General features: G+C 44.5%; 51 protein-coding genes and 1 pseudogene (1 of these 52 running past the window's edge). 21 read left to right on the top strand and 31 right to left on the bottom strand.

The window, feature by feature from the left end:
- Window positions 1-310, top strand: partial view of a GNAT family N-acetyltransferase gene (locus AB1L17_RS24955; RefSeq protein WP_412847811.1) — the 3' portion only. Its footprint begins 266 nt before the window's first position; 310 of the gene's 576 nt are visible here — the last part of the coding sequence; its start codon lies off the left edge, out of view; it ends in the stop codon at window positions 308-310.
- Window positions 311-372: 62 nt separating this feature from the next.
- Here AB1L17_RS24955 and AB1L17_RS24950 read toward each other — a convergent pair whose 3' ends face one another.
- Genes AB1L17_RS24950 through AB1L17_RS24940 form a run of 3 tightly spaced genes read right to left on the bottom strand, consistent with a single transcriptional unit; the run spans window position 373 to window position 5,169 of the window.
- The gene (locus AB1L17_RS24950; protein ID WP_412847810.1) at window positions 373-1,602 is read right to left on the bottom strand and encodes an efflux RND transporter periplasmic adaptor subunit; all 1,230 of its coding nucleotides are present in this window, start codon (window positions 1,600-1,602) and stop codon (window positions 373-375) included.
- Window positions 1,603-1,622: 20 nt separating this feature from the next.
- Window positions 1,623-4,748 (bottom strand): efflux RND transporter permease subunit, encoded by a 3,126-nt coding sequence (locus AB1L17_RS24945; protein WP_412847809.1) that lies wholly within the window; start codon window positions 4,746-4,748, stop codon window positions 1,623-1,625.
- A gap of 37 nt (window positions 4,749-4,785) precedes the next feature.
- Window positions 4,786-5,169 carry a MarR family winged helix-turn-helix transcriptional regulator gene (locus tag AB1L17_RS24940; RefSeq protein ID WP_412847808.1) on the bottom strand — a complete coding sequence of 128 codons (384 nt, stop codon included), beginning with the start codon at window positions 5,167-5,169 and terminating at the stop codon, window positions 4,786-4,788.
- 240 nt (window positions 5,170-5,409) lie between these two features.
- Between AB1L17_RS24940 and AB1L17_RS24935 the strand changes: the two genes are divergently transcribed.
- Window positions 5,410-6,564: a sensor histidine kinase gene (locus AB1L17_RS24935; protein ID WP_412847820.1), complete on the top strand. Its 1,155-nt coding sequence runs from the start codon at window positions 5,410-5,412 to the stop codon at window positions 6,562-6,564.
- A gap of 31 nt (window positions 6,565-6,595) precedes the next feature.
- Window positions 6,596-7,303: a response regulator transcription factor gene (locus AB1L17_RS24930; RefSeq protein WP_412847807.1), complete on the top strand. Its 708-nt coding sequence runs from the start codon at window positions 6,596-6,598 to the stop codon at window positions 7,301-7,303.
- Window positions 7,304-7,372: 69 nt separating this feature from the next.
- Here the strand turns inward: AB1L17_RS24930 and AB1L17_RS24925 are convergent, their stop codons facing one another.
- Together AB1L17_RS24925 and AB1L17_RS24920 are read right to left on the bottom strand one after the other, a co-directional pair.
- Window positions 7,373-7,834 (bottom strand): GNAT family N-acetyltransferase, encoded by a 462-nt coding sequence (locus AB1L17_RS24925; RefSeq protein ID WP_412847806.1) that lies wholly within the window; start codon window positions 7,832-7,834, stop codon window positions 7,373-7,375.
- A 132-nt stretch (window positions 7,835-7,966) separates the two neighbouring features.
- Window positions 7,967-9,688, bottom strand: a complete 1,722-nt coding sequence (locus AB1L17_RS24920) for an amidohydrolase (RefSeq protein WP_412847805.1) — start codon at window positions 9,686-9,688, stop codon at window positions 7,967-7,969.
- A 277-nt stretch (window positions 9,689-9,965) separates the two neighbouring features.
- On the opposite strand from AB1L17_RS24920, the gene AB1L17_RS24915 reads away from it, so the two are divergent.
- Window positions 9,966-10,415, top strand: a complete 450-nt coding sequence (locus tag AB1L17_RS24915) for a MarR family winged helix-turn-helix transcriptional regulator (RefSeq protein WP_412847804.1) — start codon at window positions 9,966-9,968, stop codon at window positions 10,413-10,415.
- Window positions 10,403-12,040, top strand: coding sequence for a DHA2 family efflux MFS transporter permease subunit (locus AB1L17_RS24910; RefSeq protein ID WP_412847803.1), 1,638 nt, complete (start codon window positions 10,403-10,405; stop codon window positions 12,038-12,040). Before AB1L17_RS24915 ends, AB1L17_RS24910 begins: the two co-directional genes overlap by 13 nt.
- A gap of 38 nt (window positions 12,041-12,078) precedes the next feature.
- Here the strand turns inward: AB1L17_RS24910 and AB1L17_RS24905 are convergent, their stop codons facing one another.
- Together AB1L17_RS24905 and AB1L17_RS24900 are read right to left on the bottom strand one after the other, a co-directional pair.
- Complete coding sequence (locus AB1L17_RS24905) at window positions 12,079-12,678, bottom strand: pentapeptide repeat-containing protein (protein ID WP_412847802.1); 600 nt, start codon at window positions 12,676-12,678, stop codon at window positions 12,079-12,081.
- 88 nt (window positions 12,679-12,766) lie between these two features.
- The gene (locus tag AB1L17_RS24900) at window positions 12,767-13,516 is read right to left on the bottom strand and encodes a metallophosphoesterase family protein (RefSeq protein ID WP_412847801.1); all 750 of its coding nucleotides are present in this window, start codon (window positions 13,514-13,516) and stop codon (window positions 12,767-12,769) included.
- A 36-nt stretch (window positions 13,517-13,552) separates the two neighbouring features.
- Between AB1L17_RS24900 and AB1L17_RS24895 the strand changes: the two genes are divergently transcribed.
- From AB1L17_RS24895 to AB1L17_RS24885, 3 genes are all read left to right on the top strand, one after another.
- Window positions 13,553-14,638 (top strand): SMI1/KNR4 family protein, encoded by a 1,086-nt coding sequence (locus AB1L17_RS24895; protein WP_412847800.1) that lies wholly within the window; start codon window positions 13,553-13,555, stop codon window positions 14,636-14,638.
- A gap of 255 nt (window positions 14,639-14,893) precedes the next feature.
- On the top strand, window positions 14,894-15,451 hold the full coding sequence (locus AB1L17_RS24890) for an RNA polymerase sigma factor (RefSeq protein ID WP_412847799.1): 558 nt from the start codon (window positions 14,894-14,896) through the stop codon (window positions 15,449-15,451).
- Window positions 15,448-17,193, top strand: coding sequence for a DUF4179 domain-containing protein (locus AB1L17_RS24885; protein ID WP_412847798.1), 1,746 nt, complete (start codon window positions 15,448-15,450; stop codon window positions 17,191-17,193). Before AB1L17_RS24890 ends, AB1L17_RS24885 begins: the two co-directional genes overlap by 4 nt.
- A 57-nt stretch (window positions 17,194-17,250) precedes the next feature.
- Here the strand turns inward: AB1L17_RS24885 and AB1L17_RS24880 are convergent, their stop codons facing one another.
- The 5 genes from AB1L17_RS24880 to tnpB all read right to left on the bottom strand — a co-directional run bounded on the left by AB1L17_RS24880 (window position 17,251) and on the right by tnpB (window position 23,748).
- Window positions 17,251-17,748, bottom strand: a complete 498-nt coding sequence (locus AB1L17_RS24880; RefSeq protein WP_412847797.1) for a GNAT family N-acetyltransferase — start codon at window positions 17,746-17,748, stop codon at window positions 17,251-17,253.
- A gap of 37 nt (window positions 17,749-17,785) precedes the next feature.
- Entirely contained in the window at window positions 17,786-18,403 is a 618-nt protein-coding gene (locus tag AB1L17_RS24875; protein WP_412847796.1) for a TetR/AcrR family transcriptional regulator, read from the bottom strand.
- 169 nt (window positions 18,404-18,572) lie between these two features.
- Window positions 18,573-19,079: a DUF6933 domain-containing protein gene (locus AB1L17_RS24870; RefSeq protein WP_412847819.1), complete on the bottom strand. Its 507-nt coding sequence runs from the start codon at window positions 19,077-19,079 to the stop codon at window positions 18,573-18,575.
- A gap of 35 nt (window positions 19,080-19,114) precedes the next feature.
- Window positions 19,115-22,276 carry a hybrid sensor histidine kinase/response regulator gene (locus AB1L17_RS24865; protein WP_412847795.1) on the bottom strand — a complete coding sequence of 1,054 codons (3,162 nt, stop codon included), beginning with the start codon at window positions 22,274-22,276 and terminating at the stop codon, window positions 19,115-19,117.
- Window positions 22,277-22,626: 350 nt separating this feature from the next.
- Window positions 22,627-23,748, bottom strand: coding sequence for an IS200/IS605 family element RNA-guided endonuclease TnpB (tnpB, locus tag AB1L17_RS24860; RefSeq protein WP_412847794.1), 1,122 nt, complete (start codon window positions 23,746-23,748; stop codon window positions 22,627-22,629).
- A 248-nt stretch (window positions 23,749-23,996) separates the two neighbouring features.
- On the opposite strand from tnpB, the gene AB1L17_RS24855 reads away from it, so the two are divergent.
- From AB1L17_RS24855 to AB1L17_RS24840, 4 genes are all read left to right on the top strand, one after another.
- On the top strand, window positions 23,997-24,779 hold the full coding sequence (locus tag AB1L17_RS24855; protein WP_412847793.1) for a class I SAM-dependent methyltransferase: 783 nt from the start codon (window positions 23,997-23,999) through the stop codon (window positions 24,777-24,779).
- Between the two features lie 104 nt (window positions 24,780-24,883).
- The gene (locus AB1L17_RS24850) at window positions 24,884-25,324 is read left to right on the top strand and encodes a GNAT family N-acetyltransferase (protein WP_412847792.1); all 441 of its coding nucleotides are present in this window, start codon (window positions 24,884-24,886) and stop codon (window positions 25,322-25,324) included.
- 93 nt (window positions 25,325-25,417) lie between these two features.
- Window positions 25,418-26,029 carry a TetR/AcrR family transcriptional regulator gene (locus AB1L17_RS24845; RefSeq protein ID WP_412847791.1) on the top strand — a complete coding sequence of 204 codons (612 nt, stop codon included), beginning with the start codon at window positions 25,418-25,420 and terminating at the stop codon, window positions 26,027-26,029.
- Window positions 26,020-27,318, top strand: coding sequence for an MFS transporter (locus AB1L17_RS24840; RefSeq protein WP_412847818.1), 1,299 nt, complete (start codon window positions 26,020-26,022; stop codon window positions 27,316-27,318). Before AB1L17_RS24845 ends, AB1L17_RS24840 begins: the two co-directional genes overlap by 10 nt.
- 1 nt (window position 27,319) lies before the next feature.
- Here AB1L17_RS24840 and AB1L17_RS24835 read toward each other — a convergent pair whose 3' ends face one another.
- From AB1L17_RS24835 to trpB, 10 genes are all read right to left on the bottom strand, one after another.
- Window positions 27,320-28,519, bottom strand: coding sequence for a hypothetical protein (locus AB1L17_RS24835; RefSeq protein ID WP_412847790.1), 1,200 nt, complete (start codon window positions 28,517-28,519; stop codon window positions 27,320-27,322).
- Window positions 28,520-28,708: 189 nt separating this feature from the next.
- Window positions 28,709-28,996, bottom strand: a complete 288-nt coding sequence (locus AB1L17_RS24830; protein WP_412847789.1) for a hypothetical protein — start codon at window positions 28,994-28,996, stop codon at window positions 28,709-28,711.
- A 46-nt stretch (window positions 28,997-29,042) separates the two neighbouring features.
- Window positions 29,043-29,918, bottom strand: coding sequence for a radical SAM/SPASM domain-containing protein (locus AB1L17_RS24825; RefSeq protein WP_412847788.1), 876 nt, complete (start codon window positions 29,916-29,918; stop codon window positions 29,043-29,045).
- Window positions 29,919-30,234: 316 nt separating this feature from the next.
- Window positions 30,235-30,582: a sigma-70 family RNA polymerase sigma factor gene (locus AB1L17_RS24820; protein ID WP_412847787.1), complete on the bottom strand. Its 348-nt coding sequence runs from the start codon at window positions 30,580-30,582 to the stop codon at window positions 30,235-30,237.
- Window positions 30,583-30,788: 206 nt separating this feature from the next.
- Window positions 30,789-31,367 carry a DUF3238 domain-containing protein gene (locus AB1L17_RS24815; protein WP_412847786.1) on the bottom strand — a complete coding sequence of 193 codons (579 nt, stop codon included), beginning with the start codon at window positions 31,365-31,367 and terminating at the stop codon, window positions 30,789-30,791.
- Window positions 31,368-31,864: 497 nt separating this feature from the next.
- Window positions 31,865-32,308 carry a hypothetical protein gene (locus AB1L17_RS24810; protein WP_412847785.1) on the bottom strand — a complete coding sequence of 148 codons (444 nt, stop codon included), beginning with the start codon at window positions 32,306-32,308 and terminating at the stop codon, window positions 31,865-31,867.
- 310 nt (window positions 32,309-32,618) lie between these two features.
- Entirely contained in the window at window positions 32,619-33,326 is a 708-nt protein-coding gene (locus AB1L17_RS24805; protein ID WP_412847784.1) for a hypothetical protein, read from the bottom strand.
- Window positions 33,327-33,538: 212 nt separating this feature from the next.
- Window positions 33,539-34,753 (bottom strand): NupC/NupG family nucleoside CNT transporter, encoded by a 1,215-nt coding sequence (locus AB1L17_RS24800; RefSeq protein WP_412847783.1) that lies wholly within the window; start codon window positions 34,751-34,753, stop codon window positions 33,539-33,541.
- A gap of 57 nt (window positions 34,754-34,810) precedes the next feature.
- Entirely contained in the window at window positions 34,811-35,749 is a 939-nt protein-coding gene (locus AB1L17_RS24795) for a nucleoside hydrolase (protein ID WP_412847782.1), read from the bottom strand.
- Window positions 35,750-35,938: 189 nt separating this feature from the next.
- On the bottom strand, window positions 35,939-37,105 hold the full coding sequence (gene trpB / locus AB1L17_RS24790; RefSeq protein ID WP_412847781.1) for a tryptophan synthase subunit beta: 1,167 nt from the start codon (window positions 37,103-37,105) through the stop codon (window positions 35,939-35,941).
- A gap of 197 nt (window positions 37,106-37,302) precedes the next feature.
- Here trpB and AB1L17_RS24785 point away from each other — a divergent pair, with 197 nt between their 5' ends.
- Window positions 37,303-38,622 carry an esterase-like activity of phytase family protein gene (locus tag AB1L17_RS24785; protein WP_412847780.1) on the top strand — a complete coding sequence of 440 codons (1,320 nt, stop codon included), beginning with the start codon at window positions 37,303-37,305 and terminating at the stop codon, window positions 38,620-38,622.
- Window positions 38,623-38,676: 54 nt separating this feature from the next.
- On the opposite strand, the pseudogene AB1L17_RS24780 reads toward AB1L17_RS24785, so the two are convergent.
- Window positions 38,677-39,623: pseudogene (locus AB1L17_RS24780) on the bottom strand (chloride channel protein).
- A gap of 41 nt (window positions 39,624-39,664) precedes the next feature.
- A complete protein-coding gene (locus AB1L17_RS24775; RefSeq protein WP_412847779.1) occupies window positions 39,665-40,099 on the bottom strand; it encodes a HEAT repeat domain-containing protein in 435 nt (144 codons plus the stop codon).
- 166 nt (window positions 40,100-40,265) lie between these two features.
- On the opposite strand from AB1L17_RS24775, the gene AB1L17_RS24770 reads away from it, so the two are divergent.
- Window positions 40,266-41,579, top strand: a complete 1,314-nt coding sequence (locus tag AB1L17_RS24770; RefSeq protein WP_412847778.1) for a hypothetical protein — start codon at window positions 40,266-40,268, stop codon at window positions 41,577-41,579.
- Between the two features lie 69 nt (window positions 41,580-41,648).
- On the opposite strand, the gene AB1L17_RS24765 is transcribed toward AB1L17_RS24770, so the two are convergent.
- The 3 genes from AB1L17_RS24765 to AB1L17_RS24755 all read right to left on the bottom strand — a co-directional run bounded on the left by AB1L17_RS24765 (window position 41,649) and on the right by AB1L17_RS24755 (window position 45,555).
- On the bottom strand, window positions 41,649-43,115 hold the full coding sequence (locus AB1L17_RS24765; RefSeq protein WP_412847777.1) for an alpha/beta hydrolase family protein: 1,467 nt from the start codon (window positions 43,113-43,115) through the stop codon (window positions 41,649-41,651).
- A gap of 193 nt (window positions 43,116-43,308) precedes the next feature.
- Window positions 43,309-44,550, bottom strand: coding sequence for a macrolide family glycosyltransferase (locus AB1L17_RS24760; RefSeq protein ID WP_412847776.1), 1,242 nt, complete (start codon window positions 44,548-44,550; stop codon window positions 43,309-43,311).
- 210 nt (window positions 44,551-44,760) lie between these two features.
- The gene (locus AB1L17_RS24755) at window positions 44,761-45,555 is read right to left on the bottom strand and encodes a glycosyltransferase family 8 protein (protein ID WP_412847775.1); all 795 of its coding nucleotides are present in this window, start codon (window positions 45,553-45,555) and stop codon (window positions 44,761-44,763) included.
- A gap of 328 nt (window positions 45,556-45,883) precedes the next feature.
- Between AB1L17_RS24755 and AB1L17_RS24750 the strand changes: the two genes are divergently transcribed.
- The 3 genes from AB1L17_RS24750 to AB1L17_RS24740 all read left to right on the top strand — a co-directional run bounded on the left by AB1L17_RS24750 (window position 45,884) and on the right by AB1L17_RS24740 (window position 49,755).
- A complete protein-coding gene (locus AB1L17_RS24750) occupies window positions 45,884-46,951 on the top strand; it encodes a hypothetical protein (protein ID WP_412847774.1) in 1,068 nt (355 codons plus the stop codon).
- Window positions 46,952-47,387: 436 nt separating this feature from the next.
- Window positions 47,388-47,831 carry a cell wall hydrolase gene (locus AB1L17_RS24745; protein WP_412847773.1) on the top strand — a complete coding sequence of 148 codons (444 nt, stop codon included), beginning with the start codon at window positions 47,388-47,390 and terminating at the stop codon, window positions 47,829-47,831.
- 388 nt (window positions 47,832-48,219) lie between these two features.
- Window positions 48,220-49,755, top strand: coding sequence for a thiol-activated cytolysin family protein (locus tag AB1L17_RS24740; protein ID WP_412847772.1), 1,536 nt, complete (start codon window positions 48,220-48,222; stop codon window positions 49,753-49,755).
- 336 nt (window positions 49,756-50,091) lie between these two features.
- Here the strand turns inward: AB1L17_RS24740 and AB1L17_RS24735 are convergent, their stop codons facing one another.
- The 4 genes from AB1L17_RS24735 to AB1L17_RS24720 all read right to left on the bottom strand — a co-directional run bounded on the left by AB1L17_RS24735 (window position 50,092) and on the right by AB1L17_RS24720 (window position 53,676).
- A complete protein-coding gene (locus AB1L17_RS24735) occupies window positions 50,092-51,309 on the bottom strand; it encodes an IS256 family transposase (protein WP_310239495.1) in 1,218 nt (405 codons plus the stop codon).
- A gap of 45 nt (window positions 51,310-51,354) precedes the next feature.
- The gene (locus tag AB1L17_RS24730) at window positions 51,355-51,927 is read right to left on the bottom strand and encodes an SF0329 family protein (RefSeq protein WP_412847771.1); all 573 of its coding nucleotides are present in this window, start codon (window positions 51,925-51,927) and stop codon (window positions 51,355-51,357) included.
- Between the two features lie 314 nt (window positions 51,928-52,241).
- Window positions 52,242-52,379, bottom strand: coding sequence for a hypothetical protein (locus tag AB1L17_RS24725; protein WP_412847770.1), 138 nt, complete (start codon window positions 52,377-52,379; stop codon window positions 52,242-52,244).
- A 13-nt stretch (window positions 52,380-52,392) separates the two neighbouring features.
- Entirely contained in the window at window positions 52,393-53,676 is a 1,284-nt protein-coding gene (locus AB1L17_RS24720) for a helix-turn-helix domain-containing protein (RefSeq protein ID WP_412847769.1), read from the bottom strand.
- A 226-nt stretch (window positions 53,677-53,902) separates the two neighbouring features.
- Here AB1L17_RS24720 and AB1L17_RS24715 point away from each other — a divergent pair, with 226 nt between their 5' ends.
- The 4 genes from AB1L17_RS24715 (at window position 53,903) to AB1L17_RS24700 (ending at window position 56,931) form a co-directional block, all read left to right on the top strand.
- Window positions 53,903-54,100 (top strand): aspartyl-phosphate phosphatase Spo0E family protein, encoded by a 198-nt coding sequence (locus AB1L17_RS24715; RefSeq protein ID WP_412847768.1) that lies wholly within the window; start codon window positions 53,903-53,905, stop codon window positions 54,098-54,100.
- Between the two features lie 245 nt (window positions 54,101-54,345).
- The gene (locus tag AB1L17_RS24710) at window positions 54,346-55,485 is read left to right on the top strand and encodes an HNH endonuclease (protein ID WP_412847767.1); all 1,140 of its coding nucleotides are present in this window, start codon (window positions 54,346-54,348) and stop codon (window positions 55,483-55,485) included.
- A gap of 65 nt (window positions 55,486-55,550) precedes the next feature.
- Window positions 55,551-56,060: an SMI1/KNR4 family protein gene (locus AB1L17_RS24705; protein WP_412847766.1), complete on the top strand. Its 510-nt coding sequence runs from the start codon at window positions 55,551-55,553 to the stop codon at window positions 56,058-56,060.
- A gap of 607 nt (window positions 56,061-56,667) precedes the next feature.
- Window positions 56,668-56,931, top strand: coding sequence for a hypothetical protein (locus tag AB1L17_RS24700; protein ID WP_412847765.1), 264 nt, complete (start codon window positions 56,668-56,670; stop codon window positions 56,929-56,931).
- The last annotated feature ends 740 nt before the right edge of the window (window positions 56,932-57,671 follow it).

Here is a 57,671-nt window from a genome sequence, read left to right as displayed (position 1 = left end):
TGGCTGTAGCGGTCTGCATCGGATCGACTGGGATGCAAGAAACTTTGAGATTGGCTATTGGGTACGTTCTTCATGCAGGGGACAAGGCTACATTACCGAGGCTGTAGCCGGTATTGCGGGCTTTGCAATCCGTGAGCTGCAAGCAAATCGTCTCGTGATCCGCTGTGATTCACGCAACACAGCAAGCTCGCGCGTCGCAGAACGGTCGGGATTTACGTTGGAAGGAATTCTGCGAAAAGACGAACGCGGCATCGATGGCTCGCTCCGTGACACGATGGTCTATGCAAAAGTTCGTGGCATTGATTTTTAAACCTGAACGCAATAGCGAAAAAGAGGCGGTTGAGCTCCGCCTCTTTCTCCTCCCTATTCTCCCTACTCCTGAATACTCACTTTGCCGCCATCTGTAAGCAGCGTCTGTCCTTTTACTACGACCTTTTCCCCATCGGCTACGCCAGACATGACTTCGATCAACTCACTTGTCGAATTACCCGTTGTCACTTCTACTTGCTTGGCTGTTTCCCCTTCCAGTTTGAACACGTATTGTTTCCCTTCGCGATCAAAAACTGCCTTGCGCGGAACGACCAACGCCTTCGCTGTATTTGTGCTTTGTGGGAAAGTAACACTCACGACCATGTCGGACTTCAATTCATTGGAAGGATTCGGGATCGTAATTTCTACTGGATAGGATTTGAGCTGCGAGTCCATAACCGGACTAATCGCCGTTACCTTTGCATCAATCGTTTTTCCTGTTGACTCCACCTTTACTTTTACAACTGTTCCGATCTTCACTTTCGTCACATCCGCTTCGGACAAATTCGCTTTGACCACAAGTGGATTCGTTTTGACTACGGTCACAACAGCTTGCGAGCCTGCCATCTGTCCAACTGCTCCGGTTACACTGGAGACAAATCCGTCGATTGGAGAGAGGACCGTTGCGTTCCCCAATTGCTCACGCGCCTTTTGCAGTCTGACTTCAGACTCATTTACACTCGCTGCTGATACTTGCACGTTTGTTTTTTGCTTCGCACTTTGCAGCTTTTGCTTGGCATTGTCATAGGCAATCTGGGCTTTTGCAAGATTTGAATTTGCCTCTTCCATTTTGTCAGCAGCAACCGCTCCTTCTGCAAACAGCTGCTGATTACGTTGCTGATTCAGTTTTGCGTCAGCTAGCGCTCTTTCTTTTTCCGTCAAATCATTTTGTGCTTCCACCAAGTCCTGGTCAGCGGTGCTGCCTGATTGCGTCAAATTCGCTTTCGCTACCCGGAGAGCAGCCTCTTGTTCTCTTACGCTGTTAGACAGTTCACTCGTATCGATAGTAAACAAGATTTGACCTTTTGTTACGGGCTGACCCAGCTTTACTGGCAGAGACGCAATTTTTCCGCTGGATACGGGTGACATTTGCACTTCTTCACTTGGTGCCAATTTTGCTGTCAGTCCAGACTCAGAGGTGACCACGCCGTGTGCCACCGTTGCAACCTGTACAGGGGTAACCGTATCTTCTGGTACAGCAGCAGTCGTCGCTGCATCCTCCTGACTTGCGCAGCCTGTGATCAAGGTAAAGGCAAGTAACGCCGCGATCGCGATTCTTTTATTCCTAAACATGTATGGTTCCTCCTCTTTCCTCATCCGTTTTTCGTTTCCAAAGTGGCAATCATTTTCTTTTCCTGTTTTTGCTTACGCTTGTTCCGTCTCTTCCGTCCCATCTCGTCAAACGATACGGTAACCACAGGCACCAATACCAGTGTGATCAAGGTGGAGAAAATCAGGCCATACATAACTGCTGTTGCCATTGGCGCCTGAAACTCCAACCCTGCACCTGCCGCAACAGAAAGCGGAGCAATAGCCATAATCGTCGTGATGGTGGTCATCAGGATCGGACGCAGACGAGCAGGCCCTGCATGCAAAATCGCTTCATGTAACTCCCAGCCCTTTGCTCGCAATTGATTGATCAAGTCGATTAACACAATCGCATTGTTTACTACCAGACCGATCAGCAAAATATACCCGATCAAAACAGATACAGTGATAGGCGTACCTGTAAACAACAATCCCAATATGACCCCAGTAAGGCTCGGAGGGACCGAGAACATAATGATGAATGGGCTGAAAAACGATTCAAATTGAGCAGCCATAACCATGTAGACGAGAACGACTGACAAGAGAATCGCGAGACCCAGATTCACAAAAGACGTCATCATGTCATCGCCTTGCCCGCCGATTTTGATCGTGTATCCATCCGGAACATTCAGCTTTTGGATGATACGATTAATATCATTGACAGCTGTCTGCAGGTTAGTCCCGTTGAAATCGCTTGTGACCGTCACTTCCCGCGTCATGTTTTTGCGGTTAATCGATGGTGGTACATCAACTTTGCTGATGGTTGCAACGGAGGTGAGACTGACTTGAGCGCCATTCGGCGTGGAAATACGCAGATTCTTCAAGTAATTAATATCTTCCTTATAGTTTTCTGGCAGCTTGAGATTAATATCAACTTCATCTTCGCCTGTACGATACTGCGTAACCGTTTGACCGTGGAAAGAAGTTCGCACAGCAGTCAAGATTTCATTTGTGGTCAATCCGTACAAGCTCGCCTTCTCCGTATGAACCTTCACATCGAACTCCCGGCTCATTTCCTGGACGCTGCTAGATACGTTCATCGTACCAGCTACCTTCTCGACTTCACCTTTCAAAATCTCGCTCAGTTCCGTTAAGACATTCAGATCGTCTCCGTGTATCTCGAGTAAGATAGGCGATCCGCCTCCCGCACCACCGTCTTCAGCTTTTACCGTTATTTCTGCACCTGCAATATGTTTGAGTTGCCCCTGCAGATCGACAGCAATGTCTTTGGAAGATCGTTGTCTCGTAGAAAGCTCTCCTAGATCCAGCATAATTGATGCATTATGAGATTCTGGTGCGCCACTCTCCGCACTCGTACTCCCAATTGAGGATTGGGCCAATCTCTTCTCTGGCACCTTATTAATCACTTCTTCTACCTGTTTTGTCACTTTTTCTGTTTCCGTCAAAACGGTACCCTTTGGCAGCTTAATATTTACTCGTACAAGCCCTTGATCCATCTCCGGGAAGAATCCTGCCCCGAGTGATGGCACGAGTAGAAGGGAGCCAAGCAGCATGGCAAAAGCCGTTCCGATCACTGTTTTTCGACGTCCCAATGCCCATTTAAGTACCTTGCCATAGCCTTTTTCTACCTTGCTGAAGCCGATGTTAAACCAGATCAGTGGATTTACGCCCCGATAGTTTTCATGATGCGTATGCTCCGGTATTTTTTTCAACATGCGCGCACTCATCATCGGAACGAGCAAGAACGTGAATACGAGTGCTGCGACGTGTGAGTAAACGACCGTCAAGGCTAATGGGGCGAATAGTTCGGCAACCATACCTTCTGTCAGCGCAATCGGCAAGAAAACACAAATTTGCGCTAATGCGGAAGCCATCACCGCGGTTCCTACTTCTTTGGAACCGATGAATGCCGCTTCCATCATACTCTTGCCCTGTTCCCGCTGACGGAATATGTTCTCCAGCATAACGACCGCAAAGTCTACTAATGACCCTAATCCAAGCGTAAGACCTGCCAAGGAAATCAGGTTGATCGTTTGACCTGTCATGTACATCAAGAGGAACGTAGAGATGATCGATACAGGCAAGACAATCACTGCAATCAGCATAGACGACAGACTGCCCAAGAAGAGGTACAGCATGAGTACACCAATAGCACCACCTGCCAGAGCGTGTACAGCCGTATTGTTTACAGAACTCTCAACGTATATGGAAGTATCAAAGACAATGCGTGTTTCTACACCGTGTGGAAGTACGCTATTAATCTTCTCCAGCTCAGCTTTTACTTCTTTTGCAATGGTAATGGTATTACCGCCGGTGCCTTTTACTACGCTAATCCCTAGGCTCGGCTTTCCATCGATGTAACTCAGCTGAGTCAATTCTTTGACGGTATCTGTTACTTTGGCGATATCACCCAATCGGATGAAACCCGTTCCTATTGAAATCGGCGTAAGGGCAATTGAATCGACATTGGTGAACTCCCCTTGCACACGAATGCTGGTCTTTTCGTCGCCTTCCCGTATCGCTCCGGCTGATCCGGATACATTGCTTTCCTCTAGTGCCGACCTAATTTTATCCAGTGTCAATCCATACGCGGCTAGTTTGGCTGGATCTACGATGATGTCGACAATTCGCTCTTGCCCGCCAGTGACATTAACAGAAGCAACACCGTTAATTCGTTCCAAACGAGTTTTAATGACATCATCCGCGATTTTTTTCAATTTGTTGATATCTTGCTCTCCCGTAAGAGCCAAGTCAATAATCGCCTGGCTTGACGCATCGTATTTGACTACTCGTGGTGAATCAGCTGTTTTAGGCAAACTCCCTCGGGCTGCGTCCACCTTATCCCTCATGTTAAGTGTAGCTTGATCCATGTCTGTTCCCCATTTGAAACTAAGGGTAACCATGGAGGAGCCATTCACTGAGGTCGATGAAATTTTATCCAAATGCGGAACCGTACCTAATGAATCTTCGAGCGGTTTGGTAATCAATTTTTCTACCTCAGCCGGAGAAGCACCCTCCATGGTAGTAATGACTGAGGCGGACGGAAAAGTCAGTGATGGCATCAGTTCGATAGCCAAGCGCGGGAAGGTAACCATGCCGAAAATAAAGATGGCTACGGAAATGATAATCATCGTGACTGGACGTTTAATGGACAGTTCGGATATATTCAAAATCTTCTCACCTCTTTAGTTATAGGAAGCTGACGTATCAGCTCAAAATTTCTTTTTCCAAAATAAGCTCGCGCAAGGAATGAAGCGATACAGGCGAGCAAGTATTTCCCTCTTGCAGCTTCCTATTCGCTGGTACTCTTTCCGTCAATGCTGCCCACACAATTCGCCGATCCGATTTATCACGAAATCTGCGCACCAAGTTCATCTGCTCCAGCCGACTGATTAATCCTGAGGTCGTACTATAGGAAAGATCGATCGCCTTGCTGATCTCACCCATTGTCTTCGGGCTTATCGCGATTTGCTCAAGAATGAGAACTTGCTGCCAGGTAATATCACTGGAGTCCAATGCTTGCATGGAAAGTGTGGAAAATACGGTGCTCGTTTCCCGTAGAATCTTCGCTAACTGAAACAGTTCGTTCATAAAAGCCTCCCTAACCATTCTCTTATTTTTCTAACCGTCAACGCTCGGGGTGTTCCCTCCACAGATCACATTTTACTTATACGTTCGGTTCAGGAAGTCTATCGGAAAGTTAAATTATGGATATCCATTTTATATATCCAGAGATGTAAGACCCTCTATCCGTAGATAGACGACACCCCATGCTAAAATGAAACTATAATGGTTATACATTCCAGAAAGGAGGCTGCCTTCTTGAACAGCATGAAAGCATCCATACAATCACGTTTGTTGCTTATTTGTTTTTTTAGTTTGAACTTATTTTTTCTCATTCCGAATGCATACGCTCATGAGACCACCATTCCATTTATCATCTCGCTCGTCATCATCTTCTGCTTCGTCCTGATGTTTCTTCGTCCAAAAAAGAATTGGAAGCCCTATCAAACAGACATTGCCACGATCGTTCTAGGTACTGTGATATTTGTAAAGTCTCTCATTGTTGGCGAAGAGATCGGTTTATCATTGCCATTAGTGGCCTTTATTGGTTATTACATGCATGAACGCCGAGCCTTGTACTATGTGACCTTTTTTGGGATATGTGCCTCTTCTTCTATTTACTTTGATGAAGCTTATGGCTTTGAAGTAGTGATCACCTATATCCTCTCCTATATCGGATGGTATATCGGCGCACGAGGATTTTCGCTTCAAAATCACGCAAAGGAAGCGAGTCAGAAGCATCTACAACAATTACAAGAGGCGCATGATGAACTCCAGGAGGCCCATTCTGAACTTCAAGAGGCCTCTGTTAATACACTTCGCGCTGCTGTTCTGGAGGAGCGAACCAGAATCGCCCGCGATGTTCACGACGCCTTGGGGCACAGTCTCACCTCGTTAATCGTTCAGTTGAATGCTTTGAAATACATGCTGCAAGGAGGACCGAGTGATGCTCAAGAAGCCGTACGAAGCATGCTTGCCGTATCCAAGCAAAGCCTTGAGGATATACGCTCGTCGGTGCATACATTAGCTGCAGATAAATCCTCTTTGGGAATCACACCACTGCGCATTCTCTTATCGCGAGCCCAGCAGCATACCGGTATCAAAATAGAGCTGATCAGTCCCGATCCGGACCTTCCCCTCTCTCAGCACATGACCATCACGCTTTACCGGATTCTCCAAGAAGCGATCACCAATTCCTTGCGACATTCTGATGCAACAGAGATTTTCATCACAATTGAAAAAAAACAAAATATCATTTTCCTGTCTATTTGGGATAACGGGAATATTACCAATCACAAAAAAATAATACCGGGCTTTGGCTTATCAGGTATGTCTGAACGCGCCAAACAATTGAACGGAACCCTTACCTATTCCGTTCGAGAGCCTCATGGTTTTCAAATAGACATGAGTTTTCCGCTTTGATAAACGAAAGCGATTATGGGGGAATGCCAACATGGTAAATAAAAACAAGAAAGAGACCATTCGCGTGGTCCTGGTCGATGACCAAACTATGATCCGTCAAGGATTGGGGTATGTCATAAAAATGCAGGAGGATATGGAAGTAGTCGGGGAGGCTTCCAATGGAGAAGAGGCTGTGCAGGTCATTAGAGATGTGATACCGGATGTCGTATTAATGGATGTACAAATGCCAAACATGTCGGGAATCGAAGCGACCCGCGAAATCATCCGACTCCATCCTTCGATTAAAGTGTTAATCCTCACGACCTTTGACACGCACGCTTACATCGTAGACGGTATTCGCGCAGGTGCTATCGGTTATATGTTAAAGGATTCCGACTCGCAGGACATGTTGGACCTCATTCGCAGAGCCCATCAGGGAGAAGCACTGTTCTACACCGCGACTGCCGCCCAGGCCCTCGCGGAAGTTCTTCAATTTCAACAAGAGAATTTCGATTCTGCGTCTCATCCTGATTCGGACACTGTGCTTCCCCCTCTCGTCATGTTAGATCAGTTGACCGATCGAGAGCTGGACGTACTGCAGCAGCTATCCTACGGTAAACGCAACGATCAAATAGCACAGCAGTTGCTCATCTCAGAAGGTACAGTCAAAACGCATATCCATCGGATTTTGCAAAAAATGGGCGTGGAAGATCGTACACAAGCAGTTGCCAAGGCCATCCGGTATAAAATCGTGAAATAATGAAAAAACGAAAAAGCCCAAGCAACCGATTTCTGCTTGAGCCGTTTCGCTGAATCGTAAGACTGTTGGCTACGCTCCGATCACGAACTCTAGCAACGGCAATGTTCTGCCCGGGAAAACAGTAGACGAGATTTCTCCTACTCGCTTTGCTCCCCTCGCCAAGTAAAACGGTTCCGCGTACGGGTCACTGTGGATGGTGATGACTGGGATGTCCAGCTTTTGTGCTACCTCTACCATATGCTGCCACAGAGCCTTTCCGTATCCTTTTCCAACCGCTTCTGGTTCCATGAACAAATAGCTTAATAACCATAGCTCCTGCTCTGATTCCTTTTCCAGACTCATGAACCCCTTGATGCTGCCCTCATCCTCTAGAACATATACTTCGTGAGTCTCGATATACGCAGGTGATAACGTCAGGTCGTCGCGACAGGCCTCCATGAATTCATCACTGTATCCCCAAAAAGCTTTGGAACGATAGGCAAGCTCGCTGAGCTCACTCGCTTCTTGTCCTTTTGCTCTGCGGATGTTCATCTTATTGCACCTCCGGCATTTGATCGAGTCTGAATCGTATCAGTAGTTCCCCAGGGATATTCGAGAATCCTCTCCCACTGCTCTGCCCAAAAGAAAAAATGGCCATCGGAATCGACGACCATTTTGCCCTGCTTACTTTTCTTCTTTTTGACGATACACTTCTTTGCCTTCTACCCAGGTCTGTACGACCTTTGCGTCCTTGATTTGTGTGACTGGTATTTTAAACAAGTTTTTATCGAGCACGATGAGGTCTGCCTTCTTGCCGACTTCAATCGAGCCTGTGATATCATCTACGTGGTTTGCATAAGCGCCATCAATTGTGAAGCTGGCAATCATCTCTGCCAGAGTGGCACGCTCTTTTGGATTGGCGATTTTGCTCGGATCGGTTACACCATCTTCGATTCGGGTAATGCCTTGTTGAATGCCGTGAAGCGGATTGAATTCAGGCGTCACGATGTAGTCAGACGAAGAAGCGACACGTGCCCCATGATTCAAAAAGCTCTTCATCGGGTATTCTTTTTCGGCACGTTCGCGGCCCAAATAAGGCACTTCGATCTCATCGTAGTAGCCCTCTTCCTGCATAAACCAGAACGGCTGCACGATTCCAACTGCGCCCAGCTTCTTGAAGCGCTCGATGTCTGTTTCATTGACCAGCTGCAAATGCACGAGCGAGTGGCGAGCATCGCGCTTGCCGTTTTGTTTTTCAGCGAGTTCCATCCCGTCCAGTGCGATGCGGGTAGAAGCATCCCCAATGGAATGGACGTGCAATTGGAAGCCGGCCTTGTCCAATGCGACTGCTGTTTGGTTATAGACATCTTGCTTCCAGATTAATTCCCCGTTCGTTTCCTTATGGACATATGGTTTTTCCAAGTAAGCCGTAGCACCTTCCACGACTCCATCCAAAAAGATTTTGACAGCGTTCACCTGGAATAGCGGGTTTTGATTGCGCTCACGGATTTTTACGAATTCGGCGACCTGCTCAGGTCCTTTTTCCGGATTTGCTGTCATGGCATTGCGGAAGCGAATGGTCAGCTTGTCCTCTTTGGCGAGCTCCTCGTACGCTTCCAATACATTCGGATAGCGCAGCATATCCGGGTCGCGCACGGTCGTCACGCCGCGTTCAACCGCTTTGTCTTGGTAAGCTTCAATTCCGGACTTGTATTGCTGCACGGTGTATCCGCCAATTTTGGCCAGCACCAGATCCATGGCGCTTTCACGCAATGTTCCAGATGCTTCTCCCGTCTTCGGATCGCGCTCGATAATGCCACCTTCAGGGTTTGGCGTGTCCTTCGTGATTCCGGCCAGCTTCAATGCTGCCGAGTTCACCCACAAAGAATGTCCATCATCCGAGGTCAGTGCGATTGGAGTCGTTGGAACGATTTTATCCAATACTTCCTTGCGCGGACCGATACCAGGCACTACCGGATTACTCCAGCCGCGTCCTTGCAGGGTTGGTTCGTTTGGATGCTCTTTTACGAATTTCTCGATGGTCGCAACGTATTCCTCGACAGAGCCTCCGTCAAACAAATCGATGGAGTAAATGAGTCCCGTCGTTTTGCTCGCATGCGTATGGCTATCGATAAAGCCCGGCAACACCATTTGGCCATTCAGATCGGTTACCTTCGTATCCTTGCCGATGTATGCTTTCGCACCTTCATCAGTACCTACATAGACGATTTTGTCACCGCGTACTGCCACTGCCTCTGCCCAGCTGCTCTTTTTGTCCACTGTGTAGACCGCACCATTGGAAAGAACGACATCTGCTGGCTGATTCGTCTCTTGTGCTGCAAAAGCTGACATTGGACTCATCAACGCTGTTGCGAGCAGTGCGCTGGTCAATTTTTTCCCTAACACGTTCAGATCCCCACCTATCTATTTATCTCGGATGAATAAGAAAGCCAAAACTGATTGTAGCATCGCAACTCTGAAAATTCCATGAAATCAGGGCGAAAATTAGTATTTTTTCCCGATTTTTGACGAAAACAATCACATAATGGCCAACTGAACTGGTCAAATTGGTAAAAGGTTGATTTTGACTTTCCTGCATAAGTAGATGTATACTCGTAAATGTTTTAGTGGGTAAACATTTAACCCGGCATATAATTAAACAGTCAAAACAGGAGAGGGTAATATGCCAAGACAGGTTAATTTTGAAGAACTCTATATTCAACTCCAACGAAAAGTTTCAGCTGAGTCGCACAAGCGCCTGGACCCACTTGTGTCAGGATCACAAGCCATGCTTTTGCGAATTCTGGATATGAATGGTCCGCAAAAGGCATCTACGATCGCAGAACGTATGAATATTACACCTGGAGCCGTTACCAGTCTCGCTGATAAATTGATTGCTTGCGGCTATGCCACGAGAAATCGTGACAACACAGATCGCCGCGTCGTGCAGCTGGATATAACCGATCAAGGAAAAGAGATCCTGCGGCAATACAAGGCCGTGATCAAGAGTACCATTGAACAGTTTTTTGCAGGCGTAACGGAGGAAGACAAGCAACACCTGGTCCGCATCTATAAACAAGTACTGAAGAATATTGAGCAACAAAGAGAGGAGCATCCAGATTGCAACAACTGACAGAGAAAAAGAAAGTAACGATCATGATCGCGATCATTACGGCTATGTTTTTCGCCGCGATCAACCAGACCATTATCGGGGTTGCCATGCCGCGCATTATCGCCAAGCTCGGTGGCATGGATTACTATTCGTGGGCGATTACGATTTATTTGCTGACCTCAACCGTCGCTTCCGTGCTGGTAGGGAAGCTCTCCGATATATATGGAAGAAAGCCGTTTATTTTGACGGGTATCGGGTTATTTAGTATCGGGGCCTTGTTGTCCGGGTTTTCGACCGATATTTTTCAACTGATTACGTATCGTGGCATTCAAGGGGCGGGTGCCGGGATCATCATGTCTACTGCTTTTACCGCCATGGGTGATCTGTACGAACCTCGCGAGCGCGCAAAATGGGGCGGAGTCATGAGTGCCGTCTTCGGCGTATCCAGTGTGCTTGGTCCTCTGATGGGCGGCTATATCGTCGACCATCTCGACTGGCACTGGGTGTTCTGGATCTTTTTGCCGATTGGCGTGATTGCTTTTCTTTTGATCATGATTCATTTCCCGAAGGTCGCGAAGCAAGAAGGAGAGTCTGTCGACTACTTCGGCTCGCTGTTCTTGACGCTCACCATCGTACCGATGCTGCTCGCCTTCTCATGGGCAGGTGAGGGGCCGGGCAAATACGCTTGGGGCTCGTGGCAAATTATTGGTTTGTTTGCCGCCACAATCGTTGCGTTGATCGTGTTTATTAGGATTGAGATGAAAGTAAAAACTCCAGTGCTTCCGCTGGGCTTGTTCAAAAACAGTATTTTTACGGTCTCCAATCTGGTCGGATTCTTCCTCAATGCCGGGATGATGGGCGCTATCATTTATGTGCCGTTCTTTGTTCAAGGGGTTAAAGGCATCTCTCCGACGATGGCCGGTTATGTGGCGATGCCGATGTCCATTGCCCTGCTCGCGACCTCCGCACTCGCCGGACAAATCATGACCAAGACAGGGAAATATAAAAAGATGGCGTTAGGCGGACTTTCCGTCATGGCTTTGGGCATGGTGCTGATGTATTTCATGTCCCCGGCTACCCCAATTTATTTGCTCGTGATCTACATGATTATTCTCGGATTGGGGATCGGCATTGCAATGCCAGTCTTCTCCTTGACTGTGCAAAATGCCGTTGCACCACAGCAGCTGGGCGTGGCTACAGCAACCTCGCAGCTCTTCCGTAACCTCGGTGGTACCATCGGAATTGCTGTCATGGGAACCGTCATGAGTGCCAGCATGTCTGCGAAAATGACCCAGCTGTCAGGTGCAATGGGCCAAGGGACCAATCCCGCAGCAGCCGATCCTGCTCTGGCCGAGAAGCTGTCGCTCTTTACGAATCCGCAAAATTTGCTGGATCAGCCGAAAATTGAAGCAACACTGGCTAGTCTGCCACCGGATTTACAGCCGCTGTTTACAAATATGCTGGATATGATCCGGGAAGCGATGAGCCACGGTATTACGACTACGTTTTTGACGGGTGCCATTGTGGCAGGAATTGCTGTCATCATTGCGCTGTTCCTGAAGGAAGTTCCACTGCGTAGTGGGAAGATGGAGCAGAAGCCGGAGGGCGGTAGTGAGGAGAAGGACTTGCAAGTAGGAAAAGCTTAAAGGGAAAAGGAAGAGGGCACTTGTCCTCTTCCTTTTTTTCATGGTGTATCGATTTGCTGTACAAGCCAATTTCTCGCTTCCTCTCCTGCCAGAATGACTGGCTCCTCGAGGGTACCGATATTAATGCTTATGATAGTAGCTTCCTCTAAACCGGTTACTCCTTTTAATTGCGCTCCTCTAAACAACACTTCTTCAAATGAAGAATCACGGATATCTGCATCTTGTAAATCAGCATCTCTAAAATCTGCCTGATAAAAGAGAGCATTCACTAATTTTGCCTTCCGCAAATCGGCTCGCGCAAACACCGTTTCGAAGCAAGAGCTTTTGACAAAGTTTGTCTTTTGCAAATTAGCATTCGAAAAGTCAGCATAAGACGCTTCACTTTTGATGAAGATGGCGTTTTCTAAATTCGCTGTTCGAAACGTAGATGAGAACAGGTGCGCTGCATAGAGATCTTTATCCTTTAGATTCATTCCGTCAAATGTACTGGCGATCAAACGAGATTGGTCCAACGGGTAGTCAGAAACGTCTATGGAGCGAAAATCAACTTCATCGACGACTAATCTCTCTCCCGTTTTCCCAATCGAATCGATCCATTGTTTGTGCAAATCTAATTGCTTATGGATAGTTTCCTTCATAAAGACCACTTCCTTATCCGATAAACAAAATGGCTTCCTTTCGTTGGAAGGCTTGCGGCAATTTTTCTTGAATGCACTGATCGACATGCTACAGCTCCGCTCTCCCCGTTCGGATCGCATATGCATAATCTCTGCGCCCGTTTTCTTCCGCTCTTCTGGCTGCCAGCTCGAAATCATACGGAACCAATACATGCTCGACTAGCCACGAACCAGCTTGCTTTCTTACCGTGACATATTTGGCATGAGGCGTTTTCGATTCCATCGAATGCGGGTACGGTGCATCCTCAAAATACGCTGGAAGCCCAACACTCCCCGGGTTTACCACGAGCTTGCCATCCGGAAGCCACACTGATTTGGGCACATGAGAATGTCCGCAGAAAATAACTTTCTCTTGGATACCTGTCAGCTCAATCATTAATGCATTCGAGCTCTTGTCTTCAATCCCGTATGGAGCGACATTCTCCAATAAGTACACATCATCGGCATAAGGCGTCCCGTGGCAAAACAAGAGGTCATCCTGCGTCCATTGCTTTTTGAATGACTCCATCCAGCTGAGCACCTCCTGCGTAAGCAGTGGCTTCACGTATTGGAATGTGATTGACTCCATTTGCTCTTGCAGTAAATATCTGTCACAATTACCCATGATGTGTATCATTTCTGGCCGCTCCATCAAGAGCTCTGCCGTTTTGATCGGATCAATCGGTCCAAATAAGGTATCGCCCAAATTCACAATGGTTTGAATGCCGCGCGAATCAATGTCGTGCAGTACAGCTTCCAATGCGTAGGCGTTGCTGTGTATGTCGGAGATAACTGCGATAGAATGGTTGTTTTGGCTCATAGTCGTCACTCCTTTACGAATGAGGTGCTAGACTGGATGAAAGAACTCAGTCCAAAAAGTGCGTTTATTACAAAGGTCGAACAGTTGCTGGACCAATACCGAAGCCTTTATGACGGGGATTGCCCATATATTTTGAATGAACGTTTGACATTGGAACAAATCGAACAGTTCGAAGCTTCCGCTAAAATCATATTACCCCAAGACTACAAAGATTTCCTGTTCCATATTGGAAATGGCGGGAAATATGCCAGACAGTTCCCGCTGTCATTGTCGCATGCAAAGGACTGCTTGGAAGAGAGCATACGAAATACAGTAGGCTTCGAATATATGAGTCTCCCGTTTCACTTGGAGAAATGCAACAGTTGCTTTGACGATAATTTTGACGCTGACTTAGACGATGATGATGTCTTTGACGAACCTGAAGACGATGGATACAATCACATGATAGTAGAGGCTCTTCACGGTACCATTACTCTGCATAACGATGGGTGCGGGTATTTTATTGTCATGATTGTCTCAGGTGAACTTGCCGGCAAGTTGTACTACATCGATACAGCTAATGGACAGGGAACACGTTTCGTCAGTGATTCGTTTGCAGATTATTATCTCAAATGGCTTAATCAGCAGCTTACCCAAAGATTGGCCTACTTCGAACAAAACGACAAGTTTGATTGTGTCATTACCAATGTAAAGCTAGGTGGTAATGTCAGGGATTTGCACGTACGCAAGCTACAAAATGACTTCCGGTTTCAGTTTGAATATTTTTGCCCGGGTGACTTCAAGCATGAGGGGGGATATTCAGAGCATACCAAGGTCAACGATCGCCTCGTTGTCTCCTTGTACATGGAACATAGATCATACAGTGTTTTAGAACTGATCAAAGTGGATAACAGCATGGAGCCATCCATGACCCATATTGGAGAGCGCTCCTTGCACGAGGTCATCGGACGTGTAAAGCGGCTATTTACGCACGATATCGGTGGAAAATGCTTTCCTCTGTTTGTTGAGGGTCTGGAGCAAGAGATTTTGATTAAAGGCGTGAAGGATCTATCCGTTTCCGTAGGGGATGTTTTTAAAATTCGTGGACGGTTGAGTGGCGAAGTTTATCGAATTATGCGGTAAAAAGCCAGGCTTTTAAAGAGGATGCCCTTCTATTGATCGAAGAGAGGCATCCTTTTCCTATGCCATTTTCAATTTTTATGAAAAAGTTTAAGAGGGGCTCCCCCTTCTTTTCGTCTATAGTAGTGAACAACCAAACGGATTTATGCCCGTTTGGTTTGACCGCAAGCGGTCAGATTAAATTTCTATGAAAAACGTCAAGACGTTTTTCACAAAAAGGACGGCTGCGCAGCACCTTTTTGCAAGGAGGTAACAAACATGCAGGACGATCAAGAGATCATTGCGGAGGTTCTTCAAGGTAATAAAGAGGCTTATGCTCTGATCGTCAACAAATACAAGGGAAAAGTCGCCTCGATTCTTGGGCGCACGCTCCACCATTCTCATGATGCAGAGGACATGGTGCAAGAGGTTTTTATCAAGGCGTACTACAGTCTGCAAGATTATAAACCCAACTACTCGTTTTCCGCCTGGCTGTATCGGATCGCCATGAATCGCGGGATTGACGAGCTGCGAAAGCGCAAGCGGTTGCCAGCCCTGGCTCAAATGGATGATGAGTTCAAGGACGATTGCCCAATCCCGGAGGAAGATTACCTGGAAAAAGAACAGCGCCATGCTTTGCGACAGCAGATGATGGCACTGGATAAGGACTACAGGACGATCCTCGATCTGCATTATCTTCAGCAGTTGAGCTACCGAGAGATTGGGCACAAGCTCTCCTTGTCCATAGATACCGTGAGAATGCGCCTTTCCTATGCCAGGAAAAAGCTGCGAGACCAGCTAAGCAAGCCGAAGAAAAAAGGGGGTACCCCACTTTGAATTGCCTCACGCAAAGACAGCTGATCGCCTACATGGAAGATCGTTTAACACTCGTGAACAAACGAAATATCGAAAATCATCTCGATCATTGCACACACTGCCAACACCAGCTGGAGCAATGGATCGATGAGCTGCACCAAACGGAAGAAACAATGTGGGGAGACTCCCTCTCAGAAAATATGGATCAAAAGATTATTCAGATGCTCTCCCCTCATCCCGTGAGAGTATTGACCCCTGCTACCCCTTCACATCAACCACCTGCGTGGAAACAAAGGAGTATAACGATCATGAAAAGAATGACGATTGCCGCCGCTGCATTAACCGTTGTCGTATCCGGTGGAATGCTCGTCTCCCCTACCTTTGCTGGTTATGTCAATGCTGCTTTTACGAACAGCCCGATTGGCAAAGCCGATCCGGTAGCGCCAGTAACCAATAGCCTCCTGCAAAAACTAGCGGACAAAGGAATTGTACAAGCGGCCAAAAATGGATTTGCTCAGTCCGTAAATGTAAGTACGACCGATCAAGGCCTCACTTTTACCGTGCATGAAGTAGTAGCTGACCCGCTGCGTATTAGCATAGCAGCTTCTTTAAAAGACAAGAACGGCAAGGCAGTAGATAGCTTCATGTCGGAAATGATCAACAGATCCATCAGAGAGCCACTGATCACCATTAAAGACAAACAAGGGAACGTTCTTGTACCCTCTGAGGAAAAAGATGCTCACTACCCCAATAAACCATGGGATGTTTCCATGAATGTCACTCATGGTGTTATGACCTTGGACCGCGAGCTGCGCAGCTATTTTGATGATTTAAGCAAGGTGCCCGACGAGCTGATCGTAGAGTTTACCATCAAGGAACTGGAAGACATCAAGGGGAACTGGAAGCTGTCCGTACCTGTCGATATGAAAAAAGCAAAAGCTGCAACGAAGACGCACGAAATTAACAAATCTTATACGACCCCACAAGGACTCAAGCTGAACGTCAAACAGATGACGTTTGCTCCAAGCGGAGTGGAGATGGTGATTGATCGAACCCTTGCTGCTGACGAGAACAATGCATACAGCTATGAGTTAGTAGACGAAAAGGGCACAGCGATTGCCGCTTGGGATTCGACTGAGGTTATTCGTGAAGCCAGCAAACGAAACAATGTGATCAGCGATGTGAAATGGGATCATACCCAATCTACCGAAAATGGAGCAAGAGACTTCCATTACTTCTATCCAATCGACGACAGCCAAAACCTCACCTTCAAGCTCGGATCTGTTTATACAGAGGAAGCCGCTGCACTTAGCGCGAAATTAGACGCCGATCGCCTGGAGAAGAAAGAAGTCATCGCAGCAGAAGATCAGGGAGATCAGTTTACTTTCAAAAAATATAAAAAAGATCCGAACGCGGTCGTTGATTTTGAAGGCTATGACGGCCATCACCGCGTGAATGACGATGGGACTACCACGAAAGTAGAAGGCTACGACGTGACATTCGAGGCAACTCTCTCTCCAGAAACTGCCGCTATGCGTCCATATCAATACTGGACCATCACGGACGAGACCGGGAAAAAGTATGAAGACGTAGATTACTTGACCGATAAAACTGAGTATGAAAAAGGCCGGGCGATTTTTGGAGGCACCATCTTCTTGGAAAACGTCACAACGCTGCCTAAACAGTTGATGATTACTTCCGAAAAACGAATGGTTGAGCACAAAAATGTGGAGTGGGAAGTACCGATTTACACTGGAAAATAAAAGATACTATCATACGCAAGAGACTGGTGGTACACTTCGTACTGCCAGCCTCTTTTTTTAGTTGATATATTCCTGTTGCAGCATGCCCATGTGCACGAGATCATGCCATTGTCCCTCGCGAAACAAAAACTGTCGCGAGATTCCCTCCTGCTTGAATCCGAGCTTCTCGTACAGCTTGATCGCTTTTTCGTTAAAGGAAAAGACGCGAATCGATACCCGATGCAGATTCATTTCCAAGAAAGCATAATCGAGCAGTAGCTTCAACGCTTCTCGTCCATACCCTTTTCCCCAGTACTCCTTCTCCCCAATATCGATGATGCACTCCGCATTGCGGTTTTTCGTGTCGATTTGGATGAGGGAGGTAATCCCGATTGGTCGATTGGTTTGGCTATCTACGATCATGTAGCTTTTCGATGAGCTTGATTGCAGGATGACCTGATTCACAAACCCGTTCGTATCGTCCCATGTATATACGTCCATGGACGGACTCGTTGTCCGCATGACTTCCACGTCATTTCGCCATGAATGATAGACGTCCACATCCTCCCCCGTCATTTATTCTCTCTGATTGAAACAGCATGCGTACCCCTCCTTATTGAACCGGTCCCAGCATCGCTTTCAAGGAAAACAACAGTGCCCCCATCTGCTCGGATACCTTCGTTTTCTCTGCACCCAAATGCGCCGTGTCCAGCATCAGCCCATCAATAAACGAGATCAGATAGCGAGCGATCGCCTCGCCTGGAAGCTGTGGCTTGAATTCACCTGTCGCTGTCCCGTGCTCGAAGAAAGCTGTCAACACAGCCACCATTTTTTCATAGCGAGTCGAAATGTATGGATAGCTCGCCTGCTTTTGCTGATCTTTCAGCGATAAGAAAAACTCGGAATTGGCTTGGGTCAGTGTTTGTTCAATTTTCTCGATCTTTGCTTGCTGCCTCAAAATCCACTTGGTGATCTGCTCCCAAGACGTTTCTTCATCATTGGGCCGGAAGAATTGCGCATCCTTTTGATCCTCGCATTGAAGCAGTTCCAAGTATAAATGCTCCAGATTATCAAAGTAGGCGTACAGCGCTCCTCTCGATACTCCTGCTTCGTCCATGACGTCCTGCATAGTGGCTCGTGTATATCCCTTTGCGATGAAGACGCATTTTGCCGATTCAAGCAGTTCGTTTTTCTTATTGGTTTTGTATTCGTCGCTCACTCTAGGGGACATAAGGTTCAGCAACCTCCTTTGCACAAAATGTACACGAATGTCGTTTTTGATAATGAATACATTATAAACGACACATTTGTCGTTTTTCAACTTTTCATTACTCGTTTATTGAATCTGAACAAAAAAAAAGCATCCTGATTCACTCGTAAAAGTGAGGATGCTTTTGGCTCTATAAATTTTCTAAGGCTTCAATCATTGCTTTTCTAGGAAAAAGTTGCGGTAATTTGGTCATGATGTAATCATTCAAAAACCGATTCACCTCATCAATACCCAATTCATTGCTCTCCCTCATATTCCTATCCATATCTTCCTGCGCAATCCATATCATGTCATTCATTTGACTAAGAATGCTTCTATCGCTTGTTTCCGTATAAGCGGCCGCACCGACATTCAGTAAATACTTCTCAACCAGTGATTGCCCGATTCCTTCTGCGAGAAGGTTCTCTGCGATTTTTTCTTTCACCAATTGATCAAAACGGTTAAATTCGGCCTTCTTCAATCCATACATAACGAAATTGTATCTTGTTACGTTATTCATCACCAATACGCACTTTCGCCGTTGATGTACAAACAGGTGAGCGTGCCATCTGTATAAAGGTTCCGAAGCTATTTTTTCTTTATCAGACACAGTAACCTTCAGTTCTGCTATAAGCATTTTCGTGCATTGAAAAGTAATAACGACGATTCACCTCATTTTAAGTAGTTTCGAATTTACAGTCGATCCGGTATCACAAAGGAAACCGTTGTTCCTTCGCCCGGCTTGCTCGTAATGGACAAGCCCTTCCCGTACAATTGCGTCAGTCTTCGATTCGTGTTAGAGACCCCGATGCCGCCTCTTTCCTTCTTCGATACATCGAGAATTTGCCGGACAAGCGCTTCCTCCATCCCGATACCGTCATCCCCCACCTCAAAAAGCGTGGCGTTGTTTTGCCGGACGATGCGGATATGAAGAGTTCCTCCCTCTAATCGAGTCAGAAGCCCATGATTGATCGCATTTTCAACCAACGGCTGAATGGTCAGCGGCGGGATCAGCAGATCAATATCAGGATCAACCTCCCACTCAATCGATAACCGCTCCCCAAACCGTTCCTTTTCAATGTAAAGATAGGCTTGAACCAGCTCCAACTCATGGGTGAGCGCGACTTGTTTGCCCGTATTCAAAAAGTCGAAGCTAATATGCAAAAAGGCGGTAAACGCATCCCCGAGTTTACGCATCTTCTCCGTATCAATGTCACTCAGTGCCATAATCGAGCTGAGCGTGTTGAACAAGAAATGCGGGTGGATCTGCGCCTGCAAGTAGGCAGCCTCCATGCGCAGTCGCTCATCGACTGTTTGCTTGAGCGTCGTCAAAGACCAGACGCGGTATTTCAGCTCCATTCCATCTACCGGTTTGCAGACATAGTCATTTGCCCCAGACAAATACCCGGTGTATACATCCTCTGACTGGCTTCGCGCGGTTAAGAGCAAGATCGGGAGCTCAGAAACAGAGAAATGCTCCCTTACCTTTTGCGTCAGCTCGTAGCCAGACATATGCGGCATCATGACATCAATGATGAGCAAGTCCCATTGCTCCGTAAATAGCAAATCGAGTGCGTCTATGGGCGATGTACACGTCGTGATTTGGTAGTGAGAGGAGGAGAGCATTCGATCCAGCACCCTCAGGTTAACCGGGTCGTCATCAATCGCTAAGATGTTCGCCTTCTTCTCCACATACGCATGCGCTGCTGTTTGCTGGATCGTCCAAGCATCAGGAGATTCACTCTGCCTGATCTTAATGATCGACGCCATTTGATTGCTCATGTCAATCTGCTCTGCATACTGGCTCTCTGCTACTGTCATTTCATCTGTATACACCACCGGCAGCCTGAAGTGAAATACTGATCCTTTGCCCGGTTCAGATTCGACACCAAGCTCGCTGCCATGCAGTTCTACCAGCTGTGTGCAGATAGCGAGGCCGAGGCCGATTCCCCCTCCCTCGTTGGTCGCTTGTGCTCCCTGCTCATACGGAAGGAACATCCTGGCCTTGGTTGTGGCATCCATCCCGATTCCCGTATCGGATACATAAATCGCTACCTGTCCGTCCACGACCTCGGCCGAAACGGTGACAGAGCCTTCATCGGTGAATTTCAGTGCGTTGTGGATGAGATTGAACAAGATTTGGACTAACCGCTTTTCGTCTGCCAAGATCGGCGGGATGGAATCCGGAATGTCCGTTTTTAATTGTACAGGCTTGCCCTCTACCATATAGGTGAGCATGCTGATGATACCCGAAACAACCGATTGGATATGCAGCGGCTTCTTCTGCAACACGATATGCTTGTCCTGCAACCGCACGACGTCTAGCAAATCATCCAGCAAATGCGACATTCTGCGGCTGATGGTAATAAGCAGCTCCATGTCCTGTGTGCTGTGGCCGGCCATGACATTCTTCTCATTGTTGACGACGGTCTGTGCAATATTCATAATGCCGTGCAATGGCGTCCTCAGCTCGTGAGAAGTATGGGCGAGAAACTGGTCTTTGAGCTTGTCGGCTACTTTCAATTGCTCCGTCAGCTTTGCCTTTTCTTCTGAATTGCGGAAGAATCGCTTGAACCAATAGGCAGAAAAACAGACAAGAGCAGCAATCAGATCGAGCGGATAATACACGTACCTGATATTTATGATTCGATATTCCATCATTGCGGACCACATGACATTGGAAAAAATACTCGTTGCAGCAATGAGCAAGAACACCGCGTCATGCTTGTTTTGCATGAGCATGCTGCTGATCCTGAAAACAAACAGCAACAACGGGCCGAAATAAAGAATGAACAAAAATGGCGTTCCAGCTAATACATACACCCATTGAGCCGTCCCCAGTACGATGGAAACCGAGTAAAGACTAAGTATGGAAAGATACGCTCTAAACGGTTTGGAGTATTCTTTCTCCGCTTGTTCAGATAAGCTTCTGACCAATAAGATCATGAGCAGAGGTTGCCATATGTAGGCGAGAACTTCCACCTTTATCGCCCATGTATAGTCGATCGGGAGCCAAAGCAACACCAGGTTGTCATAATCCGAAACAATCTCGATCCCCACGCAAAAAAGCAACAAAAAAAACACCAGAAACTCTTTGTAACGGGGATTAAAAATATACAAAATGCCAGCATACAAGCCATGTAGCACAAGGATTAAGAAGGTGGCCAGCTGGAAGCCGATGGAATACCAACGCTCGGTATCAATAGCTGCCTGCGACCCGAAATAAAGCGATCTGACGATACCCCCTTCAAGTGGATTATGAAAATTGGCAGTGCGGACAAGCACTTCAATGACCTCTGGATCTTTTACATTGTACGTAGCCGTAAAGGATTGCTTCCGCGGTGTATACGCTTCCTCTGTGGCCTCAGGCACCCCGACTTTAGCTAGAATTTCTCCGTTAATCTCAACGGTGGAAGATGCCTCCACCTGTGGAACCCAGACGGTGTATGGATACTGTAGCGGTTGATCGACCAAGATCCTTAGTCGATAGGTTCCATAGCCATATGATGAGGAGGAGTCCTCTGGGAAAGCACTTCTCCAATCACCAGGCACCTGGACATATTGTCGTTTGGCACTCAATGATTGCTTAAAGTCCTCATGCCCCATAAATAATCCCGGAAAAAACTCCCACTCTCCGTCTAACGAAATGGACGGAGAGTTTTCGAAGTCCCACCCGCGCATGTCAAGGACGCCTTGAACTGCTTTCGGATGCTCCGGGATCTTATTGGCCGAAAACCACATCCACCGGAGGCCAAGTAAAAAAGCAAGGAACAACAGAGTAATCAACGTATACTTCAAGATGAACCCGGCTGTACTCTGCGAGTTTTTGGATCGTATCTTTATCATAGTAAGCATCTTTCGACACAATTCCCATTAACCCTTGTCACTTTACACTTCAGGCAGGCCTGTTTTTCTCACACAAACTGTCTATTATCGTTATTCCGCTAGAAATGTAGAAATTTTGCGCACAGTGTTCCGATAAGAATCGACTCACATGATATCCGCCATAAAAGCCAAGATGAACAACCTTCCAAATATCGGCTAAAATCACATATTCTCACACGCGAAAACATATAGACATGTATCCATTGTGTAAGTAGATTGAACACTCCCTCCACCTACGCTATTGCTTAGAGGTGGGGGATTCTTGGGTAGTCACCTCTACTGAAGTGAATTGCGCCAAGCTATCCCTGTCGTCCCGACAGTTAAGTTGTTTCACACAACAAACGAAGTCCTTCTCGCTCAATATTGATCGCGGCATTCTCGTCACGGTCATGCCGTGTCCCGCAGTTCGAGCATGTCCACTCTCGCAAGTTCAGATTCTTGACATCTTTGTTGCGGTTCCCGCAGTTTGGTGTGGAGCAAAGTTGGCTGGAAGGAAATTGTTTACCGACAAAGGAGAGCGTTCGTCCATACCATTCGGCTTTGTAAGTCAGCATGGCGCGAAAAGTGGACCATGACGCATCTGCAATGCTTTTCGCCAGCTTGTGATTCTTGATCAGGTGGTTTACTTGCAAGTCCTCCAAACAGATCACTTTGTTTTCGCGAATCAGCTTGGTGGACAGTTTATGCAGGAAGTCATTTCGGGTGTTGGCTACTTTTTCATGCCAGATCGCTACTTTTCTTCTCGCTTTTTCATAATTTTTCCCGCCTTTTTGCCTGTGGGCCAGCCTCCTTTGCCACTGAATCAGTTTCTTTTCATACCGACGAAGGTACTTGGGATTTCTGATCTTTTCCCCCGTGGAAAACGTAGCAAATTCTTTGAGACCCAGGTCGATGCCAATGGTTTTCTCTTTGTCTACAGGAATATACGAAGAGTAAGGTACCTCACAAAGCACCGAAACAAAATATTTCCCGCTTGGATTCCGTCTAACCGTTTCGTTTAGAATCCGACCTTCTACTTCTCGGGATTTTGCGAATGTCACCCAGCCAAGTTTCGGCAGCTTGATGTGGTTCCCGTTGATTCGGATGTTTCCATTTGTATGTTTCGTGGTATAGGACTTAACGATATTCTTCTTGCTTTTAAAACGCGGCGCTTCATTTTGTTTCTTGAAAAATCGGGTGAAAGCATCTGCGAGGTTGTCGAGGGAGGATTGAAGGGCGGTGCTGTCTACTTCTTGGAGCCAAGGCAGTTCCTTTTTTAACGGTGGCAGTTGAGCAGCACAAGAATGGTAGGTTAACCCCTTGCCCGTTTGTTTGTAGGTTTCGTTCCAACGTGCAAGAAATCGATTGAACACAAACCGACTGCAACCCAATGTTTTCGCGATGAGTACTGCTTGTTCCTGATTGGGAAAAATGCGAAATTGGAACGCTTTTTTACGTAGCATCCTGATTCACCTCCTCCCATGAAAAGTTTACCACAGAAGGAACGTATGTTCTACAAAAAGATTGCGGGAACAACCCAAAAAGCAGAGGTCCTTCCTTCGCAACGCCGATTCATCCCCCACTTTCGCCAAGCTATGCAAGGCTTAGAAGTGGGAGTCTTCTCGGCTGTTATGATAAATTCTGCTATGGCCTCGCCACCGTAATAGCGAAGCCAAGCATTGGAATGGGAAAAGTGTATGGAGGGGAATTTGTGGAAACTGCTCAACTAAATAAAACGGCTTGGAACACGGGAGCCTATCAAGCGTGGCTACAACGGTTTGGAACTCCTGCTGAGGCAGCGATTAAAATAATGGAAGCCCCCCACAAACGAATTGGTAAAGTATATGAGCATATGGGGGATATACGCGGAAAGAAAATCATCAATTTACTTGGTTCAAATGGAAACAAAGCCGTTGCACTCGCTTTACTTGGCGCTGATGTTACGATCGCTGATTTCTCTCATGAGAATGAGCAGTACGCAAAAGAACTGGCAGCCGCAGCTGATGTTGATCTATCTTACATCGTTTCTGATGTCTTGCAATTACCTTCATATGTATTGTCCGGTGATTACGATATCGTATTTATGGAGTTCGGTATTCTTCATTACTTCTTGGATCTAACTGAATTATTCCAGGTGGTCAACTCCCTGCTGCGAAAGGGAGGCGTGCTCGTCCTGCAGGATTTCCATCCGGTATCCACAAAACTCATCTCCTCGCGCGGAACGACTGCCAATATCCGCAAGCATAAAGTAACAGGAGATTATTTCAACAATTCGCTTGAGGAAAAGGATATCGCTTTCTCCAAATTCCTTTCAGGAATGAATGACGCCGGACAAAAAGTGTTGTTGCGTCATTGGACACTAGGAGAAATTGTCACGTCCGTTGCAAGCCAAGGGCTGTGTCTGAAGATGCTGGAAGAGCTCCCGAATCTCTCATCGGAAGTCTTTGATAAAGGAATCCCGAAAACCTTCACGATTATCGCGGAGAAATTATAACGAAAAGAGGAGCTATGACTCCTCTTTTTTTTGTTTAAAAATAGTAGACGTACATGTAAAATTATGGATAATGAATTCATTTACACGAAAGAAGGGAAACGATTTTGAACCTTACACTAAAGGAAATCACTTCAGAAAACTGGGAAGAATGTATTGAACTGCAACCCGCTGATGATCAAAAGGAATTTGTAGCCTCGAACCTGTACTCCATCGCTCAATCCCAATTTTTACCCGGCTTTGAAAAGCTAGCTGTGTACAACGATCAAGATATGGTGGGCTTTGTCATGTTCGGGAAAGACCCAGACGATTCTCAGTACTGGATTTATCGATTGATGATCGATGCCCAGTATCAACGAAAAGGCTACGGAGCCGAGACGATGCGGCAAGTCATTCAAAAAATAAAAGCGAAGCCCGATACGACAGATATTATCGTTGCCTACCATCCAGACAACCACGCCGTTGCCAGCCTTTACGAAAAATTAGGCTTCCAGGTGATTGGTGAGGCTCCATGGGGCGAGATCATGACGCGTCTTTCGAAAGATTGACGCGTGGCTTGTCTTCTCTCACCTACATATAGACTGACGGTCAGTCATATGATAATCTGTATCCAACAACTACTGACAGCGAAGGAGGCGCCGATGAAGCGAATCGTAAAGGACCCCACAACACGTCGAGCAGAAATCGTGGAAGCTGCCGGAGAGCTATTTCGCAGCCAAGGATATGTCCATACAACCGTGGATGCGATCATCCAAAAGGTAGGCGTAGCGAAAGGCACGTTTTATTACTACTTCAAATCGAAGGAAGAGATCCTCGAAGCATTTGTCCAATCGATGGTCGATACGCTTTGTGAACAGTATAAAAAAATTGCAGATGACCCTAGCTTAGGCGTAATGGATAAGGTCCGTCTGATGCTGCGGAGCCAAAGCCATGTGATCGACAAACAAAACGAATGGATGGAAAGCTTGCATCGCCTGGAAAACAGAGAGCTCCACGAACGTCTGAACATCGCCATTATCCTAAAAATCGCCCCTGTCCTCGCGCAAGTCATTGAACAAGGGAATAAAGAATCTGTCTTTCATGTGGAGAATGCCTTGGAGACCGTACAGTTTCTCCTGGCTGGTTCGCAATTTCTACTGGAATCAGACATTTTTCATTGGGATCAAGACGAACAGCTAAAGCGGCTACAGTCTATGCAGGTGATTATTGAAAGGTCACTAGGAGCTCCTCCGGGTTCCTTTTCATTTCTGTAATGGATAAAGCCTTTCGCAGATTCTTGATCATGTGGCTGGGTCAGCTGTTTTCTGCTATCGGTAGTGGGCTTACCGCATTTGCATTGGGTGTCTTCGTTTTTCAAAAGACCCAATCAACCATGAGTTATTCTTTGATCATTCTCTTCTCTTTTCTCCCCTCATTCCTTTTGCTTCCCATAAGTGGAGTGCTTGCAGACAGATTTGACCGCAAGAAGATGATGATCATTGGCGATATCGGTTCGATTGCCGGTATTATGTTCATTTTACTTGTCATGCTATCAGGTCATATGGAATTATGGCACATCTATGTGGGGGTCGCCATCAGCTCGATCTCTGCCGCTCTTCTAAACCCAGCCTTTAAAGCCGCCGTCTCTGATCTGGTATCGGAAGAGATGTACTCGCAGGCAAGCGGGCTCATCCAACTGGCGAGCTCGGCTCAATACCTGATTTCTCCGCTGATTGCCGGGTTTCTTCTCACTGTATTTGATATCAAGCTCGTGTTACTCATCGATATCATTACCTTCCTCCTAGCTGTCGGAGCCGTGTTAATGATTATGAAACACGATGTCACTGACCAGAAGCATGAAAAACAAAACTTTTTTCGCGAAATGTCTGAGGCCTTCCGCTATCTCCTTTCAAAGAAAGGCGTTTTCTCGCTGGTTCTGTTAATGTCCGTCGTTTGCTTTTACATCGGGCTGCTGCAATCGTTGTTTGGGCCGATGATGCTAACCTTGACTGATTCCAAGACGCTCGGTATTGCCCTCTCCTTATCCGCTTCGGGAATGCTCGCGAGCAGCCTTTTGATCGGCCTGTTCGGTTTGGGGAAGAGCAAGGTTTTCATGCTGTCCTTATTTCTCGCATTAGCCGGTTTGTTTTATGCCCTAATGGGTGTATTCACCTCTGTTTGGCTAATCATTGTTTTTGGCTTCCTCTTTTTCATCACCCTTCCCTTTGTGAACACGAGCCTGGAGGTTCTCATTCGAACGAATGTCGACAATGAACGGCAAGGCAGAGTATGGTCGATGATCACGGCCATTTCTCAAATCGGGTTCATTCTGGCATTTGGATCGGCGGGATTTTTGGCGGATCATGTATTCAACCCGCTATTTTATCCGGATCGATTGTTGGGGCAAACTGTCGGGCATATCATCGGAACGGGTCCTGGCAGAGGAATTGGTTTTCTGTTTGTTCTCTCTGGCATACTTGTTGCGATTCTCGGGATGGTGATCGGGCGTGTGAGAAAAATACGAGAGCTGGAGTTACAAGCTATTGAGGAGAGGAAGACTTGAGTTACTGTACTGACATGGTGGTAATCTCTACGATTGCGTCATCCAATAGTTTAATCGTTTCGGAGGAAAAGCCTAAATTAAAATGCTCGTTGTTCGCAAAAATTAGCTCAAGCTCTTCCGTCGTCGATGTGTTTGCGTTCTTCCCTTGTGCCAGTAATTCCTGATGGATAAGCACCTTGTCCTTGTTCTTAGGTTTATACGAATCCGTTTTATAGGCAGGGAAGAGCTTTTTCAGAATGCTTGTTAATTTTTTGCGATCTACTTTCAATCGAACGATCATTTCGGTCACGTCCGATCCCGATTGGGTCACATTTTCGTTTGAAAACGCAAAGGAATGCGAAGAGCTCGTGGAGAGCCACTTACGGCTGTTATCGGTGGCTGTGACTTGTTCGAGCTTCTTTTTACCGCTGCCAATTTTTTTATATTCGTCAACCGACATTCGACGGTACAAGTAAGCAAAATTTTTATCCCATTCCGTAATGAGACCGGCACGTTGCGGTTCGGCATAAGAAGCCTGCTGGCGTTGCTTCTTATAGGCATCCAGCTCCCGTTGATTTTCCATCATGGAGTTATACGCCTGCAAAGACGTGTTCAGTTCACCACGCATGTTGTTAAGCGCAATAGCAGCCGAGTAGAAATAATTTCTAATCGTAGTATCGCGTAACTTAATCTTATCGACTTCTTCCGAATAAAAGGAAGGAGCGTTATTTCCCTGATTTGTGATTTCGGTGATCAAATGGGAGTGCATGTCTATAAAACGCTGGCGCCATTGATCTATCTTATCAGTCCTGGCCGTCTCTGTTTCATCGAGAGACGTGATTTGTTCGTCGATTTGTCCCAAGTAATCCATTAATTGCTGAGGGGTTACGGTATCACCTGAAAATACATAAGGCATTTCAGCTCTTACCATCTGAATGGGGATTTGTGACGTGAAATTTGCCGTGGGTTTTGCTTGTAGAGGAATGTCTTGGGGTTCGGACAGCATTTTACGCTTGCCTACCCTAGTCTGTGCGTTCATCAGCTGTACTATCGCACTGTTCCCGATTTTGCTTTGTAATTGCAGAATGTGTCCGGAAGAAAGCGGGATATTGGTTTCACGAACAGCTCTTTGTATAGGGACGCTCTTGTTCGAATCCGGCATTCGTACATCCTGATGCGATACGGAAGACTTCTCTCTTGCCTTACCGAAATAGGTTTTCATATTTCCCCCCCTGGCCCTTGCTTGCTATTTATACTAGCAATGCTATCACAAGCGACTCTCAACAGATAGATAATTCCGTCAATTGTTCAGACAAAAAAGATAGCTGTGCTCATTAGCTCCTTTTAGCTAAGAGTTCGGCTATCTTTTTTGGTTTATAAAACAAGCTTATCTCCCCGATAGTTCGTCCAGTCATGTCCAAGCAGCCTTCATAAAATATCGTATCAACAACAAAGAGGTGGATCTATGTCTCGTGGTGGTCGTAATGAACGCAGAATGAAAGCAAGAGAGTGTGACGAAGACATGGAAGGGGATATGGATAGAGACAGCGACAAAAGTTTTAGCCGCGACCGAGATCAGTGTATCCGTCGCCGCCGTCGTCGTTGCGGTTTCTGTCGCTTCTTCCGCCCTCATCACCGCCACTGTCGGTTTTGTTTCATCCGCTGTCGCTGCCGCCGTTGCTTGTAGTATCGTGCACATGATGAAGAAAACGTCCGAATCGTGTTCCTCGGACGTTTTGCCTTTGCTACGCTCCAAACCTCTGGCGGTACCCACATCTTCTGCATAATTCCTCGACAGCTTCCCTGCGAGAAAATCCATCAACCAAGTTATTGGCCCGCTCGCCATCCACGATGTCAGAGAAAGAGGTCTGATGAATATTCCCTAGATTGATAACGCCTTCTCCATCGAGACAACAGGGCACAACCGTTCCATTTTCGAGAATCGCCGCCTGGGTGCGAAGCCCGTGACAAAATCCTTTCCCATCATCCTCAGGCGCCGTCAGACTCGGCCACTGGAATTCATAATCTTGGTTCAAATAGACGCGGTCATCGATTTTTACCCCGCTGCCCGGCATTACCTTTTCTTCGATTTTATAATCCAGTCCGAATTCTTTCTCAATCATTTCGAGCGTCTGGCGGTTTCTACTCTTTTGAATGTTCGTGGCATTGTCCTGCGTCAAATTCCACAGACGGAAGGAAAAAATCACTTGATGCTCCTGGGCTTCCCGAACAAATGAAAGAATTTCCCGCAAATATCCTTCACGGTTGGTTGAGCCGATATGTCCATCAAAGCTGTGCAGTGAAAAGTTCATTTGTCTCAGCGCAGGCTTGCCTAGTAATTTATGCCGATTTTTCGCGATCAGTGTCCCGTTCGTGGTGATATTGACCTTGAAGCCTTTCTCGTGGCTGATATCAAGCAGCTCGTCGATTTTCGGATGGAGAAGCGGTTCCCCTTTGACGTGCAGATAGATGTAATCGGTGTGCGGCTTGATCTCATCCAGTCTTTTCGCAAAGTCTTCTACTTTAATGAAGCTTTTACTGCGCTCTGTCGGCGGGCAAAAGGTACAGGCGAGATTGCAAACGCTGGTAATTTCTATATAAACTTTCTTAAATGTTTTCAAGATGTTTTCCCCATTCCAGATGCCTATGATTGATCATACCCATCATAGTAACATAGGTCGGCTTTTACAGGTAACGGTGTATTTTGGTGGTTGGGTAACATGTTCAGCAGATCTAACGACCATATTTTAATCCCAAGCCTGATAATTAAAGATACCCTTCATCGTACCATTGCCCAAATATTGTAAAATTAAGCAATGGCACCCGTTTGCAATGGTCGGAAGCCCCAAAAACGATCAGCCAGATTGCATTCTAGAAATAACGGATAAAGAATTTGAAGAATGCAAAAAACCCCTCCAAATTGGAGGGGCCAACGATTTAACTACTTTCCGGTTTAGATTCTAATTTTTTTCGAAGAATTCCCAAATATTTGCGTTTGTTTTTGTTTACTCCTTGTTGTGATATACCTAAATGCTGTGCGACTATTTCTTCTGGAACTTCATTAATCACTACTTGCTCAATAATGAATCTTGCTTTAGATGGAAGGGAATTCAAGATTTCTTCAACATGCAACTTAGAATCTACAGAAGACATTAGATTCTGTCCACAGATATTTTCTATGATCGGAAGTTCTCGAGTGGAAAGCTTCTTTACTTGATATTGCAAACGCCATGCAATCCTCCGTAAAACCTTTCTACACTTTTCTATCATTATTTCATCACTCATACTCATCACCCTCCTCCTTACTAGGTAAATATAGAAGGTAAAACGCAACCATTTTTGTAAAAGAGACTGCCAAAGTTAGACTATAAATAAGTGTGTTATTTGGAAGCATGCGAAAAGAATTAACTCCAATTGTGACCTACGAGGCGATAAAGAATGGCTATCCCTAGACCATTTTCATATCTTTTGGGACAGCCATTTTATCAGAATTAGTTATCTACATAAATTTTATGATCCATTGGAGGAGCTAAATCTTGCAAATATTCACCAGTCTCTCGTGGATCGTGTAGAAACAATCTTTGCCATTGACCATTATCTACCTGTTTATACATTTCGTATGCAGGGAATCCATCATGTTCGCCACTTACCTCTACTGCACCATTACTCCACACTGTAACATCTAACACATAATCGATTCCTGGTGCCATAGGCTCTAAAGGATTGCCGCACGCACACACCAGCCTAAACTTTACATAACTGGCGCCCCAAAATTCCCATTTATATTCCAAGCAACTATTAGGAATTTGACCTTGATCTGTGCTATTTTGTCCGTTTGAGCATTCGACTTTCTGGTGGGTAACCCCAGTATTTTTGTATGGTGTAATCGTGCGGCGGTCGAAGTCAACCCATATCTCTTGTGCTGTCCGATATGTTCCCGTTGGAGATGCCTCTCGGTTATCTCCCTTATAGAACACTGAACAAGAATCATCACCAACTGGATATGCATATGCCAGTACCCAATCATGCGGAATAAAAGTTGCAAATCTAAATTTCACCATTCTAGCCATTTAATTTCTCTCCCTATTATCGATTTGGGAGAAAGACTGTGGGGATCAGACACGAAATGTATCCCCCTTACACTCCGAATCCTTCTCGTCTTTCTCTTCAACAATAAAGGGAAAATTAGATACGTTTTTACAACCATATTTCCAAGTTTATTTTTCAATAATAAATAACTTTTTGTGGAACTCTCCAAAAATAGTTGTTTTTCAATTCTTTTTATTTCCTATAAAAATAGAACTAACTCCTCTGCAATAAAGGAATTGTTCTTATAACAACGCATTGGACCAATAAAAGAAAGGAGGAGCTACAATGTGTAATTGTATAAAAAGCGAAAATATTACATTACCGAGGAAGAGATATGAAGAACTTTTTGAAAAAGAAAAACAATACGATGCTATTATTTCAATGCTTTCGTGCATTCTACAAAAGGTAGAACTACAAAAAAACGAGCAGCCCTATCGATAAGATAGGGCTTGATTTTTATATTCTTGATGTCTACATATCATTTTAGTTTATATGACTCTTTAATACTCTTCCATATTGTAAATGTTAATACAATTATTGGACAAGTGATTGGAAGGAGGATAAGGGAATAAACAGGCGCAGCATAAACAAATCCAAGAATATTCACTTTTTCATAACCGCTTTGATAAGATTCTACTATCACTGCACCTAAAGACCCAGCAAGAAGAACGATTATAAAAGCAGTTATAGCTGCCAATAACCAAAGTCTTTTTCCACTTATATTACTTAATTTCTTTGCTAATAGAGCATAAATAACAGTAAAAGGAATAAAACTAGTGAGAAACATCCAAAGGAATACGTTTAACAGGTTTCCTCCCGAAAGTAAAATGGGAGCAGTACCGATGCTTGAAATCAAGCTTAAGACAACCGACAAACATAGTCCGTAGATCCCACCATAAAGTACTATTCTTTCCGTTTCCAAAAGGCAATACTCCTTTCCATATTTCCATAATATAGAAAGCCCCTTTTTCCATATTACCATATGTGGATATTTTCTGCTACACAGAGGACTGCCCCCGTTGAAGATGCCTACTGTGTCTGGGTAGAAGCCGCGCTCATCAACAAACACAAGCCGCCAGTCAATTCGGAATATGCAAACGCGTTTCTATTTCATAAAACGCATATTATTGCCAGTGCACAATCTAATTCTTGCCCCTAGCCTTTACTGTGCACAACCATTAGCTATTCACTGGCCAAAACGATCAATATGCCCTCCATTTTGTGGAGGGCATTCATATGTTTCTTCGTGTGGATTTGCACTTGACTCCCGAAAGCATCGGTGCTATGCCATTTTTGTAATATCCTCCATGTGTGGCTGCTCCCCCATCCCCTCCTTTTGCATAGCACCGGGAGTTTACCAGCTCATACATATAGGGATCGTACGCGATATACAAGCCAAAGCTATTCGGTTTCTCCAGGTTTGCGTTTGTGTAATACCGCCTTTGCTTACATATATCCTCTAGCAGGCACGGATCAAGCTGCTCATTGAAAATTCTCTTTGTTCCTCCCCCGCACACGTACTCCCATTCATCCTCTGTCAGCAGCGAGAAGCCTTGCTGGTTGAACTCCTTGATTATCTCCCTGTAGTTAACCAAGCGCCCATCCGCATTGCTTGCTGCACTCTCTGCTTCTCTTACTGGCGAGAATACGGTTGATAGATAATCGAGGACATCCTGTTCAAATCCAGCGATCTCAAGCTCAATCTGCAAGGCAGCTCGAATGAACTCATCTTGTTCCACTACCTGATTCCATCCCAATCTGACTTTGCTGCCTGGTACGAATACATACTCACAGCCGTCCAGCTCAAAGATGCCGATTTCCACATTTTTTAATGTAAAGGCATGTCCTCTATAGCCTTCAAAGGACTTGAGCCATTCTTTTTTCTTCTCCAGATCAAGTGATACCCAATTGTCTACTTGCAGCTCGTTTATGGATTTCATCCCCTTCCTTTTTGGTAGTCCTCTTTTATCGACGATTCCTTTGCCCGATCATGTTTTTCACTGTCTCTTTGTTATGCTTGGGGATAATGCCATATTAACTACTTATTTTTTCCAACACGACCACTTTTCCTCCTTATCCAATCGCTGCAACATTTCTCACCATACAAAAAAGGTATGGAAGCTTGCCTCCATACCTACTATCTGCTTTTCATTTAAATGAGCATTCCCGCAATCGCTGCGCTCAACAGGTTCGCCAATGTTGCTGCAACCACCGCACGCAAGCCCATCTCCGCAAGGTCGGATCTTCTTGACGGTGCAAAACCACCCAAGCCGCCAATGACCATAGCCAGCGCAGCCAGATTGGCAAAGCCGCAAAGGGCGAAGCTGATGATCACAACGCTTTTTGGGGACAAATTCACAATCTCAGGTGCAAAAGCCGTGTAGGCTACAAATTCGTTGAGTACAATCTTTTGACCGATGAAAGAGCCCGCTTTGAGAGCTTCCTCCCATGGAACACCGATCATAAAGGCAATCGGTGCAAACAGGTAGCCTAAAATGTGCTCAAGCGTCAGCGCTTCGAATCCCACTAACCCGCCAAACCAGCCAATAATCGAGTTCAGCAAGAAAATCAGCGAGATAAACGCGAGCAAGAGTGCACCGACACCAGCAGCCACTTTTAACCCGTCCGTAGCTCCGCGAGCAGCCGCATCGATGACGTTTCTGGACTCCGTATCTTTCATGACTTCTACACGTTCTATTCTGTGTGGCTGCTCTGTTTCCGGCATCATAATTTTCGCGAGCAACAGACCGCCCGGTGCTCCCATGAATGCTGCGGCCAGCAAATACTCAATCGGAACACCCAGCATCGCATACCCGCCGATAACCGAACCCGAAACGCACGCCAGTCCACCTGTCATGACAGCAAACAGCTCTGACCTGGTCATTTTCTCGATATACGGCTTAACGACAAGTGGCGCCTCAATCGGACCCAAGAAAATATTTGCAGAGGCTGACATGGATTCGGTTTCGCTCGTTTTGAGTACACGAGACAAAAATCCACCGATGATTTTCGTAGCCCACTGCATAATTCCAAGGTAATACAGGACCGAAATCAAGGAAGAGAAGAAAATAATAATCGGCAATACTTGCAGGGCGAACGTAAAGCCTGCATTTTGTGCACCCAGTATCCCGCCAAACAAGAACTGGATTCCGGCATTCGTCGAATCAATCATGCTTTGTACGATCGACGCCAAGTACTCCAGAAGCTTTTTCCCAAAATCCCATTTTAAAACGATCAATGCAAAAATAAACTGAATCGCAAACGCACCAATGACCGTTCTCGGATTAATCGCTCTCCGATTTTTCGAAAACGCAATGGCTATCAAAAAAATGCCCAGGATGCCGAGAACTCCCCAAATGTATTGCATGTACTTATCCTTTCTGTATCGCCAGCTGTGTCGATATCCAAGATGACTTACTTTGTTCTAGATCGCTTTTTTCGCTAATTCTGTCATGTAATTAAAGAATGCATCACGGTCCACGTCATAGACGACATGTACCGGGCGTCCGTCAGCCGTTTCAACCGTGCGGCCTTGACTTGCACCGTCGGTAATGACAATGCTGTTAACCGTTTGCACCTTTACAAGATCACTATTGCCAACAAACGCTGTGGTTAATACATCCCACAGATAGTAAGTCGAGTTGGTCGAGAAGTGTACAAGCGGCGGCACCATCGCATAGCATTGACCGAGGAAATCCACACCGATATGCTTGCGTGCTTTCGCCCAGCGCTCACGCACATCCAGTGTCAGTGGTACTTGATTCGTGCTCTCCAGTGCGACCAAATCAATCTCGATTCCGCTTTCCCATACACGAGCAGCTGCTTCCGGGTCCCAGAATACGTTCCACTCTGCTGTACCATCATGCTCAGGCTCATGCACATTTCCTTCTTCACGGAATGTACCGCCCATCCACACCAGGCGTTCTATTTTTTCTTCAATCGTAGGATCGATATCCAATGCACGCGCAAGGTCAGTCAAAGGACCGGTAAACAGCAAGGTCGTTTTTCCTTCCGTTGCACGCAGCGTTTCAATCATGTGAAGATGTGCCGGCTTGTCCGCTACTGGCGTAACGACCTCACCCGATTCATTGAGCAAGGGCAGTGCGTCTACATAGAACGCATGCATGCGCCAGTCTTTTGGAAAAGGATTTTTTCCGCGGGAATTGGACTCTGCTACATCCAAGCCGCCCTTACCGAAACGATCAATAATTTTGCGGCTGGCAAACATCGCCGGTTCCAAGTAGCAATCCGCTGGAATGACGGATACTCCCGTCAGATTCACATTGTCCATTTGGAGCAGCAAAAACAACGAAATTAAATCATCAACGCCACCATCATGGTTAAAGTAAATGTTTTTCTTCATTATTATCTCCAATCTCATACATGAACTTGTATGATGTAAGATTAAACCACTATTATTTGGAACCCTCAAAAAATAATACTAAAGTTTCACTGAAAAATATACAACCATAATGAAAATCACAGTCAATGCATGAAAAAGAGACTATCCCTCCAGTGGAAAATCATCCTTCGGGATAGCCTCTGCATCTTTTTATTTATTTAACAGATGGAAAACTTGCTCTACGTCTTTGTCACCTCGTCCTGAAAGGTTGACAATTAATATCTGCTCCGGTGAAAGAGTCGGGGCCAACTGCAAGGCATATGCAATGGCATGAGCGCTTTCCAAGGCAGGAATAATCCCCTCTGTTCTCGATAATTCATGAAAAGCCGCCAGCACTTCTTCATTCGTCACCGTGTAATATTCCGCTCGTCCACTCACTTTCAGCTGGCTATGCTCTGGGCCAATTCCAGGATAGTCCAATCCGGCAGCAATCGAATACGTTTTCTGAGGTTCCCCATTTTCATCCAGCAACACGAGACATTTAAACCCATGCAGGACGGCTGGAACCCCTTTGGTCAAGGTAGGCGCTTGATCTGGCTCAACACCAATCAGACGTACAGATGGTTCCTCTATATAATGGGCAAAAGCCCCAATCGCGTTACTGCCACCGCCAACAGCTGCGATGACCGCATCCGGCAACCGACCTTCTTTTTCTAAGATTTGTCGCTTGGATTCTTCACTGATAATCGATTGGAAATACTTTACCATCGTAGGAAACGGATGCGGACCCACCGCAGATCCCAATAGATAGAACGTGTCCTGATAGTTCTGAACCAAATCATTCAGCGCTTCATCGACCGCATCCTTCAATCTTCCTTGTCCTTTGGACACCGCTACTACTTTTGCCCCTAATAGCTCCATCCGAAACACATTTAAGGCTTGTCGTTTCGTATCCTCCGCGCCCATATAGATCACGCATTCCATGCCAAACATCGCGCAAACAGTCGCGGTAGCAACCCCATGCTGTCCTGCACCCGTCTCGGCAATAATGCGCTGTGCACCCATCCGCTTTGCCAGCAGGATTTGACCGATTACATTATTGATCTTGTGGGCACCGGTATGGTTTAAGTCTTCCCGTTTTAAATAAATCTTGGCACCGCCGAGTTTTTCCGTTAAATGACGAGCATACGTCAACGGATTTTCCCGCCCTATATATTCCTTCAGATAATATTTGTACTCCTCAATAAATTCCTCATCATCTTGATACCTTTCAAATTGCTCAGCCAAATAATCCAATACTTCCTGCAACTGTGGAGGTACAAAGCTTCCTCCGAACTCACCGAAATATCCCTTTTTTGTCTGATCTGTCAACGACATGCTCATCTCTCCTCAGCTATAGCTAACCTCAATCCTTCATTGAATTTTATAAGATCAAAAGAGCGTGTGTCAACGTAAGTTCATGATTATTCGGAATTTACAAAACCAATATTTCAGCTTCATATTTTCCCAATATGGATAGGGTAGTCTAACAAAAGTGGTTCACTACGCGTTTTTATATTCGGAGGGATATGATGATGATTCGCTTTCAAAAGAAGAGCTGGCTGATCGCAACAATCGCGGCTCTAGCCTTGATCGGAACACAAGGAGCAGGTGCAACTCAAAATGTTACAGGAGCACCAGTTGTAGCTGAAATTCACGAATGGAAAAATCCCCCTGCGCTTACTAAAGGGATTAAAGAAGGCGGCTTCTCAGGTCTGGTGCATCTTCCTAACGATCCTCCCTCTATCTTTTATACATTGGCTGACCGTGGACCCAATGGTCAATTCGGCAAGGACGAGCTGCGCACGTTTCCTGACCAAAACTACACACCACGCTTGTACAAAATTAAAGTAGAGAACGGGAACATTCACGTTTTGGAAACCATCAAGCTGCGTTTGCCACAGGGCAAGATCAACACTTTTACGAAAACTTCCTATATCAGTGGATTGCCGAACCTCGCTGGCCCTGATGAAGTCCCCTACGATGTAACGGGAACAAAAAAGCTTGTTTACGATCCAGACGGCTTGGATTTGGAAGGTATCGCTTACAACCCGGTCGACGACACGTTTTGGTTATCCGATGAATACCGCCCATCCATCATTCAAGTAAAACGCGACGGCACAATCCTGGGCCGCTATGTACCAAAGGGCACCAAAGAAGCTTTGCTTGCCGCCGGTGCACAGATGGAGATTTTTGATACGCTGCCTGCCGTCTATTCCAAACGTATTGCAAACCGCGGCTTCGAAGGTATCACGATCTCGCCAGACGGCAAGTTCTTATATACTTCGATTCAAAGTCCGATGGCACTCCCTGATAAAAAGACAGGCGAAGCTTCCCGTAATTTGCGCATTTTAAAGATGGATCTCGCCACCAAAAAAGTCGTAGGCGAGTATATGTACATCGCAGAGAACGCGAAAGATTTCGTGAAAGTGAAACAGAAGGACGTCGTGATCAGCGACTTGGCCGCACTAAGCCAGGATGTTTTATTGATTGATGAACGCGACAAAAATGCCGGTGCAGATGTACAGCTTAAACGTATTTACAAGGCTGATTTTTCGAAAGCAACCAATTTACTCAGTACGCCAACCAGTGAGCATGACTTCGAAAAACTCACCGTTGCCCAAGTGAAAGAACAAGGAATTGTCCCTGTTTCCAAGGAATTGCTGGTTGATGTAGCCAAGCTGAATTACCCTCATGAAAAGCTGGAAGGATTAGCCATTGTGGATAAAAACACGATTGCCGTTGTGAATGACAATGATTTCGGTGTAGATGGCTATAACAAGCAGGGGAAGATCAAAATCAATAGCAATCCAACGCAAATGTACGTGATTAAAGTGGGCAAGGATCTGAAATGAGAAAAAGAAGTCCTGCGCTTTTAAAAAAGTGGCAGGACTTCTTCTTGTTGCTCATCAACGTATCAGCTTGCGAATATACATGGGCAAATACGCTGCCAGTATCATCGGTATGAACAGCTTTACCTGGAATATCATGATTAAAATCAACAATACCGCTAGTGGCTTTTGGAGTATTGCACTTGTGAGGGAAGTAGTGACGATAGCGACCGTTGTTACTGGATCGATTGGAAATAGCAATGACATTGCGTATCCGATACTCACCCCTGCAAAAATAACAGGAAAGATATGCCCTCCACGCCAACCAGTGGCTAAACAAACCTCTGTTAGGAACAGCTTCCCTATACCGATTGCCAATAACAAATATATGGACATCTCAGACCACTCTGCAACTAAATCAGTCAGCTGATGCTCCCCTGAAAACAATGTAATCGGAAGAACAGTCCCGATTACGCCGAGTACTACTCCACCGATAACCGCTTTTATTATCTTATACTTTTCAAGTGGTTGGAGTATCGTAGGGAGAATGTATCCGAAAAACTCATATACTCAATCATAATATCGCCATGTTCATTGAAGACTGTTTTTTTCTTCACAAAAGATTTAATAACATCTCCCGCCCATGTAGCAAGACCTCCTACAATGCCAACTAACGCAGCCTCGGGACCCAGACTAGCACCAAAAGAAAGGACACAAATAGCTGTTAGAGCGTTCTTGTATCCTGAACGGTAATCCACTCTTTTTGTTGCCTTGAATTCTGCAACGACATCATCCATTTTACGTGGGTAATTACCAAAGTACTTTTGACATAAGCCTACCAAAATACCTCCCACTACACACACGATCAACGTCCAATTTTCAACAGCAATCACATTCGGTAAATCGACCCATATAAAGTGAGTCGTGAACGAAACAAGCGCTAAAAAACTTCATGTTAGAAGCCCTGTAACGCCTCCTACACCGAGGCTATATAGAATCAAATTACGATATCCTGCCCAATTCATCATTTTCTTCTATTGCCCCATTTCGATCCTGAGTTGACCGTCTATAACGAGGCCCACGTGCTTTCCAGCCACTGCTCAAAGTCAGCCCCTTTTTCCCCCTCGTATGTATCATAGATATCGCTTCTCATTTTTTGTAATTTCCCTTTAAACTCTTCCAGCGTATGACCTTCTGGCAAGCTTTTCTTAATTCTAACCAAGGCTTTCGTTGCTCCTTTAATCAAGTCGCCCTTTTTCTGAGCTGGCAATCGAACCCCTTCCCCAAATGCTTTGAGTTTATGGAAAGCAGCCTCTTGAACTTTGTACACAGTATCGTTCATCATGATCCGCGTCAGTAATTTCATTGTTTCTTCGTGCTTCCACTGACCTAATTCTTCTACAGCCGCTAAACGCTCTCTCCAATTAGACGTTCGGTTAGCAGCTTTTTTTAATTCCTCAAAATTCGGGGGGAACTCATTTTTGATTACAGTTTTATTCACGCTACTCTATCTCCTTCGGGCTTTGATCATTCTATTAGACTACATTCTTACGGCGAATACCACTTTTGTCACTTTTTTAGGTCTGTTTCCTTCCAACCATGAATAAAATGAACGGTATTTCCCCGGTCAATCACATATTCAACTGGAGAAAGGGGCGGTTTCTACATTGTTAGCGGTTAGAATCCAAAAAATATCCCTCGTGGTTCTTAGCGTGATCCTGCTCTCTGCCATACTTCATTTGTTTGGGTCATCCGTTGAACTAGCGAAGGGCAAGGAGTCTGAAGCGTACACCAATAAAAGCGTTTTAGCAGCAGCCAAGGTCGTTCCTAAAGGCTTTTATGCAAAATGGGAAATGGATGTAGGCGGCATGCGAGGATGCTCCTCGTTGTGCTGGGAGTATTTTTACTTCATCAACGATAAGCAAGTCGCAACGACATTCCCGGATGGTGGACTTGACGCACTCAATTGCAGTAAGGATACATGCTTGACGTATCAAATCAAAGGAAACAAACTTACGCTCAGTAATGGAAAATCGTATACGTTTAAAGTCAAATCAGCAAACGAGCTTGAGATCAACGGTGGTAAGTTTATCAAATATACACCTTCCACCGGGCTGAAGCTCCATGGCAAATACGAGTCCTTCAGCTACTCCTCGAATGTTCTTGGCACAGGATACGCGAGCTCGATCACCTATGTTTTTAACAAAAACGGTACTTTTGTTGACAGCAGCTTGGTGGGAGTTACGACAGATGGTTCAAGTACCGGAGATAATTCAGGCACCTCTACTAGCGTTGGTTCGCAAGCCAACGCATCTGGAACCTATCAGATCGTAAACTATACCATCTCTCTAACATATAAGGATGGCAAAACGAAGAAGCTTTTATTCTTCTTGCCTGAGCAGCCAAGTGCAAAAATGCTGCGCATCGGTGGGCGCGACTTTTTACTCGCAGATGGCACCGCCGCTAAACCTCAGCCTCCAGAACCGCCTTATGCAGATTTTCTCACCACCAAAAAAATAGCCAAAAAACAGGTGCTCTTTACCTTCAAGCCAAACAAGAGCGATCAGTATGACAACATCAAAATTACACTGCAAGGGTATCAGTGGGCAAAGCTTGCGATCGAGCCTGCTTACGTCAAATCTTTTCAAGGGTTCGGTGATAAAGGAATTGTCGCCCTGACAGCCAAATACCGTATCGATAATGCGTCAGCACAAACGGTTAAAGTCAGCAGCATGCAAGTGACACTTGATTTGCCTGATTCCAAAGCGAGCGTAAAAGCCGCGAACGGATTAACCCCAACAGTTAAGGATGAGTTAAAACAGGGTGAAAGTGTGGAGAGCATGCTGGTCATTTTGGTTCCAGCCGAGCATTTTGAGAAGAACAAGGATTTCAAGCTGTGGTTTGGTCCGTTGCTCAACCTGAAAGGCCAAGATGTGCTTCAAGAGGAATGGCTCAATTTCAACATATGGAAAAAGTTATAGTCAAAAAAGCTTCTCGCCGGTCATGATGATGAGGCAAGAAGCTTTTTTTCTACACTCTTTTCAAATCTTTTAATCTCCTCTATATAACAAGAAGGATGGATGGCTGCCGACCACCTTGTCTAAACCATTCGAAGATGTCCCTTTTACATAAGTATCAAAAAACAAGAGTGACAAATCGTTCATCGTCTTGTGTGTCTCATCCATGTTCACGCCTAAAAACCATTCTGTAAGAGGGGATACATAATAGATGTCAGAAAAGCTCATGTGGTCTGCATATGTTAAGATTGCTTTGTAATTGCCACGAGCAGCTGCCTGTGCATGACGCCGCTTCCATTCCTCTTCAAGCTTTTTGGCTTTTTCTTTGTTCAAGCCCATTTCTGCAAGCTGCTCATCAGGAAAATCGCTAATTCCTACAGGCTCTGGCTCTGCCGTTACCATCCACATAAACGGCTTCTGAAAGCCGTCCGATCCGATTAACTTCCCCGCAAACGTTCCGTCCATATTCAAAGCTGCCTTGATTCTACTATCTGACTGAAGCATTTGTACTGCCAAGGCGCCCCCAAACGAATGACCGAAATAGCCGATTTTGTCCAAATCGATCCTCCCAGTAAACCGTTTTTGCGGATCATTTTGCGCCATTTGTTCCAGCTGATTCAGCACAAATTTCGCATCCTCCAGCCAAATCTCATTCATAATTTCATCTTCATAAGCTGTAAAGCTCTCATCCTCAACAAACCGTGTCTTGCTTCCATCAGAAGAAACAGAATAGAGTGCGTATCCTGTATGTTCAATCGAAGCGATAATATAACCCTGGCTAACCAATTGCTCAATTTGTTCCGTATGCAAGGAACCAGAACTGCCAAGACCGTGGGAAAACAACAATAGCGGAAACCGGCTAGGTTCTCCTGACAAGTCAGCATCTATTATGGCATTCGTCTTAGTCGTTGTCATACTTCTAAATGGGAAGTCCGGCATTCCGTAAGTTTGCCTGGCGGTGTCCATAAACACCTGAGGATGCTGGATATAGGGAGAACGTTCTCCTGTAGATTCAGAAGCCGCTGGATACCATATTTGTACAGCTAACTCCCTAGGATTCCCCTCCTGATGACCGTACACATTGGATTTGCCACGATATTCCCAATGGTAAGAGACGGTTCCAATTGGATAAGGTCCTTCCGGTTGTCTCCATGAGAAAACAGGAAAAACAACAGGTAACACAATTGAAACAAGTATATACAGTACCGCGGTCATCATGATGATGAAGCGTCTTCTTATCGACCACTTGAACGGCAAGGACGAATTCTCTTGTCTATCTGATAAGGACAATCGAAGGAAGACGACAAATAAAATGAAAGGAATCGAGTACAGTGGGAGCATCTGCCAACGATATCCCTCCAGTATGAGCTGGAGTAGAGATGCCGTTAACGAGAGGATGAACAAGCTTGCCACTGTTTTTTTACGTCGTCCCGCTTTTGAAAATAAAATCATGAGTAGAGCTGAATTTACAATAGCAAGGACAATTTCCAAACTTCGCATTCAAGAATCACTCCAAAGAATCAATATGGTCCAGACTTATTCGCTGAAGGAACTACTCATGTTAGCAACGTATGATCAATACCATTTATGACGTCATGACGAGTGTTTGGGTTACCACGAAAAAAAGCTTCTCGCCTCTCATGATTGAGGAGGCAAGAAGCTTTTCATTTTTTATCAGGCACGAACCTCTCCATTAAGAATGGGGTGTTCCTGCATTTTCTTTTTTCGAATACAAAGACATGATACGTCTTGCCGCTTCTTCGTATCCGCCAGCGTTGCGCAAGGAGTCCCCTACCTGCATCGCACGCTCTTTATAGGTGGATTCGTTCAACACTTGCAGCAAAGCATCCTTCAAAGCTGTCGGTGTAAGCTGCCCTCTATCTAACATAATTCCCGCTCCCAGCTCCTCCACCCGCTTCGCCACAATCGGCTGATCGGAGCTTAATGGAATCATGACGAGCGGCACATGAAAATAGAGAGCTTCACTGGTACTGTTCATGCCAGCATGTGTTATAAACGCATCTGCTCGCTGGAGCACCTCCAGCTGAGGAACGTACGGTTCAACGATGAAGTTAGGTGGAATACGTTCTCCGAGCGCCTCCAGCTCCGTGTCTTTTCCGCAAGAAAGTACGAATTGAGCCGGGATATCTTGAAAGGCTGCAAAGCACAGTTTGTAAAATTCCACATCTTTGGTCAAAATACTGCCCATGGAAATGTATACGACCTTATCGTATTGAGAGCGAAGCTTTTCAAACGGAAACGAAGGAGAATCAGGGCGCGAAGTAATCGAAGGTCCGGTAAAAATGTAACTATCGTCGAGCTTGTCAGCATCTGGCTGGAACTCGCGGCTGGTAAAGACAATCTTCATGTGCCCATACTGGCGGGTAATATCTTCAATGGCAGGTACGGCTATGTTGCATACACGAGCGATGCTCTGTGCAGTCTGCGTCACTCGTTCATAAAGTGCTTCCACGTCTACATCTACATCACTTGCATCAAACACTTCAACAATATGGCTGAGCGGTTCAGCAAATGCCAGGTTGGTTACGGAGCAGATCGTCGGAATCCCTAACTTCTCCGCTAAAATCGCCCCTCCCCATCCGAACAAGGAGTCAAAAATCACGTAATCAAATGATTCGTTTTCGATCTGCCTGAGAATCTCGGGAATACGGGGTTCAATAATGCCTCGCAGCATAAAATCGGTGAAATGAAGCGGGTGTTTGAATTGTGTTGGGTTAAAGCCTAATTCACGAAATACTTGTTCATCCAACTGATAAGCGCGGAATTGCGCCCCAGTCTGGGCAAGCCTATCCCGATATTCTTCTGAGCACATATAGACGACTTCTTCTCCGTTGTCGACTAGCTGCTTCACTAATCCCAATGTAGGATTTACGTGACCTTCTGCTGGAATCGTAACATACAGTACGCGTGCCACTCACTCCACCTCCAAAAGAATACCTAATTAGAAAATGTTTCCATTTCATTATAGGCCAGATGGAAGGTGAAAATGGTCAAAATCCAAATATTTCATAATTTGTTCAATATTTTATACGAAGATGTTTAGAAACACAAAAATCCCTCCAGCCAACATTTCTCCATGTGAAGGGATTTCCATCCATTTTATTTAATTGGGAAGGCTCGATGCCTACAAGGAGTTTAACTTCTTTACTTTTTTGAGATATTTAAAATATTCATCGCGAAGCGGGTGCTTTTTACTCAACCACGGTTTACTATCTTCCCCTGTGTAGTGAATAATGGCGGGATCTATTCGCAGGTTGCTTTTATAAAGATGTTTGGATTGATAGTTCCACTTTGTGTCAAGTTGAAGCCAGTTATCATGAAGAATCGCATTCATCGGATCTTGACTGGGATAACGAATAAGACTTTGGTTCTTTTTCATGTAATCCATAATCTTCTTTGTGATGTTGTGCTCTCTCCATTTTTTCAAATTCATGACTAATACTCCCGCATTAAAGTAATCACAGTCATCCGGAATAGCCAGGTCGGCATGTCTTAACTTGTTTAACCCTTGCCAAGAATCCATCACCGCTGCAAGGAAATATCGATCAACTTTTGTGTTCCATAATGGAGTGATGTCCTTTTTAATAACGATATCACTGTCCAAATAAATCACTTTTTCCACTTCTTTGCCCAGCAGGTCTGGAATAGAAATTCGATGATAAGTTTCCTGCGTAAGATGATCACGGACGAGGAATCCATCATATAGGGTCGGATCAATAGTTACATATTTGATTTGAGCATGGAATCGTTTAACAGTTTTCGTTAAGATGGATTTATTTTTCCCGGAGACTTGACTGTCAATGACGTGAACGATGACTGGATTTTTAGAAACCTTATTTTCAAAAAGGGAATATAACATGACTGCGAGATGTATAGCAAAACCATCATTAACGGCTGTTACAATATGAATCGTGCCCACTATTCTCCCACCCCATATCCTTATTGAGCTATTTATACACACTATTCATGGACAGCTTTCGTTTGTGTGATTCAAATACCTAATTATTTCTAGATGGGAGCACAATTCACAGCTGCATGCCTCCGCTAATGCGGCTTTTTTCTGAGATCGGTAAGAAAACCGTTATACGACTAGAGCATGTTCACTCCATCCCCATAAAATATATAAGCTGTGAGAACGACTCGGGCATTGACCTTCTAGAAAGAACACAAAAAGTGGATGTATGTGGGTAATTTGTCCAAGCTCAGACAGTGAACAAGAAAGTACCTATGTAAAAGGGTGATGAACGATGATCTCCTTTGTGGTCGGCAGAGGTATGGGCCATCTCGGTAGATGCATAAGCATAACGGAACAATTGCAGCAGCAACGTCTTCCCATTCACGTGTTTGCCTTTCGGGAAACGCATGGCTATTTATCGAAAAACCTGCACAATGATATCCAATTGCAAACCTTTAAATCCAAAAAATTCGAGGATGGTAAACGAACCACACTATTAATAAATGATTGGCGCTCCGATGTACCTCGATTTCGCAGTGAGGGGAAAGTCGGTGGAGACACAAAGCTCGTGACCCTCTATCACAGTGACTTTGTCATTGGTAAAAATGATTCAGCTCCCATGCAGGAGTATAAAAATCGCATTATAGAAATCGCCAATCAATCCGACATCTTTCTGCACATGAATCTTCTCCCGCCTAAAGAGACCCATCCGAAAATGAACTGCATCTATATCCCTATTCCTTTAATCACCAGGGAAATCAGCCAGTCCCAGGAAGAAGTGCGACGCATGTTAGGTCTTCGGCAGAATGAGTCGTTTATTCTGGTTCACATGGGCGGCGGCCTCGCTAACCGTTATGAACAGATCGTGAAGTGGTACGATCAAATAAACTCACTTGCCGGCCGTTATCGATTTGTTATCGCTGGGCAATTGGCAGATGAAGATTACCAATTCGATGAAAAGATCATCAAAGCCCCGCTGATCCCGAATGGCAAAAATCTTGTACAGGAGGCCAGTCTGGTCATTAGCAAACCGGGCATGGGCATTTTAGGTGATTGCATCTCCACAGGAACCCCCTTGCTTTTCCTTCCGCCGGATGATGCGGAACGCGAGCAAAAAATAGATATGCTGAGGGAAATAGCCAATAGTGATAAGGTAGTTATCCACACCCCGGAAGAGATCGTGCCAAAAATCGAGTATGCTTTCGCAAATAAAGATGTCATTGAAAAAAGATTTCGTCTCATCCCGACCAACGGCGCTGAGGTCGCAAGCAAAATTATCGAAATGGCATACCGGATTCCGTTATCGAAATTGCAAAAAAGACAGGGGGATCTCCTACGCTTGACTCCGTTTCGTTCCTAATGGGAATAAGGACTGATCGCTTGAAAGCAAACAAGGAGGACTGCTTTAGGTAGAAGGTAAGTTTCTACTTAAGGCAGTCCTCTTACTTTCCCCGTTTTTTACTATCCGCTATTGCCTAACGAGGCTGCTGGATCATCGGCAACCTCTAGCTAAGTTATCGAACCCCGTCGCGAAAACTGTTCACCCCCTATTGTAGAAACTGTTTAAGCGCAGCTCCTTTTTTCGTCCACAATCCGTCAACAACTCATTTTTATCTGTTTAAAACACCTTATATACCAACCATGCATGCAATGCTTTCCACATGTGTTGAGTAGACAGTGAAACACCCAAAACCAGGTCCACGGATTGGTGTTTGCTCTATAGAGTGGTTTGAAGCGTAACATTTCCGCTTTATCTACAATATGATGTGCCTAGAACAATCTAAAGAGGTGAGCCGATGGCAGTCGTAAAAGCCAGAAGCAGTGATATTGACATGTTGGCAAGGTTGCTTCGAGCCGAAGCTGTGGGTGAAGGCGAAATGGGTATGCTCCTTGTTGGAAATGTTGGCATTAACCGGATAAGAGCGAATTGCTCCGATTTTAAAGGAATACGGACCATTCCCCAAATGATTAATCAGCCGCATGCGTTTGAAGCTCTGCATCATAGTATGTACTACCAAAGGGCTAGAGAGAAAGAACGCCGTCTGGCACGACGGGCTGTGAATGGAGAGCGGCATTGGCCGGGCAAATTCGCCCTTTGGTATTTTCGTCCGGGAACGGCGCAAGCTCCCCTGCCATGTCCACCGACCTGGTATAATCAGCCGCACGTAGGACGATACAAGCTTCATTGTTTTTATGAGCCGACCGCGAAAGAATGTGAAAATGTATATAATACTTTTTAATTTTGTAGACGAAAACGGCCCAGGCATTACTATGCCACCTCAGAAATACATTTGTTTTACTTTTAACTGCCCATAAAACACCAATAGAATGAAAGTTTCATCAATCTATACTTAGAGGCTGATACTACATCAGCCTCTTTTCATCATTGCTTTCGTGAATCAACAATTGGGCAACCATTTTATGAGACAGACTAATTCACCAACAACGCCACACTCTTCACATGTGTGGAGTAGATAGGAACAAGCTGTAAGATGTGCACCACCATATACTATTCTGGTTCAATCTAAAGATTAATTCGGAAACTACCGATATAGTTAGTATTCTAAAAAATATTTAATGCGAGCATATCTGATGGACGTTATGACACATCTCAAAGGGGGCTATCTTATGAAGATTCGAAATCATACTAGAATTTTAAAATTAATCGCTAGTCTATCTGTTATTTTCGCTACTGTAAATTATCCAGTTATCTCTTTTGCCGAAACAGTTGATTCTAGTTTAGTCAGTGAAACAAGCAACGCCGATGACATTAATACCGGTATTGCAAACTTAGACTATGATAATGACGATATTTTAGCAGTAAGTGGTGATGAGATTGATAGTTTTGTTCCAAAAGAAGGAATCAATCCAAATGGTAAGTTTGTAGTCATAGAACGTAAAAAAAAGTCACTTACAACTTCTCCAGTCGATATTTCCATTATTGATTCTATGACTAATCGCACTTACCCAGGAGCATTACAACTTGCCAATCAAGCTTTTACAGAAAATAAACCTAGTGTATTACTGGTACCGAGAAAACCTTTGACTATTAGTATTGATTTACCCGGTTTGAAAAAGGAAAATTCAATTACTGTGGATAATCCAACATACGGTAATGTGTCTGGAGCAGTAGATGAGCTTGTATCCAAATGGAGCGATGAGTATTCAGCAACACATACTTTACCTGCACGATTGCAGTATGCAGAATCAATGGTTTATAGCAAATCTCAAATTGGAAGTGCTCTGAATGTTAACGCGAAATACCTTGATTCTACATTAGGAATTGACTTTAATGCGATTTCTAGTGGAGAGAAAAAAGTGATGGTGGCGGCATATAAACAAATATTTTATACGGTAAGTGCGGAACTGCCTAACGATCCATCCGATCTTTTTGATGATAGTGTTACTTTTAAGGATTTAAAACGTAAAGGGGTAAGTGATCAATCCCCACCTGTTATGGTATCAAATGTAGCTTATGGTAGAACCATTTATGTGAAATTAGAAACAACCTCGAAGAGCAAAGACGTAAAAGCAGCATTTAAAGCCTTGCTTCAGAATACTGCCAATGTAGAAACGAATGCCGAGTACAAGGATATTTTTGAAGACAGTTCCTTTACAGCTGTCGTATTAGGCGGAGATTCACAAGAGCATAACAAGGTCGTTACAAAAGACTTTAGTGAAATCCGGAATATCATTAAAGATAATGCGGAATTTAGCCTAAAGAACCCAGCCTATCCAATTTCATATACAAGTGTTTTCTTAAAAGATAATGCCATTGCTGCCGTTCATAACAATACAGATTATATTGAGACTACCGCTACAGAATATTCGAAAGGTAAAATATCGCTTGGTCATTATGGCTGGTATGTCGCTCAATTTGATGTATCCTGGGATGAAGTTTCCTATGATGAAAATGGTGAAGAAATACTCACACATAAAACGTGGGAAGGAAGCAACCAAGACAGAACAGCTCCTTTCACTACAGTCATCCCTCTACCACCTAATGCAAAAAATATAAAAATTCTTGCGAGAGAATGTACCGGACTTGCTTGGGAGTGGTGGAGAACCGTTATTGATGAACACAATGTTCCATTATCTAGTGAAATTAAAGTTGAAATTGGAGGAACGACATTAAACCCAACAGGTGGTATTACATTTAATTAGTTGTGAAAATAAAAGGCTGAAGCCCTTTTTATCAAGGACTTCAGCCGTTTGTCTTTTTCCCAAGAGTCAAGAAGCTTCCTGACATATTTATTGTCACAATGTACTAAGCCGTGGGAATGTAAATTTTTTTGTGTAAATGGATTTTTCCATAAAACGAGGAAACACTATATTTTATCTTACCTACCAACAAGATAAGGCAATGCTGGAGAGCAACCTGAGCGGTTGATAGGGTTCTGCTGAGGAGAGGGACTGGGAGTATAATCTTGGTCTCTTTTTTCATTCCTCAGAAGAACAAAAGCGATAAACTCCGGGGGTTTGGGGGCAGAGCCCCCATCATCACATGGCCAAATCTATGGACAATCGATCATGAAATAGAATGGCAAACTGAGAAATGCATTGAGCCCAGTCACGCACAGGAATCGTCCATTTCTTAGTAATGTCCACCGTAGCTAAATATATAATCTTCCGCAAAGCATCGTCGGTAGGGTATGCCGTTTTTGTTTTCGTTATTTTTCTTAATTGACGATGATAAGCTTCCACAATGTTTGTGGTATAAATCAGACGACGAATTTCTCGTGGATAGCAGAAATATGTACTCAGTTCTAACCAGTTGTTTTCCCAGGAACGAATCACAATTGGGTACTTACGTCCCCACGTTTCTTTTACCAGGTGGAGTGCCAATTCTGCCTCTTCCATGGTGGAAGCTTGATAGACTTGTTTTAAATCAAACATCATCGCCTTCTGATCTTTATAATTCACGTATTTCATCGAGTTTCGTATCTGATGAATGACACACAACTGAATCGAGGTTTGAGGAAAAACGGCTTGAATGGCTTCAGAAAAGCCAGTTAGCCCATCTTTACAAGCAATGAAAATGTCTTCTACACCACGGTTTTGCAGATCGTTACATACACCAATCCAAAAGCTGGCACTTTCATTTTCGCCAATCCAAATACCTAATACATCCTTGTGTCCATGCGTATTAATGCCAATTACACTGTACGCTGCCTTATTCACAATCCGATGATCCTTCCGTACTTTAAAATGAATCGCATCCAGAAAAACAATAGGGTAAATACGTTCTAAAGGACGAGATTGCCATTCCGTCACAAGAGGAAGAACCCGATCGGTCACTTTGCTCACCAAGCCAGCCGATACATCAATTCCGTAGATATCTTTCATGTGAGCTTCAATATCCCGAGTAGAGATGCCTTTCGCGTACATGGCAATGATTTGATCTTCAATCTCGTTCGAAGAACGCTCATATTTTTTGATAATCTGTGGCTCAAATTCACCATTTCGATCCCGTGGCACAACGATCTCTGTTTCGCCGAGGCCTGTTTTAATCGTCTTTTTACTATAGCCGTTACGACTATTACCAGAACGATTTCCTTCTACACTGTGTTTATCATAGCCGAGATGTTCGGACATTTCAGCTTCGAGAACCTCTTGAAGCGTTCTCTTAAACAGGTCTTTCAGTAGAGTGTGAACGTCCTCTACAGTCTTACAGTCTTTCGCCACTTCTTGGGCCAATCTGGTCTTTGCATCTTGCATAAATGGTCAACTCCTTCATTAGCAGTTATTACCATTTACACGAAATTAATTACATACTCTAAGCCGTAATTCATAAAAATACTGCACAATTGGATGCTTCAACTTCATCTTCTCGGCCATGTTTAAAATTCGCTTTTTTCCAACCCTTCTGTCCACCAAAGCTAGAATATTCAACAAGATATCATTACTCTCTATGCTTTCCTCTATAGAACTAGATAAAAACGTATTAGCCACAACGATAAAATTTGATTTACTTAATGAGGTCTGCGCTGACAAAAGCTCCTTTGCATATTCCGATATTTTTCTATTTCTTGCAATTACTTTTAGACGATCCTCCGGAACGATCCCCTTGGTATCTTTTCTGACCACTTCAATTTCTTCATCGCTGATAGGAATTTGGATATCGGAATCATTCTTAATTTCCTGCTCCGTCTGATACCATCTGATCGAGCTAGTTATATCACTCATATTAAGTACGTTCTTTTTATCTACGGCAATATAACAAATTCCTGATTTATCAGGTAAATAACGGTAACCAGTTGCACTGTATTCGACCCTTCCATCTAACGCAGGACAAAGAAAGCTCTCCAGTTGTTTCTTCAATTTGCTCCAGGACATGTATCCTCCTATGTTCTCAAGGCCTTCTACCAGTAGTTGAGGCAGTTTGGCCTATGGCTTTGTTAAAATGCCTTTTTCTCATTGATACAGTATACTCCATTAAAAGCAAATTACATCCTTTAATAGTTTTGGAGACGGCATTAGTTCGTAGGGGCATAAAGCAGTATCTACTAAGTGTAATCTGATTCAACAGAGCCATCATCTCGAGCTTATTAAGTCAGGACTCGCATAAAGTCAAAATAAAAAGCACCTTGATTATTTTCATCAAGGTACAAAAGAAATCCACTTCTCGATTATAAGAATTTGTCACATAATCAATGGCCGGGGTCAGCTACGTTCTGTTTTACTTCAAATATATGCGGCATATTAACGTAGGTCACATCCGTAGGCAACAAATTAATACACACAGTCAATGACAACGATAATACCATCAAAGCCATTACCTTTTTCATCTGGGAACCCTCCCTATTTTCCAAAATTACCCACATTGCTATTATACATTCCTTTAAGCTTTTTGACATACTGTAAATCCATCGGCAGTGAATTTTCATCAAAATAAGTTAGCATTTCGTTCAAACATCTATGCATCTCTTCAAATGCACTAATGACACCATACGCCTTTAAGCTGTTAACGTAGCTTTCCATACCCTCATCCAAACGCCCTAATTTAGTTTGGAATCTGCCTTTGAGTTGGTAGTAAACACCAATTGAGCGGTGTTTATAAGGTGTCTGAGGATTAGCAGGTAAGATTGCTTTCTCGTTCATCAGCACTTCTTCGATAGCATCCATATTACCTAATTCTAAATGAATTTCGAGTAACTCGTTTACTACATGTATCTTGTTCTCTTTGTGAAGTTCATCCATACACTTTCTTAACATCGGAATAGCGACTTCGTAATCCTTTTTCCTTGCTTTAGTAGTTGCCCGGTTAATCTTGGTGGATTCTACAACGAAATCATATTCAAACTCTTCAAACACGTCTAGATGCTGTTCAACTGCATCGAAATTGTCTAAGAAGAAATAAGAGTTAATCATGGCAAGATAGGCTCTAGCCTTTAACTCAGTGTTACTTGTTTCAAGTGCAAGACCTTTCTGGCATAGTTCAATACACATTGAATATTTTTGGGTGTTATGAGCATGGAGTGCCATTCTAAAATAGTAGATGATCAGCTCCTCAATCGTAAGGAAGTCTGTGTAATATAAAACCTCTTCACCCATTTGGAATGTTTCCTCTAGCCTTTTCAGATCATTTCGTTCAATCAGATATTTTTTCAATAATGCTTTTGCAATGTACCTCGGCTCTCCACATTGTCGTGCATAATTTGCAATTACCTTGAAGAGAACTAAACAAATTTCGTCATTTGTCTCAGCTATAGCAATGGAGTCAGCGAAGCTATAAAGTCGCTCTAATGCCTTCTCAATCTTTTCATTCGGCGATTGGAGAATTTTCAATGATCCTCTTTCCACTAATGAAGAATATTCACACTGAATGACCTCTTGAAGAATTTCAAATAACGTCTCAATCCTATTCTCATCCTCAAGGTATCCTTCAATAATTTCTTCATACGGGCACGGAAATAGAGCGGCTATCGACTTCACTGTTTTAAATTCAGGGCGTTTTGTCTCTCCGCTCTCAATCTTTTGTAGTACGCCCCTACTTACACCAGTTCTATCTTCTAACTCAGCAAAAGACAAGCCGTTATTTCTTCGGCTCTCAGACAACATGTCCCCAATTGTTTTCTTTTGCACTATATCCCCCCACAACACAAATTTCCTTTTTTTTACAACTCAATCGAGTAGGATTATAGCAAGTTGATGTTTGTGAATTCAACAAAAACAAACAGACATATTTCGACTGAAATTTGCGAAAATCAACGAATGTTGTCAAATGTATCAAGGGAATTTTTTCCATAGTTTTTGTGATATAAGTGCTATAGTGAAAATGAGGGGGTGAGACTATGGGGGACAGATAACGATGGGTGAATGGCAAGAAGTAAGCAACGAAGACCTAACACAAATCATCAAGAATCTACAATATCAGCTTAAAGAGTTCTTCAAACAACAAGGCAAACTGACAGGCTCTGATGTGTTGAAGATAAGTCAAGAACTGGATGAGTACATCTTAGAGTACCAACGAAGAAATCTTACTTATCAGAAAGGAGGCAAATTTTAAAAGTGAATGGACTTGTTTTGAGAAGGCAAATCAACAAGAAAGACGTTCCCCCTTTGCTTCCCGGCAACAGGAACGTCCTTACTAGGAGCACTTGAAACTCCTATTAGTAATCTATCACGAGATATTCAGATTTGGAAGAAGGAGATTCTTACGAAATAAACCTAAAAAACATAGCGGAGCATTTGCTCGAAGAACTCGGATAATTAATTTTAGAGAATAATTTTTAAAGAGGAGTAGGGAAGCCTATGAAGAAATTCAAAAGAGTATTAGTGCCTTTTGTCGTGTTCTCATTGCTAGTTGCTCCTGTGTCAGTCTTGACGCCAGCATCTGCTGAAAGTACGGAGAAAATCGCTGAAAGTATACAGGAAATTGCCGAGACAGAAGAAGTCGTTGATTTCGAAAACCTTCCCATACAACTGGCCGAAGGGGTAACACTAGAGGAATTGGCAGAGGCCATCAATGAACCACGCATCCTTGAAAGCAAAAACGTAACGATTATAGAGAACAACTCAGCGGATGAAGTCATCGTGGAGCGTCAAATGGTGTTCAGCCCCAATGCAGCACCAGTTGCAAAAGAAGACGATTCTAAATTTGACTTTGGTGTCTTTACTTACGACGAAGTTGCCGAAGCCGATGAGGCTAACGAGGTTGATGAGGCTAACGAGGTTGATGAATCTGACATGAATGAGGTTAGAGCAGCTAAACCGATGAGTGGGTATCCTAGACCTGTTGGAGTGTTCTTTGACCACTTCATGACAGCCGACTGGGCAGGCGGTGATATATATTCGAATGTAAAAGTATCTGCCGTGATCGGTAGCGTGTCCTCTGTGTCGGCTACTCACTCAATTACTCGCTCGGAAACAGAGTACGGGAAATATCGAGTAGAAAGAACGAATAAACCATATTGGAGACCCCCTTACGTCAGTCTATCACAGGATAGGGTGCGCGCGAATGCAGAGACTTACTGGTGGTCAGGCACTTTTACTGGCACCGTTACATTCCAGAGTGGTAGTTCCGCACCTATCGACACATTGAAGGAAGTAAAAAGTATCCTGACAAACAATAAAGGCGAAATTTACCCTGATTACGTCGATCCGCAGTCAAACATTAAGTTAATTAAACCGGACGCTGACATGGTGCCTCAGAAGAGGGAGCGAGATTCGGGGTATAGAAAGGACTTCGAGAGACGTTACGTTGGTTACTTCGGTCAGCCTCAATATTTCGCTTGGGATGATGTTGAAATCCATCATATGATTCCGCTAGAATATTATGGGGAAAACGATTTCGACAACCTGATCCCCCTTCTCAAAAAGGATAGAAAAAACGATTACATTCTGCCACATAGGGAAGTAACTGAATGGTGGGAGAGTTACCGAAAGAATTGAGAAAAATGGACTACCGTTTGTGGGACGGTAGTCCGTATTTTCATTAGAAAGGGTGTGAATACTCCGTGAGCAATTCTTTTAACCGTATTTTAGACAAGATCAAGGGAAGAAGAGAGCAACTGAACGGTGATTTGCATATTATCGGTGAAGAATTTGAGTTTGTTTTTCAAATGTCTACTGACTCTGCCGCTGAGTTAGAGAAGCTAAAGTCATTTGAGCTACCCGGGGATTATGTGAGCTACTTCTCACAGTACAACAGAGCCGTATTATTTCGCGATTTAGAATTTGGCAGCAGTCTCTTCACGATATTAGACCCTCACAATGTTATTGAATACTGGAAGGGATACAGCATCGATCACCCTTACTATCCTATCGCATGGAGCAGTCACTCTTTAGGCTGTATATGCGTAGATCAAGACCGACTAGACAGCGGAAACGGCTACCTCACATGGATTGAATCGATGGACCCCGACAACCCGATTGACATTGATCTGACATTTACAGAATGGTTGGATAAGCTCATCGAGCATGAGGGGAAGGAATTCTGGATTCCGTTCCATGAGGAGGAAGAGTGAGAAAAAAGGACGCTTTTTATAGTGCTCAGGATGAATCGGACGACTAATACATAACTGCCAAAAAGCTGGGACTAAGCTCTCAGCTTTTTTTCTGTAAGTTGGGGGTAATCCCAGCGCCGCTTTGACTCTTGTGCGGAAATATTTAAAATTTCTTAATAGCAATAGTTTATCCTTTCTCTCCTATGCACAGTCATACTATTTGTCCCCTCTGTCTCTTTTGCAAAGGAATCTCAGGCTCAATCCGCCGCAAAGTATCCCGTTGACGCAAACGCCAAAAACGTAGAAACCATAGTAGACACTACGTGGAAGAATAGCCCTGACATTCTAGAAGATTCAGCTAATAACATGGTTGTACCAACCAGGGAAGACTGCGGTTGTGATGAAGTTATTAAAAAAAGGACAAACATGATTTACATTGACAATACAATGCCCATAGAGTACACCATCCACAAAGGAAAATTAGTTCTTTTGAAAAGACCTGATCTCCACTATTACACCCAGAACTTCACTCAAACATGGTGGAATCAGTACACTGGAAAGTTTGCACAAAAAGCAGCAGGGGGCCGGCACTTATGTCAGTTTCAGAATTGGAGGAAAAATGCCATATATGGCAAGATTGTTGAAGCTAAAAGACCGCTTTGAAAAACCATTTCAGTATGGAGACTATGCACTAGGAGCATTAGCATGGATGCAACAAGAAAAAGTACCGCTTTGGGGGGACATTATTTCAGCGTCAGTCCCGAAAAGTGGTACAGAGATTTCCCTGATTTACATTAGCGAAACTGGAAAAAATAATAGCTGGAAGTATCGTGCACGTTTTGAGGTTGAGAAGGATGGAACAGTTAAAGAAGATCATTGGGTAGTGGATTAGTAGATTTGAAGAATATGAAGGGATGTCTTCTAGGCATCCTTTTCATAATTGGTATAATTCAGGCAGCTGAGGGAGGGTGGTAAAGGAATATGAATGAAACTGTCTTTAGTTTCGTAGAGCTGCTTGAAATTGCTGGAGGCATATTCTTTTTCAGTTTGTTTAGGTATGGATTAAGTAAGCATAATGCTACTTGGAAGTTTATTATTCTTGAATACTTTGCTATTGTTATGAGCATTTGGATTATTAAATCGTTGGTGAATATTATTTTTGGTTAGGGGAACATGTCTGTTGATAAACCAGATACATACAAGACATGCCGAATAGATGCACCTATTCAGTTACTTTGGTAGCAGTCATGACCCACTCTCTACTTTCAACTGATAGTGTTTCATTTGTAGTAGGTAGCACATTAGCACAAAAAAGAGGGGTTCTCCGCCCCACTTTCTCAGTCCGCCAATCCATCTCCGCTTATTTTTCGTGACATGCTTGGCATACCCAAGAGTGAACTCAATCTCTCCTTTTTGCATATGGTGGGGATAACAGCTATGATAATTTAATTCTGTTACCAAAAGACTTCCACCGAAAAGAGGTTACTCCTTGGTGGGCTAGTTATGGCAAATATGTACCTTCTGGTGATGACTATTAAAGAATAGTAGGTGATTCTCGGTGTTTGTCAAGATAGTTGTCGCGAATTGATGAAAATAAGATAACTATGTTTGAGCTTTTTGCTCAGCTTGAAT

Source organism: Brevibacillus jepli (assembly GCF_047229145.1).
Taxonomy (GTDB): domain Bacteria; phylum Bacillota; class Bacilli; order Brevibacillales; family Brevibacillaceae; genus Brevibacillus.
Note: the sequence above shows the minus strand (reverse complement) of the source record. Positions and strands in the feature narration are given on the sequence as shown.

Excerpts from the sequence above, each read along its gene's own strand:
- AB1L17_RS24950 (WP_412847810.1), bottom strand. The coding sequence starts at position 1,602 with ATGTTTAGGAATAAAAGAATCGCGATCGCGGCGTTACTTGCCTTTACC.
- AB1L17_RS24940 (WP_412847808.1), bottom strand. The coding sequence starts at position 5,169 with ATGAACGAACTGTTTCAGTTAGCGAAGATTCTACGGGAAACGAGCACC.
- AB1L17_RS24935 (WP_412847820.1), top strand. The coding sequence starts at position 5,410 with ATGAAAGCATCCATACAATCACGTTTGTTGCTTATTTGTTTTTTTAGT.
- AB1L17_RS24930 (WP_412847807.1), top strand. The coding sequence starts at position 6,596 with ATGGTAAATAAAAACAAGAAAGAGACCATTCGCGTGGTCCTGGTCGAT.
- AB1L17_RS24925 (WP_412847806.1), bottom strand. The coding sequence starts at position 7,834 with ATGAACATCCGCAGAGCAAAAGGACAAGAAGCGAGTGAGCTCAGCGAG.
- AB1L17_RS24915 (WP_412847804.1), top strand. The coding sequence starts at position 9,966 with ATGCCAAGACAGGTTAATTTTGAAGAACTCTATATTCAACTCCAACGA.
- AB1L17_RS24905 (WP_412847802.1), bottom strand. The coding sequence starts at position 12,678 with ATGAAGGAAACTATCCATAAGCAATTAGATTTGCACAAACAATGGATC.
- AB1L17_RS24900 (WP_412847801.1), bottom strand. The coding sequence starts at position 13,516 with ATGAGCCAAAACAACCATTCTATCGCAGTTATCTCCGACATACACAGC.
- AB1L17_RS24895 (WP_412847800.1), top strand. The coding sequence starts at position 13,553 with ATGAAAGAACTCAGTCCAAAAAGTGCGTTTATTACAAAGGTCGAACAG.
- AB1L17_RS24890 (WP_412847799.1), top strand. The coding sequence starts at position 14,894 with ATGCAGGACGATCAAGAGATCATTGCGGAGGTTCTTCAAGGTAATAAA.
- AB1L17_RS24880 (WP_412847797.1), bottom strand. The coding sequence starts at position 17,748 with ATGACGGGGGAGGATGTGGACGTCTATCATTCATGGCGAAATGACGTG.
- AB1L17_RS24875 (WP_412847796.1), bottom strand. The coding sequence starts at position 18,403 with ATGTCCCCTAGAGTGAGCGACGAATACAAAACCAATAAGAAAAACGAA.
- AB1L17_RS24865 (WP_412847795.1), bottom strand. The coding sequence starts at position 22,276 with ATGCTTACTATGATAAAGATACGATCCAAAAACTCGCAGAGTACAGCC.
- tnpB (WP_412847794.1), bottom strand. The coding sequence starts at position 23,748 with ATGCTACGTAAAAAAGCGTTCCAATTTCGCATTTTTCCCAATCAGGAA.
- AB1L17_RS24845 (WP_412847791.1), top strand. The coding sequence starts at position 25,418 with ATGAAGCGAATCGTAAAGGACCCCACAACACGTCGAGCAGAAATCGTG.
- AB1L17_RS24835 (WP_412847790.1), bottom strand. The coding sequence starts at position 28,519 with ATGAAAACCTATTTCGGTAAGGCAAGAGAGAAGTCTTCCGTATCGCAT.
- AB1L17_RS24830 (WP_412847789.1), bottom strand. The coding sequence starts at position 28,996 with ATGTGCACGATACTACAAGCAACGGCGGCAGCGACAGCGGATGAAACA.
- AB1L17_RS24820 (WP_412847787.1), bottom strand. The coding sequence starts at position 30,582 with ATGAGTGATGAAATAATGATAGAAAAGTGTAGAAAGGTTTTACGGAGG.
- AB1L17_RS24815 (WP_412847786.1), bottom strand. The coding sequence starts at position 31,367 with ATGGCTAGAATGGTGAAATTTAGATTTGCAACTTTTATTCCGCATGAT.
- AB1L17_RS24805 (WP_412847784.1), bottom strand. The coding sequence starts at position 33,326 with ATGAAATCCATAAACGAGCTGCAAGTAGACAATTGGGTATCACTTGAT.
- AB1L17_RS24800 (WP_412847783.1), bottom strand. The coding sequence starts at position 34,753 with ATGCAATACATTTGGGGAGTTCTCGGCATCCTGGGCATTTTTTTGATA.
- AB1L17_RS24795 (WP_412847782.1), bottom strand. The coding sequence starts at position 35,749 with ATGAAGAAAAACATTTACTTTAACCATGATGGTGGCGTTGATGATTTA.
- trpB (WP_412847781.1), bottom strand. The coding sequence starts at position 37,105 with ATGTCGTTGACAGATCAGACAAAAAAGGGATATTTCGGTGAGTTCGGA.
- AB1L17_RS24785 (WP_412847780.1), top strand. The coding sequence starts at position 37,303 with ATGATTCGCTTTCAAAAGAAGAGCTGGCTGATCGCAACAATCGCGGCT.
- AB1L17_RS24765 (WP_412847777.1), bottom strand. The coding sequence starts at position 43,115 with ATGCGAAGTTTGGAAATTGTCCTTGCTATTGTAAATTCAGCTCTACTC.
- AB1L17_RS24750 (WP_412847774.1), top strand. The coding sequence starts at position 45,884 with ATGATCTCCTTTGTGGTCGGCAGAGGTATGGGCCATCTCGGTAGATGC.
- AB1L17_RS24745 (WP_412847773.1), top strand. The coding sequence starts at position 47,388 with ATGGCAGTCGTAAAAGCCAGAAGCAGTGATATTGACATGTTGGCAAGG.
- AB1L17_RS24740 (WP_412847772.1), top strand. The coding sequence starts at position 48,220 with ATGAAGATTCGAAATCATACTAGAATTTTAAAATTAATCGCTAGTCTA.
- AB1L17_RS24735 (WP_310239495.1), bottom strand. The coding sequence starts at position 51,309 with ATGCAAGATGCAAAGACCAGATTGGCCCAAGAAGTGGCGAAAGACTGT.
- AB1L17_RS24730 (WP_412847771.1), bottom strand. The coding sequence starts at position 51,927 with ATGTCCTGGAGCAAATTGAAGAAACAACTGGAGAGCTTTCTTTGTCCT.
- AB1L17_RS24725 (WP_412847770.1), bottom strand. The coding sequence starts at position 52,379 with ATGAAAAAGGTAATGGCTTTGATGGTATTATCGTTGTCATTGACTGTG.
- AB1L17_RS24715 (WP_412847768.1), top strand. The coding sequence starts at position 53,903 with ATGGGTGAATGGCAAGAAGTAAGCAACGAAGACCTAACACAAATCATC.
- AB1L17_RS24710 (WP_412847767.1), top strand. The coding sequence starts at position 54,346 with ATGAAGAAATTCAAAAGAGTATTAGTGCCTTTTGTCGTGTTCTCATTG.
- AB1L17_RS24700 (WP_412847765.1), top strand. The coding sequence starts at position 56,668 with ATGGCAAGATTGTTGAAGCTAAAAGACCGCTTTGAAAAACCATTTCAG.